Source organism: Streptomyces polyasparticus, assembly GCF_014493765.1.
GTDB classification, from domain to species: Bacteria; Actinomycetota; Actinomycetes; order Streptomycetales; family Streptomycetaceae; genus Streptomyces; species Streptomyces polyasparticus.
This window is the reverse complement of the sequence record NZ_JACTVJ010000005.1, coordinates 798,425-843,407: the sequence shown is the minus strand read 5'-3', so window position 1 is coordinate 843,407 and position 44,983 is coordinate 798,425. Positions and strand designations below refer to the sequence as shown.

27 protein-coding genes and 1 pseudogene (1 of these 28 only partly in view) are annotated in these 44,983 nt (G+C 72.3%); 13 read left to right on the top strand and 15 right to left on the bottom strand.

Translation table 11 applies throughout. The annotated features are described in order from the left end of the window. Nucleotides 1-236 precede the first annotated feature (236 nt). Nucleotides 237-1,682, bottom strand: coding sequence for a DUF5131 family protein (locus H9Y04_RS12030; RefSeq protein ID WP_187813724.1), 1,446 nt, complete (start codon nt 1,680-1,682; stop codon nt 237-239). Further along, entirely contained in the window at nt 1,679-2,683 is a 1,005-nt protein-coding gene (locus H9Y04_RS12025) for a hypothetical protein (protein ID WP_187813723.1), read from the bottom strand. Before H9Y04_RS12025 ends, H9Y04_RS12030 begins: the two co-directional genes overlap by 4 nt. A gap of 297 nt (nt 2,684-2,980) precedes the next feature. On the opposite strand from H9Y04_RS12025, the gene H9Y04_RS12020 reads away from it, so the two are divergent. Then, a complete protein-coding gene (locus H9Y04_RS12020; RefSeq protein ID WP_187813722.1) occupies nt 2,981-3,634 on the top strand; it encodes a thymidine kinase in 654 nt (217 codons plus the stop codon). Between the two features lie 40 nt (nt 3,635-3,674). Here H9Y04_RS12020 and H9Y04_RS12015 read toward each other — a convergent pair whose 3' ends face one another. From H9Y04_RS12015 to H9Y04_RS11995, 5 genes are read right to left on the bottom strand one after another with little or no spacing between them, the layout of a single operon-like run. Further along, nucleotides 3,675-5,453 (bottom strand): hypothetical protein, encoded by a 1,779-nt coding sequence (locus H9Y04_RS12015; RefSeq protein WP_187813721.1) that lies wholly within the window; start codon nt 5,451-5,453, stop codon nt 3,675-3,677. Next, a complete protein-coding gene (locus H9Y04_RS12010; RefSeq protein WP_187813720.1) occupies nt 5,450-9,082 on the bottom strand; it encodes a vWA domain-containing protein in 3,633 nt (1,210 codons plus the stop codon). The genes H9Y04_RS12015 and H9Y04_RS12010 overlap by 4 nt, the downstream gene beginning before the upstream one ends. Nucleotides 9,083-9,087: 5 nt before the next feature. After that, nucleotides 9,088-10,317 carry an ATP-binding protein gene (locus H9Y04_RS12005; protein WP_214661087.1) on the bottom strand — a complete coding sequence of 410 codons (1,230 nt, stop codon included), beginning with the start codon at nt 10,315-10,317 and terminating at the stop codon, nt 9,088-9,090. Beyond that, nucleotides 10,314-15,287 carry a hypothetical protein gene (locus H9Y04_RS12000; protein ID WP_187813719.1) on the bottom strand — a complete coding sequence of 1,658 codons (4,974 nt, stop codon included), beginning with the start codon at nt 15,285-15,287 and terminating at the stop codon, nt 10,314-10,316. The genes H9Y04_RS12005 and H9Y04_RS12000 overlap by 4 nt, the downstream gene beginning before the upstream one ends. Continuing rightward, the gene (locus tag H9Y04_RS11995) at nt 15,284-16,138 is read right to left on the bottom strand and encodes a DUF4132 domain-containing protein (protein ID WP_187813718.1); all 855 of its coding nucleotides are present in this window, start codon (nt 16,136-16,138) and stop codon (nt 15,284-15,286) included. Before H9Y04_RS11995 ends, H9Y04_RS12000 begins: the two co-directional genes overlap by 4 nt. A gap of 308 nt (nt 16,139-16,446) precedes the next feature. Here H9Y04_RS11995 and H9Y04_RS11990 point away from each other — a divergent pair, with 308 nt between their 5' ends. From H9Y04_RS11990 to H9Y04_RS11955, 8 genes are all read left to right on the top strand, one after another. After that, nucleotides 16,447-17,775 carry a hypothetical protein gene (locus H9Y04_RS11990; protein WP_187813717.1) on the top strand — a complete coding sequence of 443 codons (1,329 nt, stop codon included), beginning with the start codon at nt 16,447-16,449 and terminating at the stop codon, nt 17,773-17,775. Nucleotides 17,776-17,900: 125 nt separating this feature from the next. Beyond that, nucleotides 17,901-18,140, top strand: a complete 240-nt coding sequence (locus H9Y04_RS11985) for a hypothetical protein (protein ID WP_187813716.1) — start codon at nt 17,901-17,903, stop codon at nt 18,138-18,140. A 205-nt stretch (nt 18,141-18,345) separates the two neighbouring features. Beyond that, nucleotides 18,346-19,620, top strand: a complete 1,275-nt coding sequence (locus H9Y04_RS11980) for an MFS transporter (protein ID WP_187813715.1) — start codon at nt 18,346-18,348, stop codon at nt 19,618-19,620. Continuing rightward, on the top strand, nt 19,565-22,771 hold the full coding sequence (locus H9Y04_RS11975; protein ID WP_187813714.1) for a type I polyketide synthase: 3,207 nt from the start codon (nt 19,565-19,567) through the stop codon (nt 22,769-22,771). The genes H9Y04_RS11980 and H9Y04_RS11975 overlap by 56 nt, the downstream gene beginning before the upstream one ends. Continuing rightward, nucleotides 22,768-28,383: a MupA/Atu3671 family FMN-dependent luciferase-like monooxygenase gene (locus tag H9Y04_RS11970; protein ID WP_187813713.1), complete on the top strand. Its 5,616-nt coding sequence runs from the start codon at nt 22,768-22,770 to the stop codon at nt 28,381-28,383. The genes H9Y04_RS11975 and H9Y04_RS11970 overlap by 4 nt, the downstream gene beginning before the upstream one ends. Before the next feature lie 17 nt (nt 28,384-28,400). Next, nucleotides 28,401-29,708, top strand: coding sequence for a M18 family aminopeptidase (locus H9Y04_RS11965; protein WP_187813796.1), 1,308 nt, complete (start codon nt 28,401-28,403; stop codon nt 29,706-29,708). Between the two features lie 4 nt (nt 29,709-29,712). Then, nucleotides 29,713-30,492, top strand: a complete 780-nt coding sequence (locus tag H9Y04_RS11960) for a thioesterase II family protein (protein ID WP_187813712.1) — start codon at nt 29,713-29,715, stop codon at nt 30,490-30,492. Then, complete coding sequence (locus H9Y04_RS11955) at nt 30,489-32,279, top strand: amino acid adenylation domain-containing protein (protein WP_187813711.1); 1,791 nt, start codon at nt 30,489-30,491, stop codon at nt 32,277-32,279. Before H9Y04_RS11960 ends, H9Y04_RS11955 begins: the two co-directional genes overlap by 4 nt. Nucleotides 32,280-32,355: 76 nt before the next feature. Here H9Y04_RS11955 and H9Y04_RS11950 read toward each other — a convergent pair whose 3' ends face one another. From H9Y04_RS11950 to H9Y04_RS11940, 3 genes are read right to left on the bottom strand one after another with little or no spacing between them, the layout of a single operon-like run. Continuing rightward, nucleotides 32,356-33,039 carry a hypothetical protein gene (locus tag H9Y04_RS11950; RefSeq protein WP_187813710.1) on the bottom strand — a complete coding sequence of 228 codons (684 nt, stop codon included), beginning with the start codon at nt 33,037-33,039 and terminating at the stop codon, nt 32,356-32,358. Then, nucleotides 33,036-33,527, bottom strand: a complete 492-nt coding sequence (locus tag H9Y04_RS11945) for a SigE family RNA polymerase sigma factor (protein WP_214661086.1) — start codon at nt 33,525-33,527, stop codon at nt 33,036-33,038. Before H9Y04_RS11945 ends, H9Y04_RS11950 begins: the two co-directional genes overlap by 4 nt. Before the next feature lie 52 nt (nt 33,528-33,579). Further along, on the bottom strand, nt 33,580-35,475 hold the full coding sequence (locus tag H9Y04_RS11940) for a potassium channel family protein (RefSeq protein ID WP_187813794.1): 1,896 nt from the start codon (nt 35,473-35,475) through the stop codon (nt 33,580-33,582). Nucleotides 35,476-35,820: 345 nt separating this feature from the next. On the opposite strand from H9Y04_RS11940, the gene H9Y04_RS11935 reads away from it, so the two are divergent. Then, nucleotides 35,821-36,117, top strand: a complete 297-nt coding sequence (locus tag H9Y04_RS11935) for a hypothetical protein (protein WP_187813709.1) — start codon at nt 35,821-35,823, stop codon at nt 36,115-36,117. Nucleotides 36,118-36,195: 78 nt separating this feature from the next. Here the strand turns inward: H9Y04_RS11935 and H9Y04_RS11930 are convergent, their stop codons facing one another. Genes H9Y04_RS11930 through H9Y04_RS11920 form a run of 3 tightly spaced genes read right to left on the bottom strand, consistent with a single transcriptional unit; the run spans nt 36,196 to nt 41,656 of the window. Further along, complete coding sequence (locus tag H9Y04_RS11930) at nt 36,196-38,124, bottom strand: DUF2264 domain-containing protein (protein ID WP_187813708.1); 1,929 nt, start codon at nt 38,122-38,124, stop codon at nt 36,196-36,198. Further along, nucleotides 38,121-39,197, bottom strand: coding sequence for a hydroxyacid dehydrogenase (locus H9Y04_RS11925; protein ID WP_187813707.1), 1,077 nt, complete (start codon nt 39,195-39,197; stop codon nt 38,121-38,123). The genes H9Y04_RS11930 and H9Y04_RS11925 overlap by 4 nt, the downstream gene beginning before the upstream one ends. Beyond that, complete coding sequence (locus tag H9Y04_RS11920) at nt 39,194-41,656, bottom strand: tetratricopeptide repeat protein (RefSeq protein ID WP_187813706.1); 2,463 nt, start codon at nt 41,654-41,656, stop codon at nt 39,194-39,196. Before H9Y04_RS11920 ends, H9Y04_RS11925 begins: the two co-directional genes overlap by 4 nt. Before the next feature lie 275 nt (nt 41,657-41,931). On the opposite strand from H9Y04_RS11920, the gene H9Y04_RS11915 reads away from it, so the two are divergent. Then, the gene (locus H9Y04_RS11915) at nt 41,932-42,387 is read left to right on the top strand and encodes a carboxymuconolactone decarboxylase family protein (protein ID WP_187813705.1); all 456 of its coding nucleotides are present in this window, start codon (nt 41,932-41,934) and stop codon (nt 42,385-42,387) included. A 158-nt stretch (nt 42,388-42,545) separates the two neighbouring features. Then, nucleotides 42,546-43,070: a MarR family winged helix-turn-helix transcriptional regulator gene (locus tag H9Y04_RS11910; protein ID WP_187813704.1), complete on the top strand. Its 525-nt coding sequence runs from the start codon at nt 42,546-42,548 to the stop codon at nt 43,068-43,070. Here H9Y04_RS11910 and H9Y04_RS11905 read toward each other — a convergent pair. Next, entirely contained in the window at nt 43,022-43,201 is a 180-nt protein-coding gene (locus H9Y04_RS11905) for a hypothetical protein (protein ID WP_187813703.1), read from the bottom strand. The genes H9Y04_RS11910 and H9Y04_RS11905 overlap by 49 nt on opposite strands. A gap of 202 nt (nt 43,202-43,403) precedes the next feature. Then, nucleotides 43,404-44,609, bottom strand: a complete 1,206-nt coding sequence (locus H9Y04_RS11900; protein WP_187813702.1) for an NsdA family TPR-like regulatory protein — start codon at nt 44,607-44,609, stop codon at nt 43,404-43,406. 174 nt (nt 44,610-44,783) lie between these two features. On the opposite strand from H9Y04_RS11900, the pseudogene H9Y04_RS48440 reads away from it, so the two are divergent. Continuing rightward, nucleotides 44,784-44,983 (top strand): annotated as a pseudogene (locus H9Y04_RS48440) (aldehyde dehydrogenase family protein); its annotated part runs 562 nt beyond the window's last position; the annotation flags it as partial.

Below are 44,983 nucleotides of genomic sequence, written 5' to 3'. Positions count from 1 at the left end.
GGCCTCAGCCGACACGGTCACGTCTGTCATCAGGTGTTACTTCCTGCTCGAAGATCCACCGTTGACCGTACAGACCCCGCCCCACAGGAGGAAACGCGGCGGGCGAGGCAGAAGTTCGTGGCCGCCGCGCAATACGCCCTGCACTGATCCTCAGGCAGGGAGTGATTTGAGCGTCTCCGCTGCGTTGACGATGAAGTCGCTGCTCGTTCTCCGCTCAGCCCGAAAATTACACACTGTCAGATCGGATACTCATCGGGGAACTGCATGCCGGGATTGCCGTTCTGCAAGTTCGGCTTCAGATGCACGCGGCAGCCGGCTTGCCGGGCTTGTTGGACGAGGCGTGCCACCCATTCGAACGGCGGGGCGAAGGCGGGCACGCGGACACGGTCGGCGCCTTCACCTTGCCAGGTCTCGGTCTGTGCTCCGATCACGATCCAGTCGAACATGGAGAGGTCGCTGAATTCCAACGGTTCTGTCAAAGGCTCGATGGACAGCCACTTGACCTTGACATTGTCGATCTTCCGGAAAGCATCCTCGGCGATGCGTACTCGCTTCTGCTCATCCACACTGGTACCAACCCAGGCGGACTGTGGCAGTTCAACCTTGTTGTAGCGCGCCGGGAACTTGGTCAGAAGCAGATACTCCCACTGCGGATTGGCGAGCATTGCGGAGTGCACTTGCAGCACCCACGATTCCGGCACCCAGCGGCCGTAGAGGTCAGCCATGGAGCACACAAAGACGCGCCTCCACGCAGGGTCATCTCGATGTTGCTCCGGGATCTTGGTGTTGGCTGGTGCGCCAAGCCGCTCGTGATGCAGGAGTGGAGTAAAACCAGCCGGGTTGACCTGCTTGAACCGCAGAGTGATCTCCCGGGCATAGCAGTAGCTGCAGCCGTGCAGGCAGCCGGTAACGGGGTTCCATGACCAGTGAGCCCATGAGATTCCATCGCCCTCCGTGTTGTTGAAGGTGGGCTTCCCGGCGGGCTTGTTGTACGGGAACTCCTGGCCGTCGTGCGTGCGGAGTGTCAGCACGACGGGGGTGGGCTTCTCGGTTGGTGCGGCCTCAGGCATCTCCCGCTTGCGGCGGAGAGCCGCCTTTTCCGCCTGATCCAGAGCCAGGTCGCCAGACCGGACTTGATGCACCAGCTCGGGTGCGTATGTCTCGACGGTTCTGGCTCGCTGGAGAGCTCTCGGTGATGCGCCGATCGTGCGGGCCGCCTCATCCCGGCGTGATCGTTGCTTGAGGCTGCTTAGCGCTAGGCCTGTTGACGCGTTCACGTCTTGAGCTTCGGCCTCTGACCTCTCGGTTTCCCCGTTTTCTGTATCACGGGCACTGGCGTCGGCTTCCGCGGTGATGGAACTCTCGTATTCCAGGGCAAGAAAGGCGAGTTGGCCGGCCGAGAGTTGCCGACGTGTGATGTTCCTGGACACGATGAGGTCGAGGATCATGGACTCGGTGTGTTCGGCCGAGATGGTCTCGAAGTTCGGAGTGATCCCGGCTGCCTCGCATGCCAGGTATCGGTTACGCCCGTCGATCAGGATCGTGCGATCGTGGTTCAGCACGATCGGGTCACGCAACCCGTTTCGTTTGACGTCGCGCACCAAGCCTTCGAACTCTTCGCCTTCGATCAAAGGGAAGGCGTCTGCGAACGGGTGGACGTGGTAGGGGCCGAGCTTGTTCATGCAGTGAATTCCTCTTCGTCCCCGAGCCAGAAACTCATCTGCTCTGGCTTCGGGGGCACCGGTGTGTCCTCGTACTTTGCAAGCAGCATGATCCGTTGCGCTGCGGTGGCGGCCAGCCATGCCTCTTCTTGTCCTCGGATGCCCTCGCGCTCGGCCTTGGTGAGGAAGAGCCGGAGCATCTCACCTCGGAACTGGCCGTCGCCGTCGAGCTTGGACCACGTGACGGAGGCGTCTCGCCCATGCTGCCGGAACGCTCTTTGAACGGCGATGGTGGTTCTGTTTCTCCACTTCTCGGAGGTTTCGATCAAATAGGCCCACTGGGCGTCGTCGCGGAGGATCGCGGCAAAGCAGAGGTCGCGCTGCCTTGGCAGAGTGCGTTTTGCTGCCTCCACATAGTTGAAGCACTCGATTCGGGCGGGACGGGTGTCCTTCCCTCTCTTCAAGCCGTTGGCGTTGCACCCCATTGTTGTGAGGGTCCTGAAGAACGTCACCCCGAGATCGCTGATCTCCTGCGAGAACGATCTGCGCATGGCCCAGTCAGTGATCGCATTGGGATCGTTCACCGCGAACACGGCATCTGTGCTGAGGAGTCGGTCCACGGATGCGTCCGCGCCGCTGCAGTTGAGCGCCTGGATTGTGGCCCTGGGTGATCTCCAGCAACCTGTACCTTCAGGAGCGAATCCCCAGCGCGGGAGTTGACGATTCAGGTTGAACAAGAGGTGCCGGTACGTCTCGCTGTTGATCTCGTACAGGCGGACTTCTACAGGAACGGTTGACTGTGCGGCGTGGTAAGCGAAGATCCCGGGTGAGCAATTCCGGTGCCAGTCTTCGCCACCTGGCACTTTCGCGTCCCCGGCCGTCAGGTCGTACCAGACCAGGCGGCGGGGTGCTCGCGGAACGTGCTTGATGGCTCCTGCCTCCTCGCCTACCAGTTTGTTCAGCATGTTGTGTTTGGCCGAGGTGCGCCAGCCGCTTCGGCCGACTTCCAGCCGCTTGGGCATGGTGGGCGGATCCTTTCGTTGGAGTCATCTGCGTGGCCGGAGAGTCGGCGATGCAATGAGGTCGATAAACGTACAACCGTAAGAGTCGAAGCGTGCGGCTCTTGCGCTATCTCACGTTGGATGTATTGGGGCGGGCTTCCGCGGTACTTCGAAGGTATGCGCGATGAGTTCGTCAATAAATTCGAATCGATCCTCGGGCTGGCGGCGTGCGGCCGCCTATGAAGAAGCGTCCGTAACTGGGTGCGTCACTGTAGAAGCCGCCACTGACAATCGGCCTGGCGGCTTCGCGCTGTCCTGGTGCGTGGCTTTCGGGGCTCTCAAAAACATTGCGAATGCCCTAGTAAGAGCACACTCGCTCTCCAGATCGGTCACAACCGCTCGGCCCGCGGACTGCAGGGCCTGATCTTCACGCGGGACGACCGCGCCGGCGAGGGCAAGCTCTCCTCGCGGCTCGGCCTGGTCACGGACGCGGTCGAGGCGCCGGTGGGGATGGACCTGTACGCGTACGTGGTCGAGGAGCTGTCGAGCGGCGGCAAGGTGGACTACGTGATCGTGGACGAGGCCCAGTTCCTCGCACCCGAGCAGATCGACCAACTCGCCCGGATCGTGGACGACTTGGAGCTCGATGTCTTCGCGTTCGGGATCACGACCGACTTCCGCACCAAGCTGTTCCCCGGTTCGCAGCGGCTCATCGAGCTCGCGGACCGCATAGAGACCCTGCAGGTCGAGGCCATGTGCTGGTGCGGGGCGCGGGCCACGCACAACGCCCGTACGGTCGGCGGGGAGATGGTGGTCGACGGCGCGCAGGTCGTGGTCGGCGATGTGAACCGGCCCGCCGAGGAGATCGGGTACGAGGTGCTGTGCAGGCGGCATCATCGGCGGCGGATGACGGCGGCGGCGGCTCAGGCGGGGGCGTTGTCCCCGGACGTGCTGCCGGTGGCCTCCGGCTGAGGTTCGCGTACGCGCCACGGCGATGGCCGGTGAGGGCACTTCAGACTGCCTCACCGTCCGACCCCCATGCCGCGGCGCACAGCGCCCGGTCGACCTCAGCCGTGTAGTGCGCGGCGGCAAGCCAGGAACGCGCGAACCGGTCGGCATCGGCCATCATGAGGCGCCCGAACGCATCGCGGGAACGGTCGGCGGCCGCGGCATGGAGCGCGTCGAGCAGATCGCCCGCGGTGGTGAGGCCGAGGCGGCGCAGCCTGTGGATGTCGGCGGTCGCGTCACCGGGGAAGGCCAGCACACGCCTGCCTCCGGCGGCCGCCTGCTGGACGCGGCGGCGCAGCAAATGCAGCGGTGCTTCGTCGGCCACCGGGGCACGGTCGATCGGTGCTGCCGTTCCAGCGGGCAGGTCCGCGCGGAGCATCCGGTCCAGGCCCAGATCGAGCCGGGCGCCGGGATCGGCGGGGTGACTCGACGCGAGCAGCCGGACGCGGGGGAGCGGCCCCGGGACGAGTCGTGCGATGACGCGCAGCCGCCTGCCGGAAAGAGCCGCGAGCAGACGGAGGTTGTCCCGACAGGGTAGTGCGGGGTCGTCGTGGGCGGCGTCAAGGCGCAGCGTCAGACCGCCGCAGTCGGCGAGCAGGCAGTCGCCTGCTGCCTCGCGGACCGGTCCGATGACGGTGATGTCGAGGAAGAGCAGGTCGTGGCCGTCGTCGGACAGGGCGCGCGTGGCCTGTTCGGCGACCGGCACTGCCCAGAGCCGGTCGAGCGGCTCTGCGCTCCAGTCGGCGCCGGGGGCACGGACCGCGCGGACCCCGGCTCCCGCGCCGAGGCGCCCGGTCGGCGAGACGGTGGCGCCGGTGAGGGCGAGGCCGGCGCGGGACAGTTCGCGCGGTGTCAGCGCCGTGTCTCCGACCCGTATGGCGCGGTCGCCTGCCCCGACCGCCCGCCCCGCACCGCCCGGGGCGACATCGGCAACGGTGTAGAGGCGGCCGTCGGCGTCCGCGGTCCAGGTGACGGCGCCCGCGTAGCCGGTGGCGGTCAGCACGGGTTCGGAGAACAGCCCGTACAGGCGGAGCGAGCCTTCCGACGCGTACGGCTGCCGTACGGCGCCCTGCAGCGTGGAGAGTTCGGGGCCGGTGGCGTACGGGAGTCGGTGCGCGCCGAACAGGAGGGTGTGCAGGGCGGTCACCAGATCGGCGAGACGGTACGCGGGGTCGGCGGACCGGGCGGCCCGCAGTGCGGAGACCACGGAGACCGCTGAGGCGGCGGCCCGGGGGAGCCCGGCGAGCCGGGCGGTGTGGGCCGCGCGCAGCAACTCGGCCTGCAGGACTGCCCCTGCTCCGTCCGTCCCGGCTTCGAGGACCGCCGCCGCGGCAGCGTGCAGGGCTTGGGCGGCGGCGAGTTGGCCGGGGGTGGGCTCTTGCGCGGGGTCGTCGCCCTCGGGTGTGGCCTCTTGTACGGGGACGTCGTCCTCAGACGTGTCCCCTTGTACGGGAACGTCGTCCTCGGGCGTGGCCCCTTGCGCGGGGGCGTCGTCCTGGGCGATCGGTGCGGCCGAGGCCGCCGCGGCCCGGTGCAGACAGGCCGGGGCGAGCAGGCAGCCGCACCGGATGCCGTCCGCCGTGGTCACCTGGCCGCCAGGGGCGTGGAGTTGGAGCTCCGTGTCGTCGTCGAGGGCGATGCGCACCGTGTCGCCTTCGACGACGACGGCCCGGTCCGCGAGTTTGGCGACGGCCGCGTCGAGGCGCTTGCGCAGCCGGGGTGTCAGCGCGCCGACGAGTTCCGCCGTCACGGACGGGGCGACGGGTGGCAGCTGCGGGCTCATGCGATCTTCTCCCCTACCCAGCGGGCGAGTTCGAGCGGGCTGAGGGCGGCGACCGGCATGCCCGCGGCGACCAGCTGCCCCGCCACGCCGGTGGAGTAGCGCGGCCGGCCCGAGTCGTCGAGGCCGGCGCAGCCGAGCACATGGCAGCCGGCGCCGACCAGGGCACGGACCTCGGTAAGCAGTCCGCCCAGTGGATAGCCCTCCTCGAAGTCGCTGATGACCACGACGAGCGTGCGCGAGGGCACGGTGACCAGCTCACGGGCGTGCCGCAGGCCCGCCGCGATATGGGTGCCGCCGCCCACGCTGACCTCCAGGAGGAGCGACAGCGGATCGTCGACGTGCCCGGTGAGGTCCATGACTTCGGTGGAGAAGGCCAGGAAGTGCGTCGAGAGCGTCGGTACCCCGGCCAGGACCGACGCGGTGAGCGCCGCCCATACGGTCGACGCCTCCATGGATCCGGACACGTCGGTGACCAGGATCAGCCGCCAGTCCGCGGCCTTCGTGGCGCGGGTACGGAACACCGGGTGTTCGGGGACGACCTGCACGGTGCCGTCCGCAGCGCGGCGTGCGGTCGCCAGGTTGGCGCGCAGTGTGCGGGGGAGATCGAGGCCGCCGCCCGGGCGGCGGCTGGGCCGGGGCAGGGCCGCGCCGTGCAGCGCGGGGCGAAGCCGGGTGGCCAGTTGCCTGGTCAGTGCGTCGACGAGGCGGCGTACCAGGGGACGCAGTGCGGCGAGGCGTGCCTCGGGGAGCCCTCCGGCGTGGCTGAGTACGGTGCGCAACAGGTCGACCGAGGGCCGGGCGCTGTCCGGATCGAGCTCGGCCAGCACATCGGTGCGGCCCGCGGAGGCCGCGGCCGCGAGGACCTCCTCCCTGATGCCGGGCCCGAACAGGGCCGCGAGGTCCTCGGACCACTCCCGCACCCCCGGATAGGCGGCCTCGCGACCACCTCGGCCGCCCGCACCGGGCAGGTCGCCTCTGCTGCCTTCGCCGTGTCCGCTGCCGTACAGCTCGTCGAGAGCGGTGGCCAACGCGGCTGCCGAGCGCGGTAGTTGATCGGTGCGCCGACCGAGGGCGAGGCGCCAGCGGTCCGCCGGCTGAAGCAGGTGTTCCGGTGACGGCGCCTTCTTGGGGACGCCGGTGCCTTCCGCGTCGGGCCGGGGCGGGGGCAGCAGATCGAGCGTGCGCAGGGCCTCGCGGGCCACGAGGTCGGCGCGGGTCCACAGCGCGAGCGTGGCCGGGGCGACGGTCCCGGTGTCGTCGATACGGTCGAGGTCGAGGCGTTCCTCGACGGTGGCGAGCAGCCGCTCGCGTGCTCCCGGGCTGAGCGTGTCGAAGCCTGCGCGCAGTGCGGGGAGCCGGTCCAGGAAGTCCCGGTCGGAGAGGTCCGAGACCCGGTCGAGCAGGGGTTCCAGTACGGGAGACGCCGCCTCCAGGAGGGGGCCCGCAGCGGTGAGCAGACCGGTCAGGCGTGCGGTGAGCGAGCTGCGCGAGCCGGGATCGCAGGCCGAGTCCACCCAGGAGGCGACGCGGTCACCGAGCGCCTCGGGTGCCTCGTGCCCGAGCAGGACGCGTACCGCTCCGGCGGCGCCGCGCATGAGGGGCGAGCCGTCGGCTGACAGCCGGGCAAGGGCATCGGTCAGCCGTACACCGCCCGACAGATCGGCGCGGTCGGCCAGTTCGAGCAGGGCGTGGGCGTCGGCGGGGTCCTCGGACCCGGTCAGGCCGTCCACCTGACGCACCGCGGCGGACGTGAGGAGCTCGGCGACGGCGGTCAGCCGCACCGCCCGGCCCTCGTCCGCGTCGAGCCCCGGCAGGTGGCCCGCCCGCAGCCGGTCCGACAGGGCGAGACCGGCGAGGAGTTCGGGCAGGGAGCCCGCCTGCGGCAGGATCCGCGCGGCCTCGGCCAGCCGCTCGTCGACGAGGCCGGGCAGTCCGCACTGGGCCGCCTGCTCGAGTCCGCGCAGGCACTGCGCGGCCGTCGGCCCGCCCTCGTCCAGTTCGGAGCGCCGACGCTCGCGCAGCAGACCCTCGGCCGCCTGCCCTAGGGTGGCCCCCCGGACGCCGGCCGCGGTCAGCATGGCCGCGGTGGCAGGCGTCCAGGACACCTCCCAGCGCGTGGTGAGTGCGTCGGCGCCGCCGGTGCCGACGACCTCCTTCTCCTGCGCATACGGCACACCGCACACCGACAGGCGGCGCAGCAGCAGGTCGCGCCGCCGGTCCAGGTCGGAGCGCAGTGGATCCAGGCGCAGATCACGGGACTTGCCACCCCGGTCGCTGTCCGGGCCCGGCAGCCCCAGCGCCGCCAACTCCTCCTCGACTGCGGGCGCGAGACCACAGCGCGGAGTGCCCGGCGCGGGGCGTCCGGTGCGGGTCCCGACGAGCACCTGCTCCATGGCCCGCGCGACCGCCCGCCCGCGCCCGAACGGCTCGCCCTGCGCAAGGACCGTCTGCACCGCCTCGACCAACTCGCCCCGGCCCGCGGCGGGAAGGCCGCGCAGCCGCCCGAGATCCCCGGCGAGGCGGATGATCTCGCGTGCGTCGGCCGGGCCCGACGGGTGGCCGAGGGCCCGCAGCCGGGCGCACACCCGTACGGCCGCGCGCGTCAGCGCCTCCTGAAGAGCCGCCGGATCGCCCGCGGCACGCAGCACCAGGTGCTGCCACTCGGGATCCCGGATACCGGCCGGATAGCCGGAGCGGGAGTCCAAGAGTGTGTAGGTGTACGGGATGAGAGAGGTCGTCCACGCGGACCGGTCCGTCCGGACTTCGGTGTCCGACTGCCCGGGCGCCGGCTCCCTAGGGGTGGCCGAAGTGAGCGCCGGGGCGTGGAAGGCGCCGACCACCACAGCTGCCCGCTCGCCGTTCGCCGTCGCAGCGGCCAGACAGGAGCGCATCCACCGCTCACGCCGCAGATCCAACTCGGCGACACCGCGCGAAGCGGCCGCGTCCTCGCGCAGCGCCCACCCGGTCAGCAAGGCCGCGCGGCGCACCGCCTCGGGAGGCGATCCCGGAGCGGCCGCCTCCACGAGACGGTCCCACAGATCGTCTCCGGGACGTCCGGTGAGCCGGGCCCGTACCGCGGATGCGAGGCCTGATGTTCCGTATGTCTCAGGGGAGTTGAATGCGGCCGCTGCCGGCTGCCCGGGGGCCGGATCGCCCGCGGGTCTGTCGTCGGCGCATTCCGCGTCCCCTTGCCTGTCCCCGTCCCCTTGCCCGTCCCTGTCTCCTTGCCCGTCCCCCTCCCACGCCCGGTCCGCGAGCGGCAGGTCGCAGGCGATGACCGGCACGTCATGCCGTACCGCCCACCGTACGGCGGCGAGTTCAGGGGAGAACTCGGCGAACGGATAGAAGGCCGGGCTCCCGTCCCCGGTCCGCGGCGCCGCGGCAAGGGCGACCGGCGCCCGCGTCTCGGCGTGCCCGAGCCACGCCAACCACTCCTGCATCTCGCCCGGCAGCTCGACCAGGAGCACGTCCGGCTTCGCGGCATCGAGCAGAGCAGGCAGCACGGCCGCGAGCGAAGGCGCATGGTGCCGCACGCCGATGAGGTACGGGCCCGCAGGATCGGTGAGCGCGGACAAGGCCTCGTCAGGCCGGGAAAGGGCCTGGTGGAGAGCGTCGGGGGAGAGGGCCACGGCGGTCAGTCCTCCAGCACGGTGCGCAGATCCCACAGGGTGCGCCAGGTCGCGGAACCCTGTTCGGCGCGGCGGCGCACGGGGCCGTCCCAATAGCCGCGCAGCCGCGCCGCGTCCGCGGGATCGTCCTTGCGGACCACCCCGAGCAGATGCCCGGGCAGCAGCCCCAGGACATCGCGATCGCCGGGGAAGTACGCCGCGGCGAGCCCGAGCGCGCCCGCGACGGACACGGCTTCCGCGGTGCTCATCACCGTGGAGGGCCGCTCGACCTCCCAGCCCTCCGCCGACCGGCCCTCGCGCAGATCGCGGAACGCGGTGACCAGTGCCTCGAGCACGGCGTCATCCACCCGGAACTCCGCCTTGGCCCTCTCGACACTGGCCCGCGCCTGGCTGCGTACCAGAGCGGTCTCGGCGTCGAGGTCCGTGATGGGGCCGACAGTCTCGAAGTTGAAGCGGCGCTTGAGCGCGGCGGACATCTCCGATACACCCCTGTCCCGCAGGTTGGCCGTCGCGATGAGACTGAAACCGGGCGCCGCGTGCGCCAACGCATCGGCCGTACCAGCGAGTTCGGGCACTGCGATACGCCGCTCGGAGAGCAACGAGACGAGTGAGTCCTGCACTTCGGGAAGGCATCGGGTGACCTCCTCGACCCGCGCTACGGCGCCCCGGGTCATGGCGGTCAGGACCGGCGACGGCACGAGCGCCTGCCGGCTCGGGCCCTGGGCGAGCAGCAGAGCATAGTTCCAGCCGTACTTGAGCTGGTCCTCGGTGGTGCCCGCGGTGCCCTGGACGACCAGGCCGCTGGTGCCGCATACGGCGGCCGACAACAGCTCGGACAGCATGGACTTGGCGGTGCCGGGTTCCCCGACGAGCAGCAGCCCGCGCTCACCGGCGAGGGTCACCACACACCGCTCGACCAGCGCCCGGTCGCCCACGAACTTGCCCTGGATCACCAGCCGGCGCGGTACGCCGTCCGGTACCTCGGCACCGTCCCCCAGACTCAGGGCCTGACCGGCACTGCCCATCACGAACGTGACGACCGCGCGGGGAGTGAGCCGCCAGGCGGGCGGGCGCGGGCCGTCGTCGTACGCGGCGAGGAAGGCGAGTTCGGCCGCGTACAGCTCCTCGGGCGGGACGATCTGGCGGTGCGCGCCGGAGGCCGTCGTGCCGGAGTCGGAGGTGTCCGGGACGGATGTCCCGGAGGCGGACGTGTCGGTTGCGGAAACGGTGGTCATCGGCGGCGGCCCTTCCGAGTGGCGCGGGTGGTCAGTTCCTCGTACGCGGGTGCGTCACCGTCCCGTACGCGTTGCCAGGCACGGGCGAACAGTTCGGCCACCGGCATCAGCGGCACGGCACGGGCATGTCCGGGCACCGGGTACAGGCCTTCCTTCCAGGTCTCCACCGGGAGCGCGGGCGCCTTCAGGTCGCGCCAGCCGCACGGCAGGAAGAGGGTGCGCCCGGCACGTGGCCGCTTGGCCTCGACGACCAGAGAGGTCGCCGCCAGTTCGGTACGGGCCTTCTTCATACGGGCCGGCTTCCACCCGGTCCAGCGGGCGCAGTTGCGGTCGGTCGGGTCGGGCAGCGCGAGCAGTTGCAGATAGAGCACCGCCGCGTCCTCGCTCAGCTCGTGGGCCGCCGCGACCTCCGCGACGAGTGCGGGCGCACTGACGGCGGCGTCCTGGGCGTGACCCGCGGTTCCTGTCACCGCCAGTGCCCTGGTGATTCCGTCGTCCAGAAGGGTGCGCAGCGCGCGCATCCCGGTGCCCCGCCCGGATCCGACGAGCCCTTCGACGAGCCCGAACGAGGGGTCGTCCGGACCGGTGAGGGCGGCCGGGCGGACCAGGACGGCCTCCGTGTTCCCGTGCCCGGGATACAGGAGGAATACGTCGCCGACCGGAGTGAACCCGTCTGCTTCGGCGCCCCCCGTGGCGGCGAGTCCGTGCGCCGTGCGCAGCTGCTCGGCGGTGGAGCCGCCGTTGTGCGTCCACGAGATGTCGAGGTCGAGGAGGAGCCCCGGGTCGGTGAGGCGGCGGCGTATGGCGGCGAGGCTGTCGGGCAGACCGGCGCGCAGCGGGTGGGCGATGGGCAGGGTGTAAGCGAGCGAGGCCAGGGTGTCGACGGCGTTCGCCACCATGTGCCGGCTGGGCACCGCCCGGGGGTCATCGGCGACGAGCCTGCCCTCCTTGTCGAGCCGCTGAACGGTGGTGCGGCTGATCCAAGGGGTGAGTCCCGGGTTCAGTACGTCCGTCGAGGAGCCACCGGGCAGACCGGCGAGGTCGGCCACGATGTCCTCGGGCAGCCGGACGAGCGAACCCAGCCGCTCGTCCCACACCTGCGCCGCGGCGGCCAGATCGGGCCCAGCCGTCCACAGATCGGCCGGCGTCCCGGGCAGCAGGGCGCTCATGAGAGCCAAGCGGTGGGTTGCGCCGAGCGACATCAACAGGTTGTTGCCGAGCTCCAGTTGGCGTGTCTTCAGGCCGATCAACGCCAGGACGTCCGCCCCCGGCTCCTCCGGCTGCGCGGCGAGCAGCGCGGCCGCCTGCAGCGGACCGAGTCCCTCGCGAGTCGCCGTGGTGAGCGTGGCGGGTGCTTCGGGCCGCCACGGGACGGCGCCCTTGTCGCGGATCAGCCGGGCGACTTCGGCGAGCCCGCCGGCCGGGAACGCCGAGGTGAACACCTTCTCCCGCTCCAGCGTGAAGTGGGCCACGGCACCGAACTCGCCGGTGGGATCGTGGTCGAGTGCCAGCCAGGTGAGCCGCTTGCGCTGATAGTCGACGTTCTTGCCGCCGATGACGACCACGGTGCGGTCGCCGTGGCGGAGCACCTGACCCGCACGGTCCTGGCCGTGCTGCTCCTCGCAGAGCACCACCGTGCGCAGCGTGCCCTCGGCGGCGGCGAGCGGACCCTCGGCGAGCGCCTCGAACAGCAGCAGCAGCGCCTCCCGTCGGTCCTCGGGCAGCGCCGGCGAGGCGGCGCGGTAGGCCAACGGCCGCAGTACGCCCAGGGCCTGGGTCCAGTCCGGGGCGCGGACGGGAATCGTGTGCTCGTCGCTGCGCCAGGCGCCGACCGGGGCGGTGAGGCGTTCATGCAGGGGTGTGCCGTCGGCGGGCCGGCCCGACAGGACATGGCTCACGGCACGTATCTGACGCAGGGTCTGCCACGCCGCCGAGTTCGTCCACCACCCCCACGCGCCGGAGATACCCCGGGTGGCGAGGATCAGGGTCGCGTCGTCGCCGTGCTCCGGCCGGTAGTCGGCGAACATGCCCTCGGTGCGGTTGCGTTGCGGCCGGGCCTGCGGGGCAGGCGGATGGGCGAAGGCGTTCGCCGCGGTCGCGAAGCGGACGGTCGCGGCGACCAGGGCGGTCACGCCCGCGAGCAGCCGCTCCTCGGTGAGCGCGGGCAGTGCCTGAGCCACGGTACGGAGCAGGACGTCCTCGGCTGTCGGCAGTCCGGTCGTGTCCGCGGTGCCTCCCGACTCGGCCGATCCTGCCTGCAGTTCGGCCCGCCGGTCCCGCAACTCGGCCAGCGCCTCTACCGCCGCGGCAAGCAGCTCGTCCGTCTGCTCGTCGGTCAGCGCACGCAGCACCGCCGAGGACTGCTCGTCGCGCGGCCGCAGGGCGTGCCAGAACGCGGGAGCCGGCAGGAAGCGGGTCCCGGCGGCGAACGCGCTGCCGCGGGACCCCAGCGTCACCTGGCTCAACTCACCGGTCACGGAAGGGTCGTCGGGCGCGCACAGAGTGATGGTCTGGGCCGTCTGCACGGCGACGGGCGCCGCCCCGCCCGGCATCTTGAGCGCACCGAGCGGAATGCCGTATGTCCCCTGCCATGTGACGGTCCGTCCGTCCGGTGTGCCCGCCGTCATCCGCGCCTCGGCACCCTCGCCCTGCCGGCGCACCCAGCGCCCGAGCACCGTCCCGTCCGTACCGAACGGGCTCTGCTCCAGGCCCGGTTGCAGCGGCAGCACCTCGCAGTGCTGCTGAAGGAGCGTCGCGTCCTCCTGGATCCCGGACTGCAGCAGTGCGGGCAGCGATGCCCGTCCGTGGGTGCCGGTGGCCGGGTCGTATTCGAGCCATATCTGCCGGAGCCCCTGCCGTCCCTGCCGCCAGTAGGCGGTGCCGTCACCGATCACCGGCCTGCTCGGCGGCAGCACGGTGTCACCGGCGTGCAGTACCCGGCCTCCGGTGGCCCGGCCGCCGCCCGGCAGCGGGATCGACGGGGTGCCGGCCTCCTGGCTGCTGTACCAGCGGGCGAGTTCGTCGCCGCCGAGCGTGAAGACCTCGGACGGCCGGGCCGACCAGTAGCCGTACTGCTTGTTCTCGTGCCGCCATATCACGAGGAGCTCCCCGTCCGTGAACCGGAAGTCCGGGCGCTGCCAGCGCTCCAGGGTGTGCGGGATGCGCAGGTCGTGTTCGAGCAGCACCTTTTCCGGGCCGACGACGATGACCTTGTGCCCGCGGGCGAGGATCAGCGCCGGCCAGGCCTCGGCCACGGTCAGCTCGTCGTCCTTTCCGCGCGCCGTGTCGGCGTCGAGCAGCCGCAGGCCCTCGTCCAGGGCGGGCCAGCCCAGTTCGTCCATGATGCCCGCGCGCAGGGTGCGGCCCAGGAGCGGCGCGATGGGGCACGCGGCGACGCCGGCCACCGCCTGCGGGCTGACCTGGGCGGCCACCGAGCGGAACGGGCTCAGCCGGTTGAACGCCGCCTGGGCACCCGGCAGTCCCGCCGCCTTGCCGAGGTCCGCCACGGCGTCGTCGAGCCACTCCCGCAGAAGTCCGGACAGGACCGGATGCGCGGCGAGTTGCTCGTGCAGGCCGGCGGCCCCGCGGCCGAGCGCGCCGACCGCCGCGTACAGCAGCGGCCTGCAGCGGGCGTCCGCGGCCGACGCGGCCAGGTCACGCCGGCCGGGCGCGGTGCTGCGCAGCCACTGGTCCAAGGGCACGTGTACGGGCACATCGGCTCCGGGGAACGACACAGGGACGCCCTCGGCCACGCACAGGTCGAGCAGGTCCACGTCGACGCGCGCGTGCCAGCGGTCCGCGAACAGATCGACGGCACGGCCCGCCTCCCGCAGCCGCGGTGCCATGCGCTCCACGAGTGCCAGCGTGGCCGCACAGCGGTCGGCGGCTCCGCCCCGCTTGCGGTGCATGGCCCACCGGCTGAGCCAGTCCGCGGCGTCCACGCCGTCCCCGGCCTCGTCCTCACCGGTCAGGAGGCGGTCCGCACCGCACTCCGCGAGCAGGGTCAGCCACAGAACGTCGTCCTCGGAGCTGCGGCCGAGCCCCGTCGGCATGATCTCGAGGAGGCGTACGCGCAGGGCGGGTCGCTCTTCGGTGAGCACCTTGAGCGTGGCCCGGTAGGCGGTCCAGAAAGAGGCAGGCGCCCGTACCGCGGCGGGGGAGGAGATCAGGTCCGCGACGAGGGCGCACTCCTCGGTGACCCGCGCGAGACCGGCCGCCTTGATCAGGCCACGGGCATCCTGCGGCAGCGAGGCGTGCGGCGGCATCCCGGCCGCACACCGCTCCACCGTCAACTGCCGGAACTGCGCCCAGGCCTCAACGGGGGCGAGCCGCTGCGAGAGGTCCCGCACATGCTCCTTGAGCGCCTTGACCGTGAGCGCCCCCGCGAACGCGAACTCCAGGAACACGGCCCGGCGGCGCTCCTCGTCGACCGCAAGCGCGTGTACGCGTTCCGCCTCGCGGGCCTTGCCGAAGAACGCGGCCGCGTACGTGGTGTTGTCGTGCTGCAGGAAGGTGCGCGCGGCCTGCTCGTAGAAGGTCGGCAGGAAGTGCGGCACGGCCCGGCCGAGCCGTTCGCCGAGCTCCTCGAAGCCCTCCTTCGCCGTGCCAGGGCGGGACTTGGCCTGCCGGGAGAGCCGTTCCATGTCCTTGACCAGGGCCAGCGCGTGGTGCCCGTTGGCCGGGTCGTTGACCAGCGCCCACGCCGGGAACCCGAGCGTCTCGCGGCGCACCTGTCCGACCTCGGGGGTGCCCGGCGCCCGCTCCAGGCCGAGGAACTCCAGGGCGAGGTCCTCTGCTTCACCCAGCGTCTGCGGTACCAGGCGCACGATGCGCCGGTCCTCCAGGGCGGGATGCGTATACGTGCGCGCGGTGAGTGCGTCGGCGTCCTCGCGGACCGTGGTCCCCGCGGGCAGGACCGCGCCTGCCTCGAGCAGCGCCGCCGCGGTGTCGTCGTCGTACGGGGTGGTCATGCCGCCTGCTCCTCGTCCTCGATGTCACGTCCGGCGTACAGGGCGGCAGCCATGCGCATGCCCTCCGACCAGGCGACAGGTCCCACTTCGCCGAGCTTCAGGACCCGCCCCGACGGGTCGGTCCACTGCAGCGGACCGGTCTCCGTCTCCTCGTAACCGTCGTAGTCACCGATCCAGACCCGGGCTTCGACGGCCCGCCCGTCCTCGTGCACGACGCACACCGAGCTGCCCCCGCGCACGCGGTAACCGAGCGATACGGCCCGGCCGTGCAGGAAGCGCAGCTCCTTGAACGCCCCGCCCGCGTACTCCTCGACGTGGGTGTCCTCGGCGGACAGGCCCGCCGGGCGGTGCCACACCTCGCGGAAGAGCTGCTGCGCGCGCTGCTCCACGCCGAGTTCGACGGCGAACTCGCGCAGTTCCCCGAGGTCTTCGAGCAGTACGGGATGGGGGATGCGGACGAGGTCGGGACTGATGCGCACGGTGTCACCGTCGAGGTCGACCAGACCGAGCCCCCGTTCCGCGTCGACGTCGCGCAGCAGACCGGCCACCTGCCCGTCGGGTCCGGTCACGACGAGGTCGAGCAGCGCGCGACGCCAGGCCGGGTCCGTCCACACCTGGGCGAGCACGGTGCACGGAACGGGAAGCGAACGGGCCATCCACCGCTCGACATCGGCCAGACACTCGCGCTCGTGCCGCTCGAGCCACTCGACGAGCTGGCGCAGGCCCACCACCGCGGGATCGTCCGAGATCTTGGCCGGTACGGACTTGAGCCGCCGCCCCGCCGCATTGCGGCACACGACCTTCCCGTCCTCCAGGCCGACTTCGTAGTCGCCGGCCGTCACCCACCCCATGAGCGCCTCCCCGCACTGCAGTGATCAAGTGACGGGCACTCTAGGTGAAGCCACTGACAACGCTTCCACTGAGTCCGCCCACGCCTTCGGCGCTCGCTGCGGCCCGCCCGCCGCTCCACGGGGGCGGGCGCCGGCGCAGTGCGTGGGTGACGGAGCAGGCCCCGCTCCCCACGTATCGCATCCTGAATCCACACCCCGCATACCGTCTTCCAACGGTCCGGGCACGGGATCATCACGATGGCGGTCACGGCATGGAGCCCCGGCCCCGCACTGCCTACGGTGACGGTCTCCGGGGGGAGGCCGGTCGCATGCAACGCTCTTTCAGGCAGGGCCTGTTGATCGCGCTCATCTGCGTCCTCGTGGCGGGCTGCTTCGTACCGCCGCATCCGGCCTTCGGCGACGGTGAGTCCGTACCCGAAGAGACAGCGCGCGTCCTGCTGCCGGTGCATCCCCGGCGCGACGGGACCTGGGTGGTGAACTCACCCCGGGCCGGGCTGCTCGGCCAGGACCGCACCCTGGCTCTCCGCGGTACCGAGGACAGCCCTGGCCGGCGGTTGACGCTACCGGCCGAATTCGCGCTCATCTCCGACCGGCCCGGTACGGCGCACTCGGCGCTCGTCCGTGATCTGAACATGGTCCTGGTCGGCGGCAGGGAAGGCCACCCGGGGCCGAGCGCGATCGCCGGAGTGGACCTGCAACGGGGCCGTCTTTCCTGGCGGCACGAACTGCCACCGGGCAGCCGGGTCCTCATGGGGCAGGAGTCGTTCGAACGGGTGCTGGCCTCGACCTGCCGTAGCGGATCGTGCCGTGTCACCGCGTGGGAGGTCTGGTCGGGGCGGCGCCTGTGGTCGCGGGAACTGCCCGGGGCGGAGCAGGTACTCGACGGCTGCCACGCCGATGGCTTCCTGCTTTCCCCAGGCGACGACTGCGGCCCCTTTGTGGTCACCCGCGAGCGCGTCGGCAGGCTCGACACCGAGCAGGGCAAGCCGTATTGGATCGCGCAGGTGAAGCCGCCCCGGCAGGGCAGGATCGACCGGATCATGGGCCAGGACAGGCAGGTCGTCATGGCGACCGCCCCCGCCGAGGGAAGCTGCCGGGCCACGGTCCTCGCGTCACGGGACCCGTACACCGAGGGGGTCGACGGCTGGCAGCACTCCTTCGTCTGGCATCAGCCCCAGGCGCCCCTCGACCCTCACACCGGCTGCCGCTGGGATCGCGCACTGCCGCTGCTCTTCGGGACCACACTCGTGCTGCCGGACGTGCGGGGAACCCTGGTCGCCACTCCGTACCACCGCTTCGGGACCTCCCAGCGGCTGGCCCCGGGCGAGTATCTGTACACCAACGGCACTCTTCCCCTGATCATTCGCAGTGCCTCCCGCCCCGACCGATTGCTGCACCCCCGGCCCGGCGAGCGCGTACGTCCGCGAGGGCTCAGTCCGGCGGCGCGCATGGTGGCAAGAGACTTCTGGCAGGACGGCGAACGCCTGCGACTGTTCGGCTGGAAAGGCGAGACCCTGTGGGAAGGCCGCTCGACCTGTCGGGCATTCTCGCCGGCGCCGCCGATGAAGAGCGGCAGCTCGGTCCTGTACTGCGACGGCGACGACCTCGTGACCGTGTCACCGGCCCCCTCCGACTGACGGAGGGCCGCGGTGAGCGGGATCGCCAGAGGGCGGTGGTGGGGACGGCGGAGAGCACGGCCGTGGTCCCGGCCGGACCGTACTCATCGCCGTGCGCGGACTGCCGCCTTTGCTACGGCTCACCCGTGAACGGAGCGGAAGCGCGCGAGGAGCGGACCGAACCCGCCGGACCGGATCCGGTGGCGGCCGGCCACCGCAAGGGGCCGCGCCGCCGAGGTGAGGAGCTTCGCGGCCCCGCCGGACGCCTGCGCGGCGATGCGCCGGCCCTGCTGCGCCACGGCGCGAAGAGCCTCAGCGGGCTCTTCGGCGAGGCCGTGCGCGGACTGATGGCCGAAAGCCTCACTGGCCCCTTCGCGCGAACGTAACCAGAACCCCACGCGATCGGTCGGCGTTGCCGCAGATCGTGGCCGGCGGTATGCGGTGTTGTGTGCCGATCGGCCCCCACGGCAGGGCCGCCGCAGGTGATCGCTCTGCCTCTGCAAAGGGTTCGATTGCTCTTTGCGATCTTGTTGCGCGGTCCCGTTCGGCCCATCTAGTGTGCTGGGAACGTCAGTTCGGCGAGGGGCTCGCATGAAGGAAAACCGGTACCGCGTCCTGGTTGCCGGTTACGCGGTCTCCTCCTACGGCACGTTTCTCAACGTGGTCGCGCTCAACCTGTACGTGTACGCGGTCACGGATCGAGCCCTCGCGGTCGGCGTTTTCATGGCCGTGCGGCTCGCCGCGGGCTTCCTCGCCGGTCTCGTCGCCGCCACCGTTTTGTCCCGCTGGGCCGCCAAGCCCGTGATGCTCTGGGCGAATGTGGTCCAGGCGGCGGCTCTGCTGCTGCTCGTGTGCGCGCCCGACGGCATGCGCACCGCCTCGCTGTTCGTCGTCTCGGCGGTGATCGGCGGCGCCAGCACGCTCTTCATGGTGGCCTTCCGCAGCTCGATCCCGGACATGGTCGAGGAGGGCCGGCACACCTGGGCCAACTCGCTCATGGTGAGCGGCCGTTCGCTCGCGATGGTCGCCGGGTTCGCCTCCTCGGGCGTGGTCGTCTCGCTGCTCGGCTACACCGTCGCCTTCCTCGTCGACATGGTGAGCTTCCTCGTCTGCGCGGCCACGGTGGCGTTGCTGCAACTGCCCACCCGCGTACGGCCGAAGGAGAAGGAAGAGGCCAAGACGGGCGGCCGGCGGCTGCCGGCCAGCCTGGTCGCGCTCGGCGCCGCCCCCGTCATCGCCCTCATGGTGGCGCTGCGGGGAATCGACGCCCTCGGCTCCTCCTCGCACAACGCGGCGCTCCCCGTGTACTCCAGCAATCTGGACACCGAGAATCCCGCGGTGTTCGTCAGCGTCTTCTGGTGTGTGTGGGCGCTGGGCAATGTGCTGGTGCAGCAGGTGGTGCAGCGGTACGTGAAGAAGTCGGGCCGCTCGGTGGGCGCTCTGGGCTTCGGGCTCGGCACCATCGCCATGTCGGCCACCTTCATCCTCGCCTTCGCCGGGTTCCCCTGGGTCGCGGTCGTCGTGATCGCGCTGCTCGCGGGCGCCGCCGACGGCGTCACCGAAGTCTCGTACAGCTCGCATCTGCAGACCCTGCCGGCCGGTCTGCGGACCCATGCGTTCGGCCTGTCGGCAACCGTGGAGAACCTCGGCTTCGGCGTCGGCATGATCGCGGTCGCGGCCGCGCTGGACGTCTTCTCGCCGCTGGCCGTGGTGGGTGTCGCGCACGGCCTCGCCATCGTGGTCGCGGTGGCCTTCGTCGTGCAGGTCCTGCGGCAGCGGTCGCGGGGGAGGAACGGGGAGGGAGTCGGCGATGACGGACCGGCGCGTGGCGGTAGTCGGGATGGCGCTGAGGTTTCCGGGAGCTGACTCGCCCGAGGTGTACTGGCGGGACATCGCCGCCGGTGTCACCCGCGTACGGAAGTTCACGGAGGCCGAGTTCGCGGCGGCCGGAATACCCGAAGAGACCTACCGCGAGCCGGAGTTCACGGGCGCGAGCGCGCTGCTGCACGGGATCGACGGCTTCGACGCCGCGTTCTTCCGGATGAGCGGGCGCGAGGCAACGGTCACGGACCCGCAGCAGCGCCTCTTCCTGGAATGCGCGTGGCACGCCCTGGAGGACGCCGGATACGCGGGCACCGGAGCGCGCGTCGGGGTGTACGCGAGCGTCGGTTACCGCCTGTACTCGCTGCACAGCTATCTCGCGCAGAACATCGACACGGACCGGTGGGCCGAGGACTGGACGGCCACCAAGCAGATCCAGGTGGGCAACTACCCGGATTTCACGGCCAATCGGGCCGCGTTCCGGCTCGGCCTCGACGGCCCTGCGGTCAATGTCGCCACGGCCTGTTCCAGCGCCCTCGTCTCGGTCCACCTGGCCTGCCAGGCACTGCTCGCGGGCGACGCGGAGCTGATGGTGGTCGGCTCGGCCGCGCTGCATCTGCCGCAGATCACCGGACACCGGCACGTCCGGGGCTCGACGCTCTCGCCCACCGGCGCGGTCCGCGCCTTCGACGCGGAGGCCGACGGCACGGTGGGCGGCAACGGGGTGGCCGCGGTGGTGCTCAAGCCGCTGGAGCGCGCACGTGCCGACGGGGACACCGTGCATGCGGTGATCCTCGGCTCGGCGGTCACCAACGACGGTGCGGACAAGGCCGGTTTCGCCGCTCCCGGGGTCGCGGGGCAGCGCGACGCGGTGCTCGGCGCACTGGAGTCGGCCGGGGTGACGGCGGAGTCGATCGGCTACTTGGAAGCCCATGGGACGGGCACCTTGAAGGGCGATCCGATCGAGTTCACCGCGCTCACCGAGGCCTTCCGGCGGCACACCGGCCGCAAGGGCTTCTGTGCGCTCGGCTCGACGAAGCCGGCCATCGGGCATCTGGACAGCGCCGCGGGCCTGGCCGGCCTGATCAAGGCGATCCTCGTGCTGCGCCACGGCGTCGTACCGCCGCTGGTGAACTACACCCGGCCGAACCCCCGGCTCGCCCTGGAGGACAGCCCGTTCGTGCTGCCGCGCGCCACCATGCCCTGGCCTCTCGCCCCCTCTGCCCCTCGCCGTGCGGGCGTGCACTCCATCGGCATGGGAGGCACCAACGCGCACGTGATCCTGGAAGAGGCGCCACCCGCGCCTCGCCGTGAACAGCACTCGCCGTCAGGCGAGCAGGACGCTGTGCCCGGCCTGCTCCCGCTGTCCGCCCGCGACCCCAAGGCCCTTGAGGAGTACGCCCGTTCCTTCCATACGGCGCTGATACGGGACCCGGGGCTCGACCCCGCCGATCTCCTGACCACGACCGCCCTCGGCCGCGGTCACTTCGAGCACCGGCTGGTGGTGACCGGCTCGGGGACACGCGGGCTCGCCGAGGGCCTTGAGGCGTTCCTCGCCGGGCGGCCCGCGGATGCCTTGTACCGCACCGGCGTGGTGAACGGCGAGGTTGGTCCCGTGTTCCTGTTCAGCGGGCAGGGCGGGGCCGTACCGGGCATGGCGGCCGCGCTCGCCGAACGCTTCCCGGTCGTGGCCGAGACCCTGGACCTCTGCGCACGGATCCATCGCGACGAGACCGGTGAAGAGGACTTCCTGGCGCGGCTCGTCGCGGGCGAAGGGCCCGGGCGGTGGGACACGGCGTTTGCGCAGCCGGCCCTGTTCGCCTTCCAGATGGCGCAGGCCCGGCTGTGGCGCCGGCTCGGGGTGCGTCCCGCGGCGGTCGCCGGGCACAGCGTCGGCGAGTACGCGGCCCTGTGCGTGGCCGGGGCGCTGTCACTCGAGGACGGCATGCGGCTCCTGTGCCGCAGGGGCCGGCTCATGCAGGACACCGAACCCGGGGCGATGCTCGCGGTGTTCGCCCCGTACGACCGCGTCCGGGCGCTGCTCGACGCGCTCGACGGCTCCGTCGAACTGGCCGTGTCGAACGGGCCCGCCCACCATGTCCTGGCCGGCCGCCCGGAAGCCGTCGCGGCGGCACGCGCCCGCCTCACCGATGTCCCCTGCGAAGAGCTCCCGGTCGACCGCGCCTTCCACTCCGCACTGCTCGCCCCGGTACTCGACGAGCTGCGCACGGTGGTGGAGAAGAGTGAACTGCGGGCGCTGGACGTCGAGTTCGTCTCAGGGCTCGACGGCCGGGTGCGCGCCCCCGGTTGGCGACCCGACGCCGACTATCTGGTCCGCCAGGCCCGGCACACCGCCGACTTCGGCGCCGTCCTGCGGGCGCTCGCCGACCGCTCCGTACTCCTCGAACTCGGCCCCGGCGCGCCCCTGACCGGTATGGCGCGACGCGCGCTGCCCGAGGTGCCGTGTCTGCCCACGCAGGGGCGGGCGCGCGGCGTCACCGGCCTCTGGGCGGCCGTGGCGGGACTGCACTGCGCCGGAGCCGAGCTCGACTGGGACGCGCTCCTGGCCGGCTGCGGGGGTCGCCGGATCCCGCTGCCCACCTACCCCTTTCACCACCGCTCCTACTGGACGGGCACGCCGCCCGCTCCCGTACCGCAGAAGGAGATGTTCTCAGTGGACTCCTCGACCGCACAGGACAGCACTGTTCTGGCCCGTGTGCGCGAACTCGCCGCACGCCAGCTCGGCTTCGACCTCGCCGAGGTGACGCCGGCAGGGACGTATGTCGGGCTGGGCGCCGACTCTCTGCAACTGATCGGCATGCTGCGGCAGCTGGAGGCCGAGTTCGGGGTCAGGATCGCGATACGCGAGATCCTGGAGGAGGCGGGGACGCCCGAGCTCACCGCGCGCCTGATAGCGGAGCGCAGGGAGCGGCCCGTGCCGGCGCCGCGGGCCGAGGTGATCACGCCCGCGAAGACCGAACCGGCCGTGTCCACGGCGACTGCAACCGCCGCGCCCGTGACGCCTGCCCCGCCCGTCACGCCCCCGCAGGATCCGGCCGCCGGCACATGGGCCACGCGCGCCGAGATCGCCGAACTCACCCGGCAGGTCAATCTGTTGGCCGAGACGCAGGCGGCGATGCTGACCCAGCTCTCGGAAGCCGTTGCCCTGCTGGGCGCGGGACGTGCGGCCGAATGAACACCACAGCGGCGGACCGTGCCGCCGAGCTCTCACGAGCCCTGACGGAACAGCTGAACCGCGCCAAAGAGGCGAAGGCCGAAGCGCAGGCAACGGAGATCACCGGCGCCGAAGTGCACGGCCCCCGCGTGAGCCTCCCCGAGGGCTCCGGCATGGCGGGGGACCGGGCCGACGAGCGGCAGCGGGCCCATGCCGCCCAGCTCGCGCGGGAGTTGAGCGAGCGCACCCGTACCTCCAAGGAGACGGCGCAGCGGCAGCGTGCCGTGCTCGCCGACAGCCGGGCCGCGGTGGGCTTCCGCCGATCCACCAAGGAGACCCTCTACCCGCTCGCGGCCCGGTCGGCCCGCGGGGCCCGCCTGACCGATGTCGACGGCAACGACTACACCGACATCACCATGGGTTTCGGCGCTCTCCTCTTCGGCCACGAACCCGAGTTCGTCACCGAGGCCGTGCAGGCGCATCTCGCGAACGGCCTGAGGTTCGGGCCCCGGCCCGTCGAGGCCGGTGAGGTCGCCGAGCGGCTCGCCCGCCTGACCGGACTGCAGCGCGTCGCCTTCGCGAACTCCGGCACGGAGGCGAACTCCGCCGCGATCCGGCTCGCCCGCGCCGCGACCGGACGCGACCGCGTGGTGATGTTCCGCGGCTCCTACCACGGGCACATCGACACGGTGCTCGGCCGCCCAGGACCCGACGGCCTGCGGGCCGTTCCGGTCTCGCGCGGCATCCCGGAGAACGCGGTCGCCGATCTGCTCGTCCTCGAATACGGCAGCCAGGAGGCCCTGGACACCATCGCCGCCCACGCCGACACGATCGCCGCCGTGGTCGTGGAGCCGGTGCAGTGCCGCAACCCAGGCCTGCGTCCGCTCGCTTTCATGGCGCAGCTGCGGGAGCTGACCGAGCGGCGCGGCATCGTCCTGCTCTTCGACGAGATGCTCACCGGCCTGCGCCCGCACCCGCGCGGCGCACAGCACCACTTCGGCGTGGTCCCCGACCTCGCCACGTACGGCAAGGCGCTCGGCAGCGGCTTCCCGATCGGCGCCATCGCAGGCCGCGCCGACCTGCTCGACGGCGTCGACGGCGGCTACTGGCGCTACGGCGACGACAGCCGCCCGGAGGCCGAGACCACGTTCTTCGGCGGAACGTATATGCAGCATCCGCTGTCGATGGCCGCCGCCAAGGCCGTGCTCACCCACCTGGAGGCGGAAGGTCCCGCGCTCCAGGAAGGGCTCAACGCCCGCACCGACGCACTCGCCCACGACCTCAACACCTTCTTCCGCGAGGAGGAATTCCCGCTGGAAATGGCCCATTTCGGGTCCATGTTCCGCTTCAAGCACCGCGCCGACATGGAGCTGCTCTACCAGCACCTGCTTCTGCGCGGGGTCTACGTATGGGAATGGCGCAGCTTCTATCTCTCGACCGCCCACACCGACGCCGATGCCGAACGGGTCGCTTCCGCCGTCAAGGACTCGCTGCGGGCCCTGCGGACCGGCGGCTTCTTCCCGCGTACGAGCCCCGCCCCGCGTCCGGTCCCGCGCCCCGCACCCCAACCGGCGCGCCCCGCTCCCGACTTCGGTGTCTACTTCTTCGGGGACTACCCCGACAGCGAGGACACCTCGGAGGCGTACGAGCGGATCGTCGGCACCGCGCGCTTCGCGGACGAGCGGGGCTTCAGCTCGGTGTGGATCCCCGAGCGGCACTTCCACTCCTTCGGCGGCCTCTTCCCCAACCCGGCCGTGCTCGCCTCGGCCCTGGCCCGTGAGACGGAGCGGATCCGCCTGAACGCCGGCTCCGTGGTCCTTCCGCTGCACGACCCGGTGCGGGTCGCCGAGGAGTGGGCGGTCGTGGACCGGCTCTCCGGCGGGCGGGTCGGGCTCGGCTGCGCGACCGGCTGGCACGCGCAGGACTTCGCCCTGCACCCCGACCGTTTCGCACGCCGCACCGAGGTGGCCTTCGCGCACCTGGACGAGGTCCGTGCGCTGTGGGCCGGCGGCACGGTGCGGCGGACGAGCGGTGACGGCAGTTCCGTCGACGTCCGCACATATCCGCGTCCCGTACAGGAACAGCCGCCCCTCCATCTCGCGACCTCAGGGCGGCGTGCCTCGTACGAGGAGGCGGCCCGCCGCGATCTGGGCATCGTCACGAACCTGATGCACCAGACCGTGCCCGAACTCGCGGAGAACATCGCCCACTACCGCGCCACACGCGCCCGGCACGGCCTCGACCCGGACGCGGGCCGGGTCACCGTCCTGCTGCACACCTACCTCGGCGAGGACCACACCACCGCCCGCGAGCAGGCCCGCGAACCGATGCTCCGCTATCTGCGCTCCTCGCTGCAGATGCGCTCCGCCGCCGGCGCCGTCGCCGACGGGCCCGAGCAGGTGGCGCAGGCGAGCGACGAGGACCTGGACTACCTCTTCCTGCGCGCCTACGACCGCTACTGCGACGAACGCGCACTCATCGGCACCCCTCAGACCTGCGCCCCGGTGGTGGCGGCTCTGCGAGCGGCCGGGGTCGACGAGATCGCCGCGCTGGTGGACTTCGGGATGCCGGGGGACCTGCTGCGGTCCGGTCTCGAGCACTTGGACGCGCTGCGGATCGCCGCTCAGGACGAGGACTCCGAAGCGGTGGGGGCTGTCCGGGCCGCACCCGAGTCGAGCGCCCCCGCGACCGCCGCCCAGCGCAGGCTCTGGCTCGCCGCCCAGCTGATCGGTGACCGCTCCGCGTACAACGAGATCCAGTCCGTACGCCTGCACGGCAGGCTCGACGTCCCGGCGCTCACCGCCGCCGTCGACGACCTGGTCGACCGGCATGCGGGACTGCGCACCGTCTTCCGCGCGGGCGGCGCCGACGGCCTGCTCCAGCAGGTCGTACGGGACGCGCCCCGCGCCTCGCTGACGGTGACCGACGTACGGGGGCAGGACTCCGGGACGGCGATCGCGCAGGTGCTGCGCGAGGAGAGCACCAGGCCCTACGACCTCGCCGAAGGGCCGCTGTTCACGCCCCGGCTGGTGTCGTCGGCCGACGACGACCATGTTCTGGTGCTCGGCCTGCACCACCTGATCACGGACGGACATTCGGCGCGGCTGCTCGCCGACGATCTGCAGGAGTTCTACACGGCGCGCGTGGAGGGCCGCCCTGCGCGCTTCGACGGGCCCGCGGGCACCACGCTCGAAGCGCCCGAACCCCCCACGGGGAACGAGGACTTGGAGTGGTGGCTGAAGTACCTGGCACCGCTGCCGCCCGTCCTCGCCCTGCCGACGGACCGGCCGCGCGGCCGCCGCGTGACGGGCGCCGGTGCCGCGGCCGAACTCGACCTCGACGCCACCCGGTCGCGTGCGCTGCAGGAGTGGAGCGGCCGGCACGGCGTCACGCTGTTCGCCACGCTCCTGACCGCCTGGCACCTGGTGCTGCGGGAACGCTCCGGGCTCGACGAGTTCCTCGTGGGCTCCACGTTCGGACGGCGCGCACCCGGCGCCGAGCACACCGTCGGCTTCCACGCGGCGGTGCTGCCGCTGCGCGCCGCGCTCACGGACGGGATGCCGGTGGCGGATGCCGTACGGGCCACACGGGACGCCCTGTTCGACGCCGACCGGCACCAACACGTCGACCTGGACGAGCTGTTGACCCGGATCCATCCTGACCCGGGCAATCCGCGCCCGCTCATCGCGGTCTCCGCGGACCTGGACACGGCGCCGCTGACCCGGATCACGCTGCCGGGCCTGAGGGCCGGGCAGACCGCGGGCGGCACCTCGTCCGCGCCCCTGGAGCTCGCCCTGATGGCGGTGCGCACACCGAGCGGCCTGCGGCTGCGGATCCGCTACGACTCCGATCTCTATGACGCCGGGACCGCACACGGGTATCTGGAGGACCTGGACCGGGTGCTGTCCGCGCTGACGGAAGGCGGGGCGGAGTTCGTACGGGACACCCGTGCGAAGCCCGCTCGCGAGGAGTGGGCGGACGCGGCGCCCCAGGTCGAGGAGAGCCACCAACTGCCGTCAAGCATCGAGCGGTTGCGTCACATCTGGCAGACCCTCCTCGACGTCGACGAGGTGCCGGACGAAGCCAACTTCTTCGATCTCGGCGGCAACTCGATCCTGGCGATCCGGCTCGTGAACCGCGTCCGGGACGAGCTGGGGGCCGAGGTGCCCCTCGCGGAGTTCTTCGCCGACGCGACGTACGGGGCGATGGCGCGTCGGCTCGACCTGACGAGCGGCGAGCCTCGGCGTGCGGAGGGGGACACCCCCGAGGCCGTCGTCGACCGCGCCCCCGTCAGCCCCCAACAGGACCGCATGATCGCGGGCCACTACGGCTTCCCGCAGGCTCAGGTCTGGAACATCCCCACGCGTATCCGCTTCAAGGGCGACCTCGACCCGGACGCGCTGCGCACGGCGCTGGGCCAACTCGTCGAGCGCCACCATGCGTTGCGCACCCGCTACCACCAGGACACCGACGAGGCCTGGTGGCAGGAGGTGGTCGCCGCACCCGCGCCCAAGCTGCGCGTCGACGACCTGTCACGACTCGCCCCGGACAAGGCGCGGGCCCGTGCCGACGCGGTCTGCCGGCGCCTGGCGGCCGAGCCCTTCGACCTGACCGTGCCCACCTTTCCGCGGACCCGGCTGCTGCGGGTGACGCAGGACGAGTGGGTGCTGATGTTCGTGCTGCACCACATCAGCGCCGACGGCTGGTCCGTCTCCGTCCTCGTACAGGAGCTGGCCGAGCTCTACACGGCCGCCGCCGCAGGCGTTCCGCACACGCTGCCCGCGCCCTCCCTACAGGCCACGGATTACGCACGCGAGCAACTCGCCCTGTACGACAGCGCGGCGCAGGCGCGCCGCGCCGCGTTCTGCGCCGACTATCTGCAGGGCGTGCCCTGCCGCCTCGACACCCCCACCGACCGGCCGCGTCCCGAGCGGCTCAGCGGTGACGGCGGCACGGTGCGGGGAACCGTGTCCGGGCCGCTGCGCGCAAGGATCGAGGAGGTCGCCGCCGCCGCACACATGACGCCGTTCGCGGTCGCCGCGGCCGCGCTCGGTGTGCACCTGGCCCGGCTGGCCGGCGAGCGGGACGTCCTGCTCGCCGTCCCCTACGCGAACCGGGAGGGCACGGCCGCCGACTCGCTCGTCGCGATGGTGTCCACCTCGGTGATGGTGCGCGTACGGATCGAGCCGGACGAGTCCTTCGCCGAGCTCGTGACGCGGATCGGCGCCGAGTCGCTGGCCGTCATGGCCCATGTGCTGCCCACCGCACGCATCATGCAGGCGATGCGGGACGCGGGCGCGGAAGAGGTGCCTGACCGGGTGCCGAACGTCCTCGCGTTCCAGAACTACGCCGACACCGACGTCGAGATCCCCGGGCTCGGCATCGAGGTCGAAGACCTCGCGCCACCGGTCGCCCGCGCCGAGCTCGTCTTCGGACTCTCGCCGCGCCGCGACCCGGCGCGCGGTATGCGCACCTTCCTCGAATACTCGGCCGACCTGTGGGACGAGGAGAGCGCCGAGCAACTCCTCTCCTCCTACATCACGCTGGCCGACGAGCTGTGCGCCCGTCCCGAACGGCCCCTGGCGGCCTGGCTCCACCCTCTCCCGACGAACCAGGAAGCGGATTCCCTATGACAGTGTCCGGCAACGACATGACCGTGTCCGGCGAGGCGGAAAGGACGCGACCCGCCGCGGACGACCACGTGACCGACCTCCTCGCGTTCCTGCGCGACAGCCCCTCGCCCTACCACGCGGTGGCCCAGGCGGCGCGGCGCCTGGAGAAGGCCGGTTTCACCGAGCTGACCGGGACCGAGAAATGGACCGGCAGCGCGGGCGGCCGCTACCTGGCGAAGGGCGGTGCGCTGATCGCCTGGTACGTCCCCGAGGACGCGCCCGCGCACGCCCCGTTCCGCATCATGGGCGCGCACACCGACTCACCGAACCTGCGGGTCAAGCCGACTCCCGACACCGGTGCGGCCGGCTGGCGGCAGATCGCCGTCGAGATCTACGGCGGCGTGCCGCTGAACACCTGGCTCGACCGTGACCTCGGCATCTCCGGCCGGCTCACGCTGCGCGACGGCAGTCAGCCGCTCGTCCTGCTCGACGAACCACTCCTTCGCGTACCGCAGTTGGCGATCCATCTCGACCGCGGTGTGAACGACGGACTCGCCCTGGACCGTCAGCGCCAGACCCAGCCCGTCTGGTCGCTCGGCGCCCCGGAGCAGGGCGCGCTGCTCGCCCGCGTCGCGCGGGCCGCCGGGATCGACGCGTCCGATGTGCTCGGCTGGGACCTGATGCTGCACGACACACAGGAGCCCGGGCTGCTCGGTGCCCGGCGCGAGTTCCTGGTCTCGTCCCGCCTCGACAACCTGGTCTCGGTGCACGCGGGCGTCACCGCGCTGATCAACTCCGTCGGGACGGCCGGCTCCCGGATACCGGTGCTCGCCGCCTTCGACCACGAAGAGGTCGGCAGCGGATCCGAGACCGGCGCCCAAGGGCCGCTCCTGGAAAGGGTGTTGAGTCGCTCGGTCGCGGCGCGCGGCGGCAGCAGGGAGGACTGGGAGCGGGCGCTCGCCGACGCCCTGTGCGTCTCCGCCGACATGTCGCACGCCATCCACCCCAACTACGCCGAGCGGCACGACCCCGACAACCACCCGCTGCCCAACGGCGGCCCGGTGATCAAGGTCAACGTCAACCAGCGGTACGCCACCGAGGGCACCGGCTACGCCGCGTTCGTCTCCGCCTGCGAACGGGCCGGGGTGCCCTGGCAGCGGTTCGTGTCGAACAACGCCATGCCGTGCGGCACGTCCATCGGCCCGCTCACCGCCGCCCGCCTCGGCGTCACGACCGTCGACGTGGGTGTGCCGGGTCTGTCCATGCACTCGGCCCGCGAACTCGTCGGCACCCACGATCCGGGCCACCTGGCGCGTGCGCTGGGCGCGTTCGTGACGGCCGGGTGAGGGCGTGAGCGCGAAGACCTTCACGCTCAAGGGCGCCGCACCGGAGCACGCCGCGCTGCGGTTGCTGCTCGTCCCGCACGCCGGCGCGGGCGCGGCGAGCGGCTCCGGCTTCGCCGCGCACGCCCCCGCCGACTGGCTGGTGGCGACGGCACGGCTGCCCGGCCGCGAGTCCCGCGTACGCGAGCACACCGAGGACCTGGCGGACCTGGTCGCGGATGTCACCGCCACCCTGCGCGCCCTGCCCGGCACCGCGCCGCTGATCGTCGTCGGGGTCTGCTCGGGCGCGATCCTCGCCCTGGAGGCCGTACGGGCTCTGCAGTCCGAGGGGGACAACGCGGTCACCGGGTTCGCGGCGGTGTCCCAATGGGCGGTCGACCGGGCACCCGACCCGGGCCGGCCGCGGCTGCGCGACACCGACGATCCCGTACGGATTCTCGCCCTGCTACGGGAGTTCGGCGGCGTTCCCGACTCGCTCGCGGCCAACGAGGAGATGCTGGAGCTGTTGCTTCCGCCGATCCTCGGGGACATGCGGGCCGTCGAGGAGTACGCGACGGCCCCGGAACCGCGGCTCGCCTGCCCGCTGCTCACCGTGTTCGGGGACGAGGACCCGCTCTGCCCGGAGGAACGCACCGAGGGCTGGGAGCTGTTCGCGGAGCACAGCCGCACGGTGTGGGTGCCCGGGGGCCACATGCTCCTCACGGACAGCCCGGCGCTCCTCGTGGACGCGCTCGCGGGAAACCTCGACCACTTCACCGCAGACCAGCGAGAGACGGCCCGTTCGTGAACGAAGCACACCTCCCGTCCGGCGCCCACCCTCGCGTGGACGCCCTGCTCCTCGAACGCTGGGACCGTACGCCTGCCCTGCCCGCCCTGATCGCAGGCGAACAGACGGTCACCATGGGCGAGTTGAAGGAGCGGGTCCTTCGCGCCGCCGGGGCCTTGCGCGCGCACGGGGTGGGTCCCGGCGCCCGGGTCGTCGTGCACCACGAGCGGTCCGTGGACTTCGTGGTGGCGATCCTGGGCGTCGCGTTCGCCGGGGGAGCGCACGCGTCCCTCGACCCGAGAGACCCTGCGTCGCGGGTCCTCGCCACGGCGCGGGACTGCGCACCGAAGGCCGTACTCACCAACTCCCTCCTCGGGGAACGCTTCTCGGCCCTCGAAGGCGTGCCGGTGCTCACCCCGCAGGACTGCGCCTCCCATGCCTCCGCCCCACCGGCGCACGGCTCGCCCGACGACCCCGTGACGCTCATCTACACCTCGGGTTCCACCGGCGCGCCGAAGGCATCGCTGATCAGCCACCGCGCGCTGGTCTCCCGCCTGCACGCGCTGCAGACCACGAACCGTCTGGACGAGCGCGACCGGATGGTCCACCACACGGCCTGCAGCTTCGACATGCACCTCGGCGAGCTCTACTGGCCGCTGCTCGCGGGCGCCGCGGTCGTCCTCGCCGAACCGGACCGGCAGCGCGACGCCGACCATCTGGCCGCCCTGCTGCGAGACCACGCCGTCACCACTCTGTACTGCGTGGTCTCCCTGCTCGACCTCTTCCTGCGCGCCCGCCCGTCCACCGAGCGCTATGACGGTCTGCGCCAGGTCCTCACCGGCGGAGAGCCGCTCCCGCCGGAACTCGTGACCCGCTTCCACGCCCGCTCGACCGCGACCCTGACGAACCTGTACGGGCCCAGCGAGTGCACCATCCACTGCACGACCTGGCTGTGCCCACGCGATCCGGACCCGAAGACCGTCCTGATCGGCAGCGCGGTCCCGGAGACGGACCTGCGGGTGTGCGACGGCGAAGGCAACCCGGTGCCGGACGGCGAGCCGGGCGAGCTGTACATCGGAGGCGCCGGACTCGCCCTCGGCTATCTCGGCCGTCCGGACCTCACGGCCGAACGCTTCGTCAGCACACCGCACGGCCGCATGTACCGCTCCGGCGACCTGGTGCGGGTCGCCGGGCCCGGCGGTGCCCTCGAGTTCCTCGGCCGGGTCGACCGGCAGGTGAAGATCCGCGGCATCCGGATCGAGCCGGGGGAGATCGAGGCAACAGCCCTGCTGTGCCCCGGAGTCGCCCAGGCTGCGGTGGTCGCCCACGGCACGGGCGACCGCAAGGCACTGGCGGCGTTCGTGGTACGTGCGGCAGACGGACCCGCCGATCCGGGTCTGGCGGACCGCGTGCGCGAGCACACGCGCGAACGGCTTCCGCAGTACATGGTCCCGCGCACGGTCGAGGTCCTGGACGAGCTGCCGCTGACCGCCAACGGGAAGCTGGACCGGGCCGCGTTGGAAAAGCGGGCGGCGGCATCGGCCCCGGCGTTCCGGGCGGAAGGGCCCACCGCTCGCCCTGACCTGGACTCTCTCGTACGCGAAGTCTGGCAGGACGTGCTGGGCACCGACGCGATCGCACCGGACGACGACTTCTTCGACATCGGAGGCGACTCGTTCGGCGTCGTACGGGTGATGGAGCATCTGCACGAGCGTCTCGCGACCCGTGTCCCGCTGGCCGTGCTGCTGCGCAACCCCACACCGCAGTCCTTCACCGAAGCGCTGCGCGAGCTCGTCGGCGGCGGCTGAGCCGGTACGCACGACCGAGGGGCGGCGGCTTCTGCCGTCGCCCTTCGGCGTACCCCCTCCTGATGAGGCCCCGCGCCTACGGCCGCACGTGCGCCGGCGGCGTGTCGGTCGTGCACTCCAGCGGTTCGTCGGTGGGGACGAGCCGTTCGATCGAGCCGGGGTTCCCGCCCACCTCGGCCAGTTGGGCCTCGGTGAGGAACCCGATGAACAGCTGGGTGTTCTCGGGCATGGCCGAGGGCGTGTACACGAAGGTCACCTTGCCGTCCTCGCCCCGCTCGCCCCTCATCACCTTGTCCACGCCGGGGCCGATGCCGCTCGGATCGAGGTCCGCGTCCCCCGGCCCCTTGCAGAACTCGCCGACCTTGATCAGGACCGGGAACCCGGCTTCCCGCAGCGTCGCCTCCAGGCCCGCGTGGTCCTTGAAGTACGCGTCCTTGCCGAAGGTCGTCACATGGACGGTGCCGTCGGTCTTGGTGTCCACGCTGTACGCGGCGGTACGGACGTGCACCGCCCCCGCGCCCGTGCTGTCGCCGGCCGTCGGCGGCGCCGTGGCCGGGTTGCCGTATCCCTGCACACCGAGGGCGACTCCCGCGGCCGCGACGGCGACCACCGCGGTGCCCGCGACGCGCCGCCTGCGACGGCGGGCCCGGCCCGCCGACTCGATGTGCTCCAGGGGCGTCCCGGAGGTCACGTCGTCGAGAGAGCTCCGCAGTGTGTCGAGCAGGTCCAAGTCCTGCTGGTTCAGGTCCTGTTGGTTCATCGGTCTTCCTCCGGGGATCGTGCGGGCACGAGCTGGCCGCGCAGCGTCGCGACGGCCCGCGACAGGTGGGCGGTCACGGTGCCCGGGGCGATCCCGAGCGCCGCCGCGGTCGCCTCGGTGTCCAGGTCGAGGAAGACCCGGTAGGCGATCACCTCCCGCTGCCGTGGAGGCAGTCGGCGCAGCGCGGAGAGCAGTCCGGGGTCCACGGAGTCGTCGCCCGGCGTGCACGGGACGTCCGGCACACCGTCCGAGGCGACTTCACGACGGCGCTTGCGCCACCACGAGACACGGGTGTTGAGCGCCGTGCGGACGACCCAGGCGCGCGGCGCCGGGTGCCGGCCGACCTTCGGCCAGGCCACCCAGGCGCGGGTGAACGCCTCGGCGACGAGGTCCTCGGCGAGGTGCCGGTCGCCGACGCTCGCGAGCACGGCCCGCAGGCACGCGTCCCGGTCGGCGCGGTAGAAGTCCCTGAACTCCAGCTGCTTCACGCTCCCTATACGCAGGGGCAGGGCGATTCGCTTACACGCAGGGATGCAGAGCCTATTGCGGTCCGGCCGGTCTGGGAGCCCCCAGCCGTCCCGCCCCGCGCCGTCGCCCGAGGAGCTCCGCGAGACCCCGGCGGGTCGCCGCGACCACCACGCGGTCCTCGCGGCTGAGGACGTGGCCCGGGTGGAGGTCCCAGACGAGGCCGGGGGCGTGGCCCTGGCTGTAGGGCGGCGGGCCGTTCGACAGGTCGGGGAGGCGCTGGGCGGGCGAGGAGGTGTCGAGGGCGACCACGCGCCACGTGCCGGGACGGAAGGCCTCCTCGACCGTACGGTCGAGGAGTTCGGGGTGGTCGGCCACGTCGAGCGCGGCGAACAGGAGCACCTTGCGTTCCACGGGGATCGCGCCGATGATCCGCCGGCCCATCATCGCGCCGGCGAACGCGGGCGCGGCCAGCGTGGAGACGCTGCGGCTGCGGGTCTGTGCGCCGGGATGCGCGGTGCGCAGCGTGCGGTAGACGGCGAGGGCGAACTCGTCGTCGTACAGGCGCAGTACGGCACCCACGTCCGGCTTCACCGAGCGCGCGTACAGCGCCGCCTCCAGGTTGGTGGTGTCGACGCTGGTGAGCGCCAGAAGTGCATGGGCGCGATGGATCTTCGCCGCCTCCAGGACGCCCTCCTCCGTGGCGTCGCCGAGCACCACCGGCACCCGCAGTCTGCGGGCGTGCGGGATGCCGCGGGCCTCCGGGTCCTCCTCCACGCACACCACGGGGATGCCGAGTTCGCGCAACCGGGTCAGGACGCGAGTGCCGATCTTGCCGAGGCCGAGCAGGACGACATGTCCGGAGAGCCCGCGCGGAGGCCTGCGCAGGGCCGCAGCCGTACGGAACGTGCCGAAGGCTTCCAGGGCCGCGGCGAGCAGCACGGGAAGCAGCAGCAACCCGGCCAGGGCGGCGAGCAGTTGGAGGATCTGGCGGCTGTGGGGTTCGTCCGTGGCGGGGTCGTTGAGGGCGAACAGGTCCAGGAGCGTGAGATACGTGGCGTGCAGCGGGTTCTCTTCCGTGGTGAGCGAGGAGGCGACGGCCAGCCCGATCACCGCGGCCAGGAGCCCGGCCAGGGACCAGCGCAGGCGGCGCGAGAACAGCTCCCGCAGGGAGACGGTGCGGCCCGCGAGGCGGCCCGGTGACAGGGGCGGACCGTTGTGCTGCACGGCCTGGAGGACCACTGTGCCGCGTCCGGCGGCGGCCGTGACCGCCGCGTCGTCGGGCAGCAGCTGGGGTCCCTCGTCCGTGCCCCGCCCGTTGCCCCGGGGGGTGGAGAGCAGCGCCAGCGTGCACAGACCCTCGGCCGCCGACTCGCCCGGTCCCGGCGGCTGTTGCTCCACGGCCTGCAGCAGCAGACCGTCGGCCTGCAGCACCTTGCGCGTGCCGGCCACCGCGGCGGCGGCCAGGGCGGGGGCCGCGGTGTCCGCGTCGGACAGGACCGTGGTGGAGACCTCGCGGGTGTCGAGCTCCGGGTCGGCCAACAGGGAGGCCTGGTCGAGGAGTTCGGCCAGGTGCTGGCCCAGCTTGCGGTTGTAGAGCCGGATCACCAGGCGCAGACGGGGGTTGAGGCGGCGGGCGGCGAGTGCGGCGCGGATATTGGTCTCGTCGTCGTCGTTCACCAGGGCGAGCGCCGCCGCCTGGGCCACGCCGGCCTGCGCGAGGACCTCTTCGGTGAGCTCGGCGGCCTCGTAGAGCTGCTCCTCACCGGGCGCGGTGCCCGCCGCGGGCGCGCCCCGGCCCAGGGCGGCCGAGACCCTGCCGAGCAGCGCGCCGGCCCGTTCCCGGCCGGTCAGCGGCAGCGAGGGCCGGCTGCCGGCGGGCGGCACGACCAGCGTCACCTGTTCGCCGTACACCTCCCGCAGCTCGCCGGCCAGGCGCTGGGCGAGCGCGTCGTCGCCGCAGACAACCATGCGGCCGGCGGCAGGAGTTGAGTGATCAGACAGATCGGGCACGAGGGTGAAGCGTGCCGTATGAGGTGCGGTGCTGCCAAGGCTGTACGAGTGGACGGTGGTGTTCTGCCAGGGCCGTACGGGCGGACGGCGGTGTTCCGCCGAGCCTGTACGGGCGGACAGCGGCCTTCATGCGCCCGGAGCAGGGCACCCGCGACCGGCCGACCTGCGGGGGCTGCGCCCGGGCGACGGTCACGGACACGCCGCGAGCGCTGCCCGTGGGCATGTCACCGGGAGTGCAGGATGCCAAGCGGCGGTGCGCAGCCGAGTGCGCCGCCGCTGCCCGAGTGCCACCTGGAGCACCTGATGACCACTGCACACGCCCCCCACTCCGCCCACGCCCACCAGCACGGCGACGGCTGCGGCCACGTGTCCTTCTCGCACGGGGACCACGTGGACTACGCCCACGACGGCCACATCCACCGCGTCCACGAGGACCACGTGGACGAGTGCGAGCCCGCGGGCCACCGTACGCACGAGGAGCACGCGCACCAGCACGGCGAGGGCTGCGGCCATGACGCCGTCCCGCACGGCGACCATGTCGACTACCTGCACGACGGCCACCGGCACGCCGGCCACGACGGGCACTGGGACGACCACTGAGCTGCGGACGAGATGGGGGCGGGCCGTCGAGGGCCCGCCCTTTCGTCATCTGCGGGTGACGGAGGGCCCGCCCTTTCGTCACGCGTGGGTGACGGCCACCGGCCCGAAGTCGACCCGGGTCGTCCCGCCCTCGGCCCACCGGACCTGGAGCCGCGCACCGGAGACGGTCACCTCGGTCACCGCGTCCTCCAGCGCGAGCGGCTCCTCCGTGAGCGCCGCAAGCGCCGCGTACAGCTCGCCGTCGGCGGGTCCGCTCAGCCGCGGCAGCACGGCCCACCGGGTGAACGCCGTTCCCTGCGGCGCCCGTTGCTCGTCCCGCTCCGTCCAGCCGTACAGCGGATGCAGCCCCGAGCTCAGCCCCTCGCCGGGCCCCACCGCCCAGCCTGTCTGCTCCACACGCGCCCCCGGCGGGCCGCCGAGCACGCGATGGACGCGCAGCTCGTACGGGCCGCGCGCCACCGTCACCGACTCGACCCGCAGCCCCGGCACCGTCCGCGGCCCGGCGGGGAAGACCGGCCGGTGCCACGAGGCCGCCCACCCCCAGCCCTCGCCGCCGCCCGCACCCAGCGGGTGGATACGGCGCCGGACGCTGCGTATCCCGTCGAGGTCCACGGCGAGATGGTTGTCCGCCGTGTTGGCCGCCGCGGTGGGCCCGGTGCGCGTCGAGTAGTGCTGGCGCCCGTACAGCGGATCGTCCTCCGCCGCCGACTCGCCCGCTTCCGGCGGCAGATGGTCGCTGCCGTGGTTGTGCACCCGTACGATCCCGTCGGCCCGTGTGGAGTGCACCAGAAGGCCGGGGGAGCGCAGCGCGAGCACCCGGTCGGCGGTCTCGCTCGGCGAGGGTTCCTCCGGCGCCGTCCACAGCGGATCGTCCGCGCCCGCGAGCAGACAGACGAACGCCTTCGACGCCCAGTACGGCGAGGAGGGACCGGAGTACGGCTGCAGCGAGGCCTCGTGCGGACCGTGCCAGCCGAGCGTGAGCAGCCCGTCCGAGTCCACCGCGCCCCGGTCGAGGAAGTAGCGCAGCGCGCCGCTGATCAGTCGGCGCGAGGTGCCCGGGCTCCACGGGGTGTCACCGGTCAGCGCGCCGAGCCCCACGGCCGACGCGGCCGCGAACCGGTACGTCAGCGAACGCCCCAGGTACAGCGGCGCCCCGTCCCCGCCGAACAGCAGCCCGAAGCCCGCGAGATGCTCCCGCAGCCGCTCCCCGTACACCTCCGTCTTCGCCCCCGACAGATGCGCGTCGAGCACCGGATACAGGTGCAGCGCCCAGCCGTTGTAGTGGTCGAAGGCCCGCGCCTCGCCGTCCGCGTACCAGCCCTCGCCCCGGTACCAGCCCTCCATGAGCTCGCGTCCCCGCTCGCGCGCCCGCGCGGTCTCCGCGTCGCCCCGGCCCACCGATTCGAGGAAGCCGGCGACGGTGAACGGGAAGAGATACCAGTTGTTCGGCGCGGGCGTCCGCCGCAGCGCACCCCGCAGCCAGGCCTCGGCACGGTCCTGTACGCCGGATGCGAGCCGGTCCCACAGCCAGGGCCGGGTCAGCCGCAGTCCCAGGGCCACCGAGGCGGACTCGACCATCGGCTGGCCCGCGACATGGATGTCCCGGACCACCGGCCAGGACTCGGTGTCGTCCCGGCCCGGTGTGCGGGTACCGGCCGCGAGCCCTTCGGCGTACCGCTCCAACCAGCCGTACGGATCCGCCCCTTGGGCCCCCGCGACGCGGAAGCCCGCCGCCAGGAACGTACGGGCGTACCCCTCCAGACCGTCCGACCGCACGCCCGACTGCGAGGGCCGCCCCGGCAGGTCGAGGAGGGCGCCCTGCGGAGTGGCCCAGCGCCAGGCCGCCCCGACAAGCCCGTCGGCGGCCGCCTCCCAGTGGGCGCGGGTGTATCCGGTGTGCGGGCTGAGCGCCCGGTCCTCGGCGGGGAGGGCGAGTGCGCCCGTACGAGCTGCAGGCAAGGGAGGCGCGCCCGTACGAGCGTCCGGAAGCGGCGGGGGAGTGCTCATGCGAGAAAGGCCAATCGTTCGCGGCGTACGGGATGGGCGAAGCCCTCGCCCGCGGCCCAGCGGCGCAGCTCGCCGACCGCGAAGTCGGTGAGCCGCTGCCATTCGTTGCCCTGGGATCCCGCGACATGCGGGGTGAGCAGGGCGCCCGGGCAGGTCCACAACGGGTGGTCGGGCGGCAGCAGTTCGGGATCGGTGACATCGAGGACGGCACGGACCCGGCCCGCGAGCACGGCCTCGGTGAGCGCCTCCTGGTCCACCACCGCACCCCGCGCAGTGTTGATCAGCACGGCGTCGGGCCGCAGCCCGCCGATCAGCTCCCGGCTCACCAGCTGACGGGTCTCGGGCAGCAGCGGCGTGTGCACACTGACCGTGTCGCTGCGTGCGAACAGTTCGTCGAGACCCACGAGTTCGACACCGAGCGCGGCCGCCTCCGCGGCGTCGACGAACGGGTCGTACAGCAGAATCCGCAGCTCGTACGGGCGAAGGAGTTCGATCACGCGCCGGCCGATCAGAGAGGCGGAGAGCAGGCCGACCGTGCGCCGGTAGTTCCCGGCGGCCTGCGCCGCCTGCGTCCAATCGGGCGTGGTGCGTTCCGTGCGATAGGTGCGGGCTGACTCCAGGACGCGTTTGCCGGTGAGCAGGATCATCGCGACCGTGTACTCGGCGACCGGCAGTGCGTTGGCCGCAGCCGCCGAGCTGATCTCGATCCCGCGCTCCCAGGCGGCCTCGGTCATGACCCCGCGTACGGAACCGGCCGTGTGCACCACGGACGTGAGCCGGGGCGCGGCGGCCAGCGCGGCCGCGTCCAGGGGCGGGCACTCCCAGCCCGTGATCAGCACCTCGGTCTCGCGCAGCACCTCCCGGGCCTCGGGGCTGTGGAACTCGTACAGCGTCCGCGGCGCGAGCGCGCAGACCTCGCCGAAGGCGGCCACGGCCTCGGGGGTGAGGAGCACGGGAGCGGTGCGCGGGGAGAAGGCGAAGGCGGCGGAGGGCTTCTTGGGCACAGGCGTCCTTGTGGTGCGGTGATCGGTGCTGTGGTCGGTTCTGCGGTCGCTGCCGGGGTCGGCGCTCATCCCACCACCAGCAATTCGCCCCGGATCGCCCGCCCGGCTTCCCTGTGCCGCTCGGCCGCCGCGGGGTCGGTGTCCTCCAGGACCGCCGCGAGGCCTTCGTGGGCCAGCGCTTCCGCATGCCGGTTGCCCACCCGAGGGGCCAACTCCAGTGCCTCGCGGTGCAGTTGAAGTGCCTGGTCCGTCAGGCCCGCGAGGCGGCAGGTCTCCGCGTAGTCGTCCAGGAAGTGGATCTTCCAGTGGTCCTCGAAGAGCGCGTCGAGGAGTGCGAAGGCCTCGCGGTGGGAGGCCAGGGCCTCCTCGTAGCGGCCCATCCGGCGCTGCGCGACCCCCAGACAGTTGAGGCACCAGGCCTCGTTGTGCCGGTGGCCGTCCTCGCGCGAGAGGTCGAGCGCCTGCCGCAGATGCTCCATGGCCTCCTCCGGCGCCTCGGACGCCAGGGCCACCCCGAGCGTGATCCGGGCGGTGAGCGCGGGCGGCCAGGCCGGATCGTCGTGCGGCACGGCCAGGGCCGCACGCGCGAGCCGCGCCGCCTCATCGGGGTGCCCGAGCTGCAGCAGCGCCCACGCCTCGTACGCCTTGGCGTGCGCGGCGCCCGCCGGGGAGCCGGCCTCCTCGTACAGGGCGCCCGCCTCGCGGAACAGCTCCAGCGGCTCCTCCACCTGGCCCGCGTCCCACTTCAAATAGCCGCGCCGCATGGCCAGTTCCGCCTGCGAGCGGGTGTCCCCGGTCTCGGCGACGAGAGGAAGCGCCGAGGCGTACGCGGCGTCGGCCTCGGCGAGCCGGCCCGCGTTGTACCGGGCGAATCCCAGATCGCTGTGCGCCTCGGCCAGCTGCCAGGGATCGCCCAGACGGTGGGCGGCGTCGAGCGAGCGCTCGAAGAGGAAGTTGAGATGGGTGGTACCGCAGCGCCGGGCGAAGTAGGTGCGCATGAAGCGCGGCAGTTCGCACACATGCCGGTCGGCGCCCGTGGCGACCGCCGCCTCGAACGCGGCCATCAGGTTGGTGTACTCGGTGACGTACCAGAAGAGCGCGGCCCGCTTGTCGGCGAACTGCGGCAGCGCGGCCGGTGGTTCACCCGCCGAAGGCGCCCGCGTCCCGGCGAGGAACGGCATCGCCGCATCGGCCGCCGCGGCCGTGTGTACGTAGTAGTCGAGGACCCGCCCCAGCGCCTTGTCCCGCAGCGCCTGCGCGTCCTGCTCCACACACGCCCGCCGCGCGTGCTGGTGCACGAGGTCGTGCAGCCGGTAACGCCCCGGCGCCCTCTCCTGTACGAGATGGGCGTCGAGCAGATCCTCCAGCATCTCCCGTGCCGTACGCGGCGGAAGATCGGCCAGGGCCCCGGCCACGTACGGGTCGAAGGTCTCCCCGGGCAGCAGCCCGAGCAGCCGGAAGAAGCGTCCGGTGGCGTGGTCCAACTGCCGTACGGACATGGCGAAAGCGGTGTCGAACTCGTTGGCGCCCTCGGCCATCCGCTCCACCAGGATGCCCACCGTCCACCCAGGCCGGTGCCGGAGCCGGGCCGCGGCGAGCCGCAGCGCGAGCGGCAACTGCCCGCACAGGCGCAGGACTTCGGCCGTGGACTCCGGATCGCGCCCGAGCCGGCCCTCGGGACCGCCGCCGTCCCCGCTGGCCCGGGTCAGGAGCTCGGCGCTCTCCTCGGGGGTGAGGACGTCGAGGGAGACCGGCGGCACCTCGTCGAGGCCGAGCAGCCGGTTGCGGCTGGTGATCAGGGCCACGGACGGTCCTGCGCCCGGCAGCAGCGGACGCACCTGCTCGGCGTCCACGGCGTTGTCGAGCACGATCACGGCCCTGCGGTGGGCGAGTTCGGCCCGCCAGACCGCGGCGAGCGGCTCGATGCCGCCCTCCTGCGGGATGCGTTCGGACGGTACGTCGAGCGCGGCGAGCAGCGTGCGCAACGCCGGGTCGGGACCGAGGGGTTCGCGCCCTTCGGTGAAGCCGTGCAGGTCGAGGTAGAGCTGCGCCTCCGGGTAGGTCTCCGCGAGCCGGTGCGCCGCGTGCACGGCGAGACAGGTCTTGCCCACACCCGCCATCCCGTCGACGGCGACCACACGGCTGGCCTCCACCGCCGCGAGCACGGCGTCCAGCTCGTCCGCGCGTCCGGTGAAGTCGGGAACGTCCCGCGGCAGATCGTTGCGCGGCGGCCTCGGCGCGTCCGGGGGCGGCGCCGGCGGGGACACCTGCCGGCTGCTGCGCGGCGGCGCGGGCAGCGGACTCGACGCCCGCTCCCACAGCGGACGCAGCGGCCGCGGATCACGCCGTACGAACTTGCACAGCGCGAGCACCGAGGGCCAGGGCGGCACGGTCTGCCCGCCGAGATACCGCGACAGCGAGGACGAGCTGATCCCCACCTCGCGCGCCAGAGCCCGCACCCCGTGCCCGGAGACCTCCTGCAACCCCCGTAGCCGCGCGGCCAGTTCATCGCGCGGATCGTGTCGCATGTTCTTCGGTTCCTTCGGCCCCATGGCCCACCCCTCCCTGTCCCGCCCCGGCAGAAGTTTTCCCCGCCGCATCGCCCCTGTCCAGCGGCGTTCCGGGTGTCCCACGGTGTCCCACGGCCGTCGTCGCACCAGGGGGCGGGCGGCTGTTATGGAGTCACGCCCCGACGGAACGGGGCGAACGGACAGGCCGCAAGGCCGGTCAACCGAAGCAGAGGCCGGCAGACCGGCCACAACAGAAAAGGCCGGGCACCCGGCCCCATGAGGAGGAACCCGAGATGCAGTCCCGTATGCAGAACCCCGCCGCCCTGCTCCCCGGCTCCATGGAGTCCATCCAGGGTCTCTTCAAGGCCGTGCACTCCGGCGGCGTCGACCCGCAGATCCTGGAACTCGTCCACCTGCGCGCCAGCCAGATCAACGGCTGCAGCGCCTGTGTCGACGGCGGCACCAAGACCGCCCGCAAGTCGGGCGTGAGCGACGAGAAGCTCGCCACGGTCGTGGCCTGGCGCGAGACCCCCTACTTCTCCGACGAGGAGCGCGCGGCCCTCGCCCTCGCCGAGGCGGCCACCCGCCTCGCGGACCACCCCGACGCGGTGAACGACGCGGTATGGGACGAGGCCGCCTCGTACTTCGACGAGAAGCAGCTGGCCTCGATCATCCTGATGATCGGCGTGACCAACCTCTTCAACCGCCTGAACGCGACGACTCGGCAGATTGCGGGGGCGTGGGGCTGAGCGGCACGGGGCGTACGGGACGGATGGACCGGCACCTCCGCCGAGCGGAGGCGCCGGTCCCGCCCTCGGCCCCCGGACGGAGGCGCCGGTCCCGCCCTGGGCGCCCGCACGGAGGCGCCGCTCCCGCCCTCGGCGCCCGCACGCGGTACAACAGACCCATGCCCGCCCCCACGCACCCCCACCTCCCCGGCGTGGACGCCGTCACGCGTGCCGTGCTCACCGCGTCGCGGCTGTTGGTCGCCGTGTCGGCGCGGTCGCTCGCCGCGTACGAGGACCGGGTCACGCTGCCGCAGTTCCGGCTGCTCGTCGTGCTCTGTGCGCAGGGGGAGTCGAAGCTGGTCGCGCTCGCCGACGCCCTCGGGGTGAGCCCGTCGACCGCGATGCGGATGACGGACCGGCTGATCGCGGCCGGGTTCGCGGACCGGCAGATCAACCCCGCCAACCGCCGCGAGACCGTCCTGCGGCTCACCCCCGAAGGCGCGCGGCTCGTCGAGGAGGTCACGGCCCGGCGTCAGGGCGAGATCGCCGAGATCGTGGAACGGCTCGCGCCGGCCCAACGCACCGCCCTGGTGGAGGCATTGACGGCCTTCACGGAAGCGGGCCGCGAACCCCTCGCCTGCTCCGGCGCGGACGCCTACCCTCTGGGCTGGTCCGAAGCCTCGGCGCCGACCCGGCCGTACTGACCGGGCCGGCTGCGCTCCCGGCCGTCCGTGTCCACGGCCGCTTCGGAGACGGCGGCCGTGCCCATGGGTGAGGCCTTAGCGGGGCGGGTGGTCTCGGCCAGGATCTGGGCCACGTCGAACGGATCGTGCATGAAACAACCTCCACGGCTGGGACGTGCGTCGGAGCGGATACCGCGCCGACACCATGTCCAGGCGTGAGGGTCTAACGGTGAGGGACATGCCGACTACATATACATATTTTTCATTTCATCGGATCTCGGGGGTATTTGCCCTTATCTGTCACATATCTACGTCCATGCCTACGGTCATGTCCGTGCCTACGTCGAGGAGGCGTCAGCGCACCTCGGACGGCCGGGGCCAGTCTGCAAGGACCGCCTGGACCTGCGGCGTGGCGGCGTAGCGTCGCAGCCGCAGACGCAGCGCCGCCCACCGGGCCCGCGCCACCGAGCTGTGCAGATCGCCGAAGAGCCCGAGCGCCTTCACCGTCTGGGCGCAGCAGCGCTCCACATCGCCCTGCTCCAGGGTGAGTTCCGCCTGGCGCAGATGGGACAGGGCGGACGCACGCCGGTCCGCGGGCTTGCGCTGGGCCAGGGAGGACTCCAGCGTCCGTACGGCGCCCTTGAGATCACCCAGCTCCCGCAGCGCCTCGGCGCGCTGGAACAGCAGATCGGCCTCCGGGTAGGCCGCGAACGGGTCCTCCTCGCAGGCCGCACGCCCCCGCTCGTGATGACGCTCGGCCGCCGTCAGGGCCCGCAGCGCCTCCTTGCGGCGGCCCACGCGGGCGAGGCTGAGCGCCAACTGGGCCTGCACGTAGCCGCGTACCGCCGGTGGCACCGCGTCGCCCGCGTGGGCGGCGGCCGCACTGCCCAGGTGCAGCGCGAGGTCCCGCTGGTCCAGCGCGTGGGCCTGCGCACTGAGCGTGCGCAGCGCGATGACCTGCACGGCACGGTCTCCGGCCGCGCCGGCGAGGGTGTACGTGGCCTCGAAGCAGTGCTGGGCGAGACCGCGGGCCTGCCCGTCGTCGAGCATCCTGCCGAGCAGATGGACGAGGCGGGCCGTCTCGCCCAGTGCGGCACCCGCGCCCATACGGGACATCGTGGGCAGCACCGACTGGCCGAGGAGCGCGATGAGCGCGGACCTGCCGAACCCGCCGCCGTACACCTCCATCTGACGGCTGAAGGACCGCAGCGTCGCGCGCAACGTGCCGGTGGCGAGGTCGTGGTGGACCGGGGGCGCCGACGCAGGTGACACCCGGGACAGGCCGGTGGGCAGGGGATCCGGCCGCGTGCGATAGGGGAGCGCGAGCAGTCCGGCGAGCTGGTCGGGGTCGGACAGGGCGCGGCACAGGTCCGCGAACGTCGTGGCCTGGGGGGTGCCGGCGGGGCCGGGAAGCGGTCCCTGCACGTCGGCGAGCCCGAGGTCGGCGCCGCTCACCGGGCGTTCGAGACGCCGCGAGAAGGCCTCCGTCAGCAGCCGGGGGACGGGGGCGCGAGGAACGGTGCCGCGCGGCCAGTGCGCCACCGACGTCCGGTCAACCATGCAGAGCTACCGCGTACTCGTCGCCGGCACCGAGCAGGACGGCAAGGAGTGGATCCACACCCCCAAGGCCGCGGCCCTCCTGACCGACCCCTCACGGCCCTCGGCCGCAAGGGCGCCCTCGACCGCGGTGAGCAGCCCGCCGCATACGAGCCGGCCATCGCCGCCCGTATCGCCATGGCCACCGACGAACAGCACCACCTCGCGCTGCGCGCCGCCCGCGAAGCCCAGCCGGAGTGGGCCCGTGTGCCGCTCTCGCGGCGCCTCGCCTTCCTCGCGGCGGTCCGCCAGGCGATCATCGCGAACATGGACGAACTGGTGGAGATCCTCGGCCGCGAGGGCCACCCGCCCCGCCTCGCCCGCTGGGAACTCTCCGG

Bases quoted from the DNA above. Each gene is read 5' to 3' on its own strand.
- H9Y04_RS12005 (WP_214661087.1), bottom strand. From the start codon at position 10,317: ATGACCACCGTTTCCGCAACCGACACGTCCGCCTCCGGGACATCCGTC.
- H9Y04_RS11905 (WP_187813703.1), bottom strand. From the start codon at position 43,201: ATGCACGATCCGTTCGACGTGGCCCAGATCCTGGCCGAGACCACCCGC.
- H9Y04_RS11935 (WP_187813709.1), top strand. From the start codon at position 35,821: ATGACCACTGCACACGCCCCCCACTCCGCCCACGCCCACCAGCACGGC.
- H9Y04_RS11965 (WP_187813796.1), top strand. From the start codon at position 28,401: ATGACCGTGTCCGGCGAGGCGGAAAGGACGCGACCCGCCGCGGACGAC.
- H9Y04_RS11910 (WP_187813704.1), top strand. From the start codon at position 42,546: ATGCCCGCCCCCACGCACCCCCACCTCCCCGGCGTGGACGCCGTCACG.
- H9Y04_RS12015 (WP_187813721.1), bottom strand. From the start codon at position 5,453: ATGAGCCCGCAGCTGCCACCCGTCGCCCCGTCCGTGACGGCGGAACTC.
- H9Y04_RS11915 (WP_187813705.1), top strand. From the start codon at position 41,932: ATGCAGTCCCGTATGCAGAACCCCGCCGCCCTGCTCCCCGGCTCCATG.
- H9Y04_RS12025 (WP_187813723.1), bottom strand. From the start codon at position 2,683: ATGCCCAAGCGGCTGGAAGTCGGCCGAAGCGGCTGGCGCACCTCGGCC.
- H9Y04_RS11940 (WP_187813794.1), bottom strand. From the start codon at position 35,475: ATGGTTGTCTGCGGCGACGACGCGCTCGCCCAGCGCCTGGCCGGCGAG.
- H9Y04_RS11930 (WP_187813708.1), bottom strand. From the start codon at position 38,124: ATGAGCACTCCCCCGCCGCTTCCGGACGCTCGTACGGGCGCGCCTCCC.
- H9Y04_RS11920 (WP_187813706.1), bottom strand. From the start codon at position 41,656: ATGCGACACGATCCGCGCGATGAACTGGCCGCGCGGCTACGGGGGTTG.
- H9Y04_RS11995 (WP_187813718.1), bottom strand. From the start codon at position 16,138: ATGGGGTGGGTGACGGCCGGCGACTACGAAGTCGGCCTGGAGGACGGG.
- H9Y04_RS11900 (WP_187813702.1), bottom strand. From the start codon at position 44,609: ATGGTTGACCGGACGTCGGTGGCGCACTGGCCGCGCGGCACCGTTCCT.
- H9Y04_RS11980 (WP_187813715.1), top strand. From the start codon at position 18,346: ATGAAGGAAAACCGGTACCGCGTCCTGGTTGCCGGTTACGCGGTCTCC.
- H9Y04_RS11975 (WP_187813714.1), top strand. From the start codon at position 19,565: ATGACGGACCGGCGCGTGGCGGTAGTCGGGATGGCGCTGAGGTTTCCG.
- H9Y04_RS11925 (WP_187813707.1), bottom strand. From the start codon at position 39,197: ATGAGCGCCGACCCCGGCAGCGACCGCAGAACCGACCACAGCACCGAT.
- H9Y04_RS12000 (WP_187813719.1), bottom strand. From the start codon at position 15,287: ATGACCACCCCGTACGACGACGACACCGCGGCGGCGCTGCTCGAGGCA.
- H9Y04_RS11970 (WP_187813713.1), top strand. From the start codon at position 22,768: ATGAACACCACAGCGGCGGACCGTGCCGCCGAGCTCTCACGAGCCCTG.
- H9Y04_RS11990 (WP_187813717.1), top strand. From the start codon at position 16,447: ATGCAACGCTCTTTCAGGCAGGGCCTGTTGATCGCGCTCATCTGCGTC.
- H9Y04_RS11950 (WP_187813710.1), bottom strand. From the start codon at position 33,039: ATGAACCAACAGGACCTGAACCAGCAGGACTTGGACCTGCTCGACACA.
- H9Y04_RS12030 (WP_187813724.1), bottom strand. From the start codon at position 1,682: ATGAACAAGCTCGGCCCCTACCACGTCCACCCGTTCGCAGACGCCTTC.